The organism is Variovorax sp. AB1(2024), assembly GCF_037482385.2.
GTDB lineage: Bacteria > Pseudomonadota > Gammaproteobacteria > Burkholderiales > Burkholderiaceae_C > Variovorax.
In genome coordinates this window covers 1,523,237-1,580,499 of record NZ_JBBHKP020000001.1, presented here as the reverse complement: position 1 = coordinate 1,580,499, position 57,263 = coordinate 1,523,237, and the positions used below count along the sequence as shown (strand labels likewise).

50 protein-coding genes (1 of these 50 cut by a window edge) are annotated in these 57,263 nt (G+C 68.9%); 17 read left to right on the top strand and 33 right to left on the bottom strand.

Annotated features, from left to right (window positions below; all coding sequences use genetic code 11):
• The first annotated feature begins 318 nt into the window (after positions 1-318).
• On the top strand, positions 319-921 hold the full coding sequence (locus tag WIX39_RS07470) for a chalcone isomerase family protein (protein ID WP_081268452.1): 603 nt from the start codon (positions 319-321) through the stop codon (positions 919-921).
• A gap of 14 nt (positions 922-935) precedes the next feature.
• Here the strand turns inward: WIX39_RS07470 and WIX39_RS07465 are convergent, their stop codons facing one another.
• Both WIX39_RS07465 and WIX39_RS07460 read right to left on the bottom strand, forming a co-directional pair.
• Positions 936-1,637, bottom strand: a complete 702-nt coding sequence (locus WIX39_RS07465) for a phosphoglycolate phosphatase (protein WP_285413093.1) — start codon at positions 1,635-1,637, stop codon at positions 936-938.
• Between the two features lie 79 nt (positions 1,638-1,716).
• The gene (locus WIX39_RS07460; protein WP_106935881.1) at positions 1,717-2,142 is read right to left on the bottom strand and encodes a hypothetical protein; all 426 of its coding nucleotides are present in this window, start codon (positions 2,140-2,142) and stop codon (positions 1,717-1,719) included.
• Between the two features lie 95 nt (positions 2,143-2,237).
• On the opposite strand from WIX39_RS07460, the gene WIX39_RS07455 reads away from it, so the two are divergent.
• Entirely contained in the window at positions 2,238-3,155 is a 918-nt protein-coding gene (locus WIX39_RS07455) for a bestrophin family protein (protein ID WP_409194774.1), read from the top strand.
• A gap of 133 nt (positions 3,156-3,288) precedes the next feature.
• Complete coding sequence (locus WIX39_RS07450) at positions 3,289-3,846, top strand: Rrf2 family transcriptional regulator (protein WP_081268456.1); 558 nt, start codon at positions 3,289-3,291, stop codon at positions 3,844-3,846.
• A 31-nt stretch (positions 3,847-3,877) separates the two neighbouring features.
• On the opposite strand, the gene WIX39_RS07445 is transcribed toward WIX39_RS07450, so the two are convergent.
• Positions 3,878-5,269 (bottom strand): PLP-dependent aminotransferase family protein, encoded by a 1,392-nt coding sequence (locus WIX39_RS07445; RefSeq protein ID WP_106935883.1) that lies wholly within the window; start codon positions 5,267-5,269, stop codon positions 3,878-3,880.
• Between the two features lie 354 nt (positions 5,270-5,623).
• Here WIX39_RS07445 and WIX39_RS07440 point away from each other — a divergent pair, with 354 nt between their 5' ends.
• The 7 genes from WIX39_RS07440 to WIX39_RS07410 are packed head-to-tail and all read left to right on the top strand — an operon-like array spanning position 5,624 to position 11,401.
• Positions 5,624-6,106, top strand: a complete 483-nt coding sequence (locus WIX39_RS07440) for an MSMEG_0572/Sll0783 family nitrogen starvation response protein (protein ID WP_081268458.1) — start codon at positions 5,624-5,626, stop codon at positions 6,104-6,106.
• A 14-nt stretch (positions 6,107-6,120) separates the two neighbouring features.
• Positions 6,121-7,176 carry a Nit6803 family nitrilase gene (locus WIX39_RS07435; protein ID WP_106937581.1) on the top strand — a complete coding sequence of 352 codons (1,056 nt, stop codon included), beginning with the start codon at positions 6,121-6,123 and terminating at the stop codon, positions 7,174-7,176.
• The gene (locus WIX39_RS07430; protein ID WP_409196328.1) at positions 7,139-8,221 is read left to right on the top strand and encodes an MSMEG_0568 family radical SAM protein; all 1,083 of its coding nucleotides are present in this window, start codon (positions 7,139-7,141) and stop codon (positions 8,219-8,221) included. The genes WIX39_RS07435 and WIX39_RS07430 overlap by 38 nt, the downstream gene beginning before the upstream one ends.
• 2 nt (positions 8,222-8,223) lie before the next feature.
• Positions 8,224-8,784 (top strand): MSMEG_0567/Sll0786 family nitrogen starvation N-acetyltransferase, encoded by a 561-nt coding sequence (locus tag WIX39_RS07425; protein WP_106935885.1) that lies wholly within the window; start codon positions 8,224-8,226, stop codon positions 8,782-8,784.
• The gene (locus WIX39_RS07420) at positions 8,781-9,791 is read left to right on the top strand and encodes a sll0787 family AIR synthase-like protein (RefSeq protein ID WP_106935886.1); all 1,011 of its coding nucleotides are present in this window, start codon (positions 8,781-8,783) and stop codon (positions 9,789-9,791) included. Before WIX39_RS07425 ends, WIX39_RS07420 begins: the two co-directional genes overlap by 4 nt.
• Entirely contained in the window at positions 9,782-10,066 is a 285-nt protein-coding gene (locus WIX39_RS07415; protein WP_106935887.1) for an MSMEG_0570 family nitrogen starvation response protein, read from the top strand. Before WIX39_RS07420 ends, WIX39_RS07415 begins: the two co-directional genes overlap by 10 nt.
• Before the next feature lie 33 nt (positions 10,067-10,099).
• Complete coding sequence (locus WIX39_RS07410; RefSeq protein ID WP_106935888.1) at positions 10,100-11,401, top strand: MSMEG_0569 family flavin-dependent oxidoreductase; 1,302 nt, start codon at positions 10,100-10,102, stop codon at positions 11,399-11,401.
• Here the strand turns inward: WIX39_RS07410 and WIX39_RS07405 are convergent.
• Entirely contained in the window at positions 11,398-12,081 is a 684-nt protein-coding gene (locus WIX39_RS07405) for a response regulator transcription factor (RefSeq protein WP_081268464.1), read from the bottom strand. The genes WIX39_RS07410 and WIX39_RS07405 overlap by 4 nt on opposite strands.
• A 241-nt stretch (positions 12,082-12,322) precedes the next feature.
• On the opposite strand from WIX39_RS07405, the gene WIX39_RS07400 reads away from it, so the two are divergent.
• Positions 12,323-13,666 (top strand): DotU family type IV/VI secretion system protein, encoded by a 1,344-nt coding sequence (locus tag WIX39_RS07400; protein ID WP_409194773.1) that lies wholly within the window; start codon positions 12,323-12,325, stop codon positions 13,664-13,666.
• A 5-nt stretch (positions 13,667-13,671) separates the two neighbouring features.
• A complete protein-coding gene (locus WIX39_RS07395; RefSeq protein WP_106937582.1) occupies positions 13,672-14,793 on the top strand; it encodes a type VI secretion system protein in 1,122 nt (373 codons plus the stop codon).
• Positions 14,794-14,809: 16 nt separating this feature from the next.
• Here the strand turns inward: WIX39_RS07395 and tssJ are convergent, their stop codons facing one another.
• Complete coding sequence (gene tssJ / locus WIX39_RS07390; protein WP_106935890.1) at positions 14,810-15,322, bottom strand: type VI secretion system lipoprotein TssJ; 513 nt, start codon at positions 15,320-15,322, stop codon at positions 14,810-14,812.
• Positions 15,323-15,393: 71 nt separating this feature from the next.
• Here tssJ and tssA point away from each other — a divergent pair, with 71 nt between their 5' ends.
• The 5 genes from tssA to WIX39_RS07365 all read left to right on the top strand — a co-directional run bounded on the left by tssA (position 15,394) and on the right by WIX39_RS07365 (position 19,791).
• Positions 15,394-16,434: a type VI secretion system protein TssA gene (gene tssA / locus WIX39_RS07385; RefSeq protein WP_081268467.1), complete on the top strand. Its 1,041-nt coding sequence runs from the start codon at positions 15,394-15,396 to the stop codon at positions 16,432-16,434.
• A 51-nt stretch (positions 16,435-16,485) separates the two neighbouring features.
• The gene (tssB, locus tag WIX39_RS07380; protein ID WP_081268468.1) at positions 16,486-17,001 is read left to right on the top strand and encodes a type VI secretion system contractile sheath small subunit; all 516 of its coding nucleotides are present in this window, start codon (positions 16,486-16,488) and stop codon (positions 16,999-17,001) included.
• A 40-nt stretch (positions 17,002-17,041) separates the two neighbouring features.
• Complete coding sequence (gene tssC / locus WIX39_RS07375) at positions 17,042-18,535, top strand: type VI secretion system contractile sheath large subunit (protein WP_106935891.1); 1,494 nt, start codon at positions 17,042-17,044, stop codon at positions 18,533-18,535.
• Between the two features lie 155 nt (positions 18,536-18,690).
• Entirely contained in the window at positions 18,691-19,170 is a 480-nt protein-coding gene (locus WIX39_RS07370; protein WP_081268470.1) for an Hcp family type VI secretion system effector, read from the top strand.
• Positions 19,171-19,251: 81 nt separating this feature from the next.
• Positions 19,252-19,791, top strand: coding sequence for a peptidoglycan-binding domain-containing protein (locus tag WIX39_RS07365; protein ID WP_106935892.1), 540 nt, complete (start codon positions 19,252-19,254; stop codon positions 19,789-19,791).
• A gap of 94 nt (positions 19,792-19,885) precedes the next feature.
• Here the strand turns inward: WIX39_RS07365 and WIX39_RS07360 are convergent, their stop codons facing one another.
• From WIX39_RS07360 to tssM, 28 genes are all read right to left on the bottom strand, one after another.
• Positions 19,886-20,680: a PP2C family protein-serine/threonine phosphatase gene (locus WIX39_RS07360; protein ID WP_106935893.1), complete on the bottom strand. Its 795-nt coding sequence runs from the start codon at positions 20,678-20,680 to the stop codon at positions 19,886-19,888.
• Positions 20,681-20,736: 56 nt separating this feature from the next.
• A complete protein-coding gene (gene tagH, locus WIX39_RS07355; protein ID WP_409194772.1) occupies positions 20,737-22,377 on the bottom strand; it encodes a type VI secretion system-associated FHA domain protein TagH in 1,641 nt (546 codons plus the stop codon).
• An 88-nt stretch (positions 22,378-22,465) separates the two neighbouring features.
• Positions 22,466-23,725, bottom strand: coding sequence for a TIGR02270 family protein (locus tag WIX39_RS07350; protein ID WP_234382121.1), 1,260 nt, complete (start codon positions 23,723-23,725; stop codon positions 22,466-22,468).
• 10 nt (positions 23,726-23,735) lie between these two features.
• On the bottom strand, positions 23,736-24,446 hold the full coding sequence (locus WIX39_RS07345; protein ID WP_106935896.1) for a hypothetical protein: 711 nt from the start codon (positions 24,444-24,446) through the stop codon (positions 23,736-23,738).
• Positions 24,418-25,332, bottom strand: a complete 915-nt coding sequence (locus WIX39_RS07340) for a type VI immunity family protein (protein ID WP_409194771.1) — start codon at positions 25,330-25,332, stop codon at positions 24,418-24,420. Before WIX39_RS07340 ends, WIX39_RS07345 begins: the two co-directional genes overlap by 29 nt.
• Before the next feature lie 11 nt (positions 25,333-25,343).
• Positions 25,344-26,255 (bottom strand): DUF4150 domain-containing protein, encoded by a 912-nt coding sequence (locus WIX39_RS07335; RefSeq protein WP_106935898.1) that lies wholly within the window; start codon positions 26,253-26,255, stop codon positions 25,344-25,346.
• A 3-nt stretch (positions 26,256-26,258) separates the two neighbouring features.
• A complete protein-coding gene (locus tag WIX39_RS07330; RefSeq protein WP_409194770.1) occupies positions 26,259-27,326 on the bottom strand; it encodes a hypothetical protein in 1,068 nt (355 codons plus the stop codon).
• Between the two features lie 2 nt (positions 27,327-27,328).
• Positions 27,329-28,381, bottom strand: a complete 1,053-nt coding sequence (locus WIX39_RS07325; RefSeq protein WP_409194769.1) for a DUF2169 family type VI secretion system accessory protein — start codon at positions 28,379-28,381, stop codon at positions 27,329-27,331.
• 17 nt (positions 28,382-28,398) lie between these two features.
• Positions 28,399-28,875, bottom strand: a complete 477-nt coding sequence (locus WIX39_RS07320) for a DUF6484 domain-containing protein (protein WP_409194768.1) — start codon at positions 28,873-28,875, stop codon at positions 28,399-28,401.
• A gap of 3 nt (positions 28,876-28,878) precedes the next feature.
• The gene (locus tag WIX39_RS07315) at positions 28,879-31,224 is read right to left on the bottom strand and encodes a type VI secretion system Vgr family protein (protein WP_409194767.1); all 2,346 of its coding nucleotides are present in this window, start codon (positions 31,222-31,224) and stop codon (positions 28,879-28,881) included.
• A 70-nt stretch (positions 31,225-31,294) separates the two neighbouring features.
• Positions 31,295-31,690 (bottom strand): DUF4150 domain-containing protein, encoded by a 396-nt coding sequence (locus tag WIX39_RS07310; RefSeq protein WP_081268481.1) that lies wholly within the window; start codon positions 31,688-31,690, stop codon positions 31,295-31,297.
• Positions 31,691-31,713: 23 nt separating this feature from the next.
• A complete protein-coding gene (locus tag WIX39_RS07305) occupies positions 31,714-32,328 on the bottom strand; it encodes a DUF3540 domain-containing protein (RefSeq protein ID WP_409194766.1) in 615 nt (204 codons plus the stop codon).
• A gap of 35 nt (positions 32,329-32,363) precedes the next feature.
• Positions 32,364-33,416, bottom strand: a complete 1,053-nt coding sequence (locus WIX39_RS07300) for a pentapeptide repeat-containing protein (protein WP_409194765.1) — start codon at positions 33,414-33,416, stop codon at positions 32,364-32,366.
• Positions 33,413-36,010, bottom strand: coding sequence for a DUF2169 family type VI secretion system accessory protein (locus WIX39_RS07295; protein WP_409194764.1), 2,598 nt, complete (start codon positions 36,008-36,010; stop codon positions 33,413-33,415). The genes WIX39_RS07300 and WIX39_RS07295 overlap by 4 nt, the downstream gene beginning before the upstream one ends.
• Before the next feature lie 12 nt (positions 36,011-36,022).
• Positions 36,023-38,830 carry a type VI secretion system Vgr family protein gene (locus tag WIX39_RS07290; protein ID WP_409194763.1) on the bottom strand — a complete coding sequence of 936 codons (2,808 nt, stop codon included), beginning with the start codon at positions 38,828-38,830 and terminating at the stop codon, positions 36,023-36,025.
• Between the two features lie 328 nt (positions 38,831-39,158).
• Positions 39,159-41,834 (bottom strand): type VI secretion system ATPase TssH, encoded by a 2,676-nt coding sequence (gene tssH / locus WIX39_RS07285; RefSeq protein WP_081271171.1) that lies wholly within the window; start codon positions 41,832-41,834, stop codon positions 39,159-39,161.
• 39 nt (positions 41,835-41,873) lie between these two features.
• Positions 41,874-42,902 (bottom strand): type VI secretion system baseplate subunit TssG, encoded by a 1,029-nt coding sequence (gene tssG, locus WIX39_RS07280; protein ID WP_409194762.1) that lies wholly within the window; start codon positions 42,900-42,902, stop codon positions 41,874-41,876.
• On the bottom strand, positions 42,899-44,791 hold the full coding sequence (gene tssF / locus WIX39_RS07275) for a type VI secretion system baseplate subunit TssF (protein ID WP_409194761.1): 1,893 nt from the start codon (positions 44,789-44,791) through the stop codon (positions 42,899-42,901). Before tssF ends, tssG begins: the two co-directional genes overlap by 4 nt.
• 8 nt (positions 44,792-44,799) lie before the next feature.
• Positions 44,800-45,315: a type VI secretion system baseplate subunit TssE gene (gene tssE / locus WIX39_RS07270; protein ID WP_409194760.1), complete on the bottom strand. Its 516-nt coding sequence runs from the start codon at positions 45,313-45,315 to the stop codon at positions 44,800-44,802.
• Entirely contained in the window at positions 45,308-46,129 is an 822-nt protein-coding gene (locus WIX39_RS07265; RefSeq protein ID WP_081271175.1) for a type VI secretion system accessory protein TagJ, read from the bottom strand. Before WIX39_RS07265 ends, tssE begins: the two co-directional genes overlap by 8 nt.
• 28 nt (positions 46,130-46,157) lie before the next feature.
• Positions 46,158-46,715 (bottom strand): type VI secretion system tube protein Hcp, encoded by a 558-nt coding sequence (locus WIX39_RS07260; RefSeq protein ID WP_081271176.1) that lies wholly within the window; start codon positions 46,713-46,715, stop codon positions 46,158-46,160.
• A gap of 39 nt (positions 46,716-46,754) precedes the next feature.
• The gene (locus WIX39_RS07255; RefSeq protein ID WP_409194759.1) at positions 46,755-48,758 is read right to left on the bottom strand and encodes a caspase family protein; all 2,004 of its coding nucleotides are present in this window, start codon (positions 48,756-48,758) and stop codon (positions 46,755-46,757) included.
• 281 nt (positions 48,759-49,039) lie between these two features.
• Positions 49,040-50,194 carry a hypothetical protein gene (locus WIX39_RS07250; protein WP_106935911.1) on the bottom strand — a complete coding sequence of 385 codons (1,155 nt, stop codon included), beginning with the start codon at positions 50,192-50,194 and terminating at the stop codon, positions 49,040-49,042.
• A gap of 27 nt (positions 50,195-50,221) precedes the next feature.
• On the bottom strand, positions 50,222-50,971 hold the full coding sequence (locus WIX39_RS07245; RefSeq protein ID WP_081271178.1) for a hypothetical protein: 750 nt from the start codon (positions 50,969-50,971) through the stop codon (positions 50,222-50,224).
• A 36-nt stretch (positions 50,972-51,007) separates the two neighbouring features.
• The gene (mltA, locus tag WIX39_RS07240; protein WP_409194758.1) at positions 51,008-52,600 is read right to left on the bottom strand and encodes a murein transglycosylase A; all 1,593 of its coding nucleotides are present in this window, start codon (positions 52,598-52,600) and stop codon (positions 51,008-51,010) included.
• Between the two features lie 60 nt (positions 52,601-52,660).
• The gene (locus tag WIX39_RS07235; protein ID WP_409194757.1) at positions 52,661-54,580 is read right to left on the bottom strand and encodes a protein kinase domain-containing protein; all 1,920 of its coding nucleotides are present in this window, start codon (positions 54,578-54,580) and stop codon (positions 52,661-52,663) included.
• Between the two features lie 597 nt (positions 54,581-55,177).
• Positions 55,178-55,819 (bottom strand): type VI secretion system-associated protein TagF, encoded by a 642-nt coding sequence (tagF, locus tag WIX39_RS07230; RefSeq protein ID WP_409194756.1) that lies wholly within the window; start codon positions 55,817-55,819, stop codon positions 55,178-55,180.
• Positions 55,816-57,263 carry the end of a type VI secretion system membrane subunit TssM gene (gene tssM, locus WIX39_RS07225; protein WP_409194755.1) on the bottom strand. It continues 2,155 nt past the right edge of the window, so only the last 1,448 of its 3,603 coding nucleotides appear in the window; its start codon lies off the right edge, out of view; its stop codon occupies positions 55,816-55,818. The genes tagF and tssM overlap by 4 nt, the downstream gene beginning before the upstream one ends.

Below are 57,263 nucleotides of genomic sequence, written 5' to 3'. Positions count from 1 at the left end.
TTTGGCCGGGGGCAAGGTCATTCACGGGTGGTCCGGCGTCGTCGAGTATGTGTCGATCCGGAACCGCGGGCGCACGGCGTGCGCCGTGCAATCAAACAGTCAGCGAAGTATGGCTACGCCAGGGCCAGGCTCCCCGGCTGCCTTCACCTGTTTGATTGATGTGATGAACGAACATGGAAGGCCGAGTTTAGCCCACGAAAACGCCGGTTCGCACAACAACGGCCGCTTCGGCGCGGCTTCAGGGTTCATCCCGAGGTTGCCCATAAAACGAAAAGATACATTCGCACGACCGTTCGCAAAATACCGAGGAGACCTCCCGTGCCAGCTTTTTCGCTCCCGACCGTGTTCTCCCGGCTCGCCCTGGCGGCCTGTCTTGCCGCTGCCGCGTCCGGTGCCGCGGCGGCGCAGGTCGATGTGGCCGGCGTCAAGCTCGAAGACCGCATGGACCTGCATGGCAGTGCGCTGCAGCTCAACGGCGCGGGCATTCGCTACAAGGCCATCTTCAAGGTCTACACGGCGGGGCTGTACGTGGGCAAGAAGGTGTCGACGCCGGAAGAGGCGCTGGCCGCGCCGGGTCCCAAGCGCGTGGCCATCACGATGCTGCGCGACATCGACGCGAACGAACTCGGCAAGCTCTTCACCAAGGGCGTGGAAGAGAACTCGCCCAAGAGCGAAATGGTCAACCTCATTCCAGGGCTGCTGCGCATGGGCCAGATGTTCGCGGACCAGAAACAGCTGAAGACCGGCGACACCTTCAACATCGACTGGGTGCCAGGCACGGGCACCGTGATCACCGTGCGCGGCGTGCCTCAGCCCGACCCGGTGAAGGAGCCGGCCTTCTTCAACGCCCTGCTGCGCATCTGGCTGGGGCCGAACCCGGCGGACTGGAAGCTGAAGGACGCGCTGCTCGGCAAGCAGTAGCCGAACAGCTCAGGTCAGGCGGCCGCGAGTTCGGCCAGCGAATCCACGAAGCCGTCGGCATCCACCGCCCGCACCGGCTCGCCGTGGTTGTAGCCGTAGGTCACGAGCACCACGGGGCAGCCGGCGGCGCGCGCGGCACGCGCGTCGTTGCTCGAATCGCCCACCATCAGCGTGCGCGCGGGCGCCGTGCCCAGCGCCTCGCAGGTCTTCAGCAGCGGCAGCGGATCGGGCTTCTTGCGCTCGAAGGCGTCCCCGCCGAACACCAGCTCGAAGAACCCGTCGAGCCCCTTCTCGGCCAGCAGCGGCTTCGCGAACGACGTCGGCTTGTTCGTGAGGCACGCCAGCCGCAGGCCCTGCGCGCGCAGGGCCTTCAGGCCGTCGATCACGCCCGCGTACACGGCCGAGTGCTGGCCGTTCACCGCCAGGTAGTGGTGCTGATAGCGCTCCCAGGCACGCTCGAACAATGCGCGCGCCCTGGCGTCGGCAGCGTCGCCTTCGGTCGGCGCCATCACGTGCACGAGCGCGGAATGGATCAGGTGCTCCGACCCCTTGCCCACCATGCGCTCGATCGCAGCCGGCTCGACCGCCGGCAGGGAAAGATCGGCAAGCATGCGGTTCAGCGACGCGGCGAAGTCGCCGAGCGTGTCGACCATGGTGCCGTCGAGGTCGACGATGGCGGCGTCGAAGCGGTTGGGGTGGAAGCTGATGGAGTTCAAGACAGATCGATCGAGTTGCGACAAGGGAGGAACGGCGGGCAAAACATAGCAGACCCGGGCGCGAGTCGCGCCGTCTAGCTCAGTCGCCGCCATCCCGCGCGGCGAGCCTTGCCACCTCGCGATCGAAAACCTCGTACTGCCCGTCGCAGAAAAGCTCGCAGAGGCGATCGACCTCCGCGCGGCTGCACTCGTCCACGACCGCCGCGTCCTGCTCCGGCTTCGCCTTGCCGAAGAAGCCCTTGCGCATCTGGATCGACACCGACTGCAGCTGGTAGCTGCGGTTGCGTTCGTCGCCCAGCGCCGAGATCCAGAGCTCCCGCTGGTCGGGCTCGTTCTGCAGCACCAGCGTCGGCAGCGGGCCGTCCTGCTGCTCGTCCCACAGCGCGAGTTGCTCGGTCCACGGGAAGGCGTCGATGGCGGCCATGAAGGCGATCAGGTTCGTCTCTCCCTGCGGGTCCGTCTGCTTGTAGTCGTAGCCGACTCTCTGGATTGCGTAGGTCAACATGGTGCGTGGATCGGCAAATGCCGAGGGTGTTGGTGAGAGCGCCATTCTGTGACCCCGGGGGCACGAGGCCGGCACGCGGGGATAATGGCCGCCCGATGATCGTCCGACCCCGCCCTCATTGGCTGCGCATGCTCTTCGTGTGGCGCGGCTCGGTCCTGCCGGACATCGTGCCGCAGCTGTTGTGGACCACCGCCTTCGCGGTGCTGGTGACGGTACTGCACGGGCGGCTTTTTCAATGGAAGGTGCCGCTCAACTTCGTGCCCTTCTCGCTCATCGGCCTCACGCTGGCGATCTTCCTGGGCTTCAGGAACAGCACGAGCTATTCACGCTACTGGGAAGCCCGCACGCTGTGGGGCACCCTGCTCAATGAAACGCGCTCGCTGGTGCGCCAGGCGCTGACCCTGGGCGACTCCCCCGCGCACGCCGGCGTGGCGGCCGCGCGCCTCATCGCCTTCGTGCATGCGCTGCGCCATCAGCTGCGAGGCACCGATCCCTGTGCCGACCTCGCTCGCCTGCTGCCGCCGGAAGACTGCGAGCGCCTGCGCGCCGCGCGCTTCAAGCCGGCCATGCTGCTGCTCATGGTCGGCGAATGGCTGCGCGACCAGCGCAGGAGCGGCCGGCTCGACCCGATGCTCGCGCAGGCCATGGAAGTACCGCTGGGGCGGCTGACGGAGGCACTGGGCGGCTGCGAACGCATTGCGAGCACGCCGATCCCCTTCACCTATTCCGTCATCATCCACCGCACCATCTATCTTTATTGCGTGCTGCTGCCCTTCGGCCTCGTGGATGCCATCGGCGCAATGACGCCGGTGGTGGTCGCGTTCGTCGCATACACCTTCTTCGCACTCGAGGCACTGGGCGCCGAGATCGAGGAACCCTTCGGCACCCAGCCCAACGACCTGGCCCTGGACGCCATGTCCCGCATGATCGAAGCCACCCTGCGCGAGATGATGGGCGAGCCCCGAGCGCCGGAAACCACCGATGCGCAAACCGTTGGTTACATCCAGACCTGAAGAAGCTTAAGAAGCATTCCGGAAACTTTTCGGGGCTTTCGGACACCTACGTTCCGGCGCTGTCTTTCGCGAACGCGCAAGACAGCCATTCATTCAATGTCTGTATTCCAGACACATCCATGAGGAACACTCCATGCGTCTGACGACGAAGGGCGGCTTCGCCGTGACGGCCATGATCGATGTCGCGCTGCGCGAGCAGGCCGGCCCCGTGGCCCTGGCGTCGATCGCCAAGCGCCAACATATTGCCCGCTCGTCGCTGGAGGCACTCTTCAGCAAGCTGCGCCAGCATGCGCTGGTGAAGGCGACGCGAGGCCCGGGCGGCGGCTACACGCTGGCGCGCAAGGCATCTGAGATCACCGTTGCGGACATCCTGTTCTCGGTCGACGGCCAGGCCGCACCAGAGGCCGAAGCCGCACCGCCGCGCGACAAGGCCGGCAACGGCGCCGCAGACGGCGAATCCGGCTGCTACTCGACCGATGCGCTCTGGGCCTCCGCCAACCACCACGTGATGGAGTTCCTCGACTCCGTCACGCTGCAGAGCCTGGTCGACGACCAGTTGGCCAAGGGCGTGCGCGTCGAAGAGGAAGCCCCCCGCAAGAAAGAACCGCAGCCGCGCCCCGTGCCCAGCCTGCGCCACGTGAACGCACCCAACTCCGTGTTCGCTTGGAGCGGCGTGTTCGCCAAGCGCTGACCGGCACCGCTCCCGCCCCGCCGGCGGGCGGTCAGCGCAGCGTGGCATGCGGATGCAACGGATGCGCCAGCGTGTCCGCGATGAGCCGCAGCGCCTGGTCGCACTGCTCGCGCGACATCGGCCCGCCCAGGCAGATGCGCACCGCGTCGGGCGGATCGCCGTCGGTGGAAAAGGCCGCGCTCGCCACCACGCCCACGTTCTGCGTGCGCAGGTAGGACGCAAACTCCACCGGACTCCAGCCCGGCGTGAGCGGCAGCCATGCATGGAACCCCTCCGGATGCGCCTGCAGCCCGTTCGCGCCTAGGTAGCGCGTGGCCAGCACCTGCCGCGCCATCGACTCCGCGCGCACCGCCTGCAGCATCTCTTCCGCGGTGCCGTCTTCCACCCACAGCGTGGTCAGCGCATTGGTGATGGGTGAGGCCATCACCGTGGTCGCGCGCATTGCGCCGGCCAGCCGCTGCGACTGCACCACCGTCGGCGAGCACACATACGCGCTGCGCAACCCCGCGCCGAAGCATTTCGAGAATCCGCTCACGTAGTAGGTGAGCCCGGGCGCCAGCGTGGCCAGCGACGCGGGCACCTGGCGCGGCAGCATGCCGTAGGCGTCGTCCTCGATGATCGGCACCGCGTAGCGCAGCGCCACGTCCGCGAGCGCCTCGCGACGGGCGCGCGAGACCGTGGCGGCGGTCGGATTCAGCAGCGTCGGGTTGCAGTACAGCGCCTTGGGCTTGAGCGTCCTGCAGGCGTGCTCGAAGGCATCGGCAATCGGGCCGTCGTCGTCCATCTGCAGCGCATGCAGCTGCACGCCCAACTGCGCCGCGATGGCCTTCACGCCGGGGTACGTGAGCGACTCCACGCACACCAGCTCGCCCGGCCGCGCAAGCTGCGAGAACAGCGCCGTCAGCACGCCGTGGATGCCCGGGCACACCAGGATGCGGTCGACGCTCGCATCGGGCACGAAGGGCCGCAGCCAGTGCATGGCGGCGGCGCGGTCGTGCGCGGTGCCGCCGAAGTCCTGGTAGCGCAGCAGGTCGTGGAAGTCGGCCTGCGCGAAAGCCCGGCTCGCGCTGTCGTGCAGCCGCGCCATCAGGTGCTCGTCGTCGGGCTCGGGCGGCATGTTCATCGTCATCTCCGCGCCGCTGCCGCCGCGCAGCCGCAGGCTCGGGCTGCCCGAGCGGATGAAGGTGCCCGTGCCCGCGCGCGAATCGATCAGCCCGCGCTTGCGCGCCTCGGCATAGCCGCGCGCCACGGTCGTGTAGTTCAGCTCCAGGTCGGCCGCCAGTTCGCGCAGCGTGGGCAGCCGGTCGCGCACGCCGAGTCGCCCGGTCTTGATGTCGTCGGCGATCAGCTCGGCCAGTTGCAGGTAGGCCGGGCGGGCGCTGTTGCGCAGTTGCCTGCGCCAGTGGGCGGTGATGGTGGTCATCGGGGGGCTCCGGCGAAGTTGATCGCATTCATTGATTGCATCCGGCCACCGATCAACACGCAGGATTCGCGCCCGCCCCAGAGGACCCGGATGCTTCGATCAGGTGCGATCAACCCCATTGATCGGGTGCATTGATCGCACGGCGCATGCGTCTTGCCGGTGCGCGGCGAGCCGCCCGGCCCGGCCGCCGGCCCGCCTTTGCACAGGCCGGAAAAATTTTTTGCGGCTCGCGGCCCGCGCCGCTGCGCGTTGATCGCGACTTGATTGCACGCAGCCGCGCGAACGCTGGCACATCGCCTGCGAAGAGGAAGGCACGCAAGACCTGCGTGTCCAACCACCCAACCGGAGTCCCCCATGCCCAAAGTCACCCGCCCCCGCAACGAAAAAGGCGAGTACCTCGTCGACTACGAAGAGAAGGTGTTCGAAGACGTCAAGGCCGAGCCCGGCGAGAAGGCGCTCGTCACCTTCCACACCGTGGCCTTCGAAGGCTCCATCGGCTTCGTCAACCTGCTGCAGGCCACGCGGCTGCGGCGCAAGGGCTACGAGACCTCGGTCCTGCTGTACGGCCCCGGCGTGACGCTGGGCGTGCAGCGCGGCTTTCCCACGCTGGGCGACGAGGCCTTCCCGGGCCACCAGAACTTCAACAAGCAAATCGTCAAGTTCATGGAGGAAGGCGGCAAGGTCTACGCCTGCCGCTTCGCGCTGCAGGCGCTGTACGGCCACGGCGAAGGCGCGCTGATCGAAGGCATCACGCCGATCAACCCGCTCGACGTGCTCGACCTCGTGCTGCTGCACAAGAAGGCCGGCGCGGTCATCCTCGACACCTGGACACTGTGAGCGAAGGCGCGGCGATGGCATCCACACCCACCACCGTTCGGGCGGCGGCGATCCAGATCGCACCCGACTTCGAGCGGCCCGACGGCACGCTGGAGCGCGTGTGCAGCGCCATCGACGCGGCCGCTGCCAGGGGCGCGCAGCTCGCGGTCTTTCCCGAGACCTTCGTGCCCTACTACCCCTACTTCAGCTTCGTGCTGCCGCCGGTGCTGCAAGGCGCGCCGCACCTGCGGCTGGCGGAGCGCGCGGTGGTCGTGCCCGGCCCGGTCACGCAGGCCGTGGCGGAGCGAGCCCGCGCACGGAACATGGTGGTCGTGCTCGGCGTGAACGAGCGCGACCACGGCAGCCTCTACAACACGCAGCTGGTGTTCGACGCCGACGGCACGCTGGTGCTCAAGCGCCGCAAGATCACGCCGACCTATCACGAGCGCATGGTCTGGGGCATGGGCGACGGCGCGGGCCTGAAGGTGGTCGACACCGCCGTGGGCCGCGTCGGCGCGCTGGCCTGCTGGGAGCACTACAACCCGCTCGCGCGCTACGCGCTGATGGCGCAGCACGAGCAGATCCACTGCGCGCAGTTCCCCGGCTCGCTGGTCGGCCCGATCTTCGCGGAGCAGATGGAAGTGACCATCCGCCACCACGCGCTGGAGTCGGGCTGCTTCGTGGTCAACGCCACCGGCTGGCTCACCGACGAGCAGATCCGCTCGGTCACGCCCGACGCGCAACTGCAGAAGGCGCTGCGCGGCGGCTGCCACACGGCCATCGTCTCGCCCGAAGGAAAGCACCTCGCGCCGCCGCTCACCGAGGGCGAAGGCATGGTGGTGGCCGACCTCGACATGGCGCTGATCGCCAAGCGCAAGCGAATGATGGATTCGGTCGGCCACTACGCGCGGCCCGAGCTGCTGTCGCTCGCCCTCAACGACCGGCCGGCGCAGACCACCGTGCCCATGCACCTCACGCAACCTTTCGCCCAACGGAGCCCCGACCATGACCACGACACCCATCACGACGCAGCAGCAGGACAGCCGGCAACTGATGACCGAGCTCCAGTCCTTCGGGTTGCGGCTGGTTGATCCTTCGGCCGGCGTCTCGAGCCGCCGCGGCGGCGCGGGCCCTTCGGACCACAAGGCCGTGACCGTCGACGGCCACACGATCATGGTGCCGGTGCACACGTCCACCGCGTGGCACTCGCCCTTCACCGCCGAGGCGCCGGACGCCACCGGCATGAGCCGCGTGATGCGCGGCAGCATTCCCATCGCAAGCATCAGCTTTCCGAGGCAGCCGCGCTTCTACGCCATGCAGACCTTCGACGGCGTGCCCTACTCGCACATCGCCACGCTGCACGGCAGCGACGTGCTCGCCACCACCGTGCTGCAGACCTGCATCCGCTACGAAAGCCGCAGGAAGAGCTGCAAGTTCTGCGCGATCGGCCAGTCGCTCGCGGCCGGCCGCACCGTCGCGCGCAAGACGCCCGAGCAGCTCGCCGAAGTGGCGCGCGCCGCCGTGCTGCTCGACGGCGTGAAGCACATGGTGATGACCACCGGCACGCCCAACGCCACCGACCGCGGCGCGGCCGTGCTGTGCGAGAGCGCCTTCGCCATCAAGGCCGCGGTCGACATCCCCATCCAGGGCCAGTGCGAGCCGCCCGACGACGACCAGTGGTTCCACCGCATGAAGGCCGCCGGCATCGACACGCTGGGCATGCACCTCGAAGTGGTCACGCCCGAGGTGCGCGAACGCATCATGCCGGGCAAGGCCGGCGTGCCCGTCTCGCGCTACATGAGCGCCTTCGAGGCGGCCGTGGGCGTGTTCGGGCGCGGGCAGGTCAGCACCTACATCCTGGCCGGGCTGGGCGACACGCGGGAAGCCATCCTCGACACCTGCGACCAGCTGCTGGCGCGCGGCGTGTATCCCTTCGTCGTGCCCTTCGTGCCGATCAGCGGCACGCCGCTGGAAGACCATCCGGCCCCCACGCCCGAGTTCATGAAGTCGCTGCTCGCGCCGCTGGGCGAACGCGTGGTGGCCGCCGGCCTGCGCTCGGCCGACATCAAGGCCGGCTGCGGCAAGTGCGGCGCCTGCTCGTCGCTGTCGATCTACGAAAAAGAAAGCGAAGGCTGACCATGCTGTGCATCGACGACCTCTGCGAGATGGCGGACCACTACGCGCCCGCCGAATACCTCGTGCGCGAAGCCGCCCAGCGATGGGAGCGCGACGAAGCCATGGCGCTGCGCCGCGCGGTGTTCTGCATCGAGCAGGGCATCTTCGCGCGCGACGACCGCGACGCCATCGACGACCACGCGCGCCTGCTGGTCGCCATGTCGTGCAACGGCGGCATGCCAGAGCAGGTGGTGGGCACGGTGCGCATCCATCGCGGTGAGGCCGAAGGCGAATGGTGGGGCTCGCGGCTGGCCGTGCACCCCGCCTTCCGCAGCCAGGGGCACCTGGGCGCCACGCTGATCCGGCTGGCCGTATCGCGCGCCCATGCGCTGGGCTGCGAGACCTTTTTCGCGCAGGTGCAGCTGCAGAACGTGCCGCTGTTCAACAAGCTCGGCTGGACGACACTGGAGGAGACCAGCGTGCACGGCCGCCCGCATGCGCGCATGCAGGCCGACCTCGCGTGGTACCCGCCTTGCCACGATCCCGTCAGCGGCTTCGTCACGCGCGCCAGGGTGGCGGCATGACGCAGCATGTCCACGACATCGCCGAAGCCCTGCGCGCCACGCGCGGCTTCGCCCACAAGCGCGACATCAGCGATGTGGTGTCGGCGCTGGGCCGTTCGCTGCCAGGCGGCCATGCGGCGCTCGCGCAGGCCGTGCCCATCGGCGACGACTGCGCGGCCATCCCCGACGGCCACGGCGGCTACCTGCTGTTCGCCATCGAAGGCCTGGTCGAAGACTTCATCGTGCGCATGCCGTGGTTTGCCGGCTACTGCGGCGTGATGGTCAACGTGAGCGACATCTACGCCATGGGCGGGCGCCCCACCGCCGTGGTAGATGCCCTGTGGAGCACCGGCATGAGCCCCGCGGACGACGTGCTGCGCGGCATGGCCGAGGCCGCCGTGCGCTACGGCGTGCCCATCGTCGGCGGCCACAGCAACAACCGCAGCGAGCGGCCGCAACTGGCGGTGGCCATCCTCGGGCATGCGCGCCGGCTGCTCACCAGCTTCGACGCCAGGCCGGGGCATCTGCTGGTGATGGCCGCCGACCTGCGCGGCGCCTACGAAGAGCCTTTTCCGTACTGGAACGCCTCGACCCGCGCGCCCGCCGCGCGGCTGCGCGCCGACCTCGAGCTGCTGCCGGCGATTGCCGAAGACGGCCTGTGCGGTGCCGGCAAGGACATCAGCATGGCCGGTGCCGTGGGCACGGCCATGATGCTGCTCGAATGCTCCGGCGTGGGCGCGCGCATCGACCTCGACGCGCTGCCCCGGCCCGACGGCGTGCCGCTGCTGCGCTGGCTCTCGTCGTTCCCGAGCTACGGCTTCGTGCTCAGCGTGGCGCCCGCGCAGGTGGCCTCGGTGCTGGCGCGCTTTGCCGCGCGCGACATCGCCTGCGGCGTGATCGGCGAGGTCGATGCCGCGCGGCAGGTGCGCCTGCGCGCCGGTGGCGAAGAGGCGCTGCTGTGGGACTTCGGCAGCGACGCCTTCATCCAGCCGCCCAGCCTGCAAGCGGAGGCCGCCGCATGCCCGTGACCCACTTCAGCGTGCGCTGGCCCGACGCCAGCGAAACGCGCTGCTACTCGCCCTCCAGCGTGGTGCGGGAGCACCTGGCACCCGGCGAGCGCTATGCCCTCGCCGACTTCATGCAACGCACACGCGAGGCATTGGGCCAGGCCTCCGAGCGGGTTCGCGCGAAGTACGGCTTCGCGTGTTCGCAGGCGATGGACCAGCTTGCAGACATCGAGCAGACCGCCGCGCGCTTCGCCACCACCGCGGACGCACACGTCACCGTTGTCGCCATCGACTGACGCGTTCCCCACATCCAGAGAAAGAAGCACCCCATGTCACATCCCTACGGCGGACGCAGCCACTACAGCGTCGTCATCGTCGGCGGCGGCCAAGCCGGCCTGTCGCTGAGCCACTGCCTGCAGCAGCGCGGCATCGACCACCTCGTGATCGAGAAACGCAGCCTGGTGCACACCTGGCGCACGCAGCGCTGGGACTCGTTCTGCCTCGTCACGCCCAACTGGCAATGCCAGCTGCCGGGCTGGGGCTACACCGGCGTCGATCCGCACGGCTTCATGGTCAAGGACCAGATCAACGAATGGCTCGCGGGCTTCGTCGAGCACGTGAAGGCGCCGGCCGTCGAGGGCGTGACCGTCGAACGCGTATCGCGCGACGGCGAGCGCGACCGCTTCAGCGTGCAGACCGACGCCGGCCTCTACACCGCCGACCAGGTGGTGGTGGCCTCGGGCGGCTACCACCGCCCCATCGTGCCGCGCCTGGCCGAGAAGCTGCCGGCCAGCGTGGCGCAGTTCCACTCGGCGCAGTACCGCAACCCGGCGCAACTGCCCGAGGGCGCGGTGCTGGTGGTGGGCTGCGGCCAGTCGGGCGCGCAGATCGCCGAAGACCTGCACCTGGCCGGCCGCAAGGTGCACCTGGCCACCGGCAACGCGCCGCGCTGCGCGCGCTTCTATCGCGGCCGGGAAGTGGTCGACTGGCTTGCCGACATGAAGTACTACGACATGCCCGTCACCGAGCATCCGCTGCGCGAAGGCGTGCGCGACAACACCAACCACTACGTGACCGGCCGAGACGGCGGGCGCGACATCGACCTGCGGCGCTTCGCGCTCGAAGGCATGGAGCTGTACGGCCTGCTGAGCGGCTTCGACGACGGCAGCTTCGAATTGCAGCCCAACCTGCGCGACAACCTCGACCAGGCGGACAGCACCTACAACCGCATCAACGCATCGATCGACAAGCACATCGCGGCGCAGGGCATCGAGGCGCCGCCGCCTTCGGTCTACACGCCGGTATGGGAGCCACGGGAAGAACGCACGCGGCTCGACCTTGCCGCGGCGGGCATCACCAGCGTGGTGTGGTGCATCGGCTTCTCGCCGGATTTCGCGTGGGTGGATGCGCCGGTGTTCAACGGGCGCGGCGCGCCGGTGCACCTGCGCGGGGTCACGAACGAGCCGGGGCTGTACTTCCTGGGCCTGCCGTGGCTGCACACCTGGGGTTCGGGACGCTTCTCGGGCGTGGCGCGGGATGCGGAATTCCTGGCGCAGGCGATCGAGGAACGCAAGGCGACGTCGCGCGGCGGTGCCGACGCCGCACCGCCCCCCGAGTTGCGCGCAGCCTAGGCCTGCTGCGCCTCGGTCAGTGCCTGCGCCGCCACCACCGCCTCGGTGCGGTTGCGCACGTTCAGCGCACGGAAGATGGCGGCCAGGTGGATCTTCACCGTGCCTTCGCTGATGCCCAGGCTGCGCCCGATCAGCTTGTTGGGCTTGCCCTGCGACAGCAGTTGCAGCACCTCGACCTGCCGCTCGGTCAGCACGTTGCGCAGGTGTTCCAGCGTCTGGCTGCCGGCGCCGCCGCGCGGCAGCGTCTCAGACGCCTGGGGTGCCACGCCCGCCACGATGCCCGGCGGCAGCGCGGTGAGCATCATCGGCGGCACGTACACGCCGCCGGCCAGCACCAGCCGCACCGCGGAGAGCATCACCTCGGGTGAATAGGCCTTGGGAATGAAACCGAGCACGCCGCGCTCCAGCGCGCTGCGCATGATGGCCGGGTCTTCGTAGCCGGACAGCACCATCACGGGCAGGGCCGGATGGCGCTTGCGGATTTCGTCGATGTGCGCCTGCCCATCGGCGCCGGGCATGTTGAGGTCGATCAGGGCCAGGTCGAGGTCGTCGGAAGCACCCGCAAGCAGCTCGTCGACGCTCATCGCCAGAACGAACTCGATGCCGGGCTCCAGTTCCGACAACTTGGCTTTGACCGCCTCGATGACGAGCCGGTGGTCGTCGGCGATCAGGATTTTCATGTCTTTTTTCCCGTGCCCCAGCACGCGTTGAACTACCGGGTGCAGAAGATACCGGTGATTTCCCCGCGCAGCAAGGCCGCCGCCCCACCAACGGCATAGGCCCCAAGCGGTATGGCGCCCCCGCCGGCCCGTTTGAAACAATGAAAGCCTACTCGAAGGAACCGGGGACATAGGCATGTGCCATCGCTGCAGACGCCGGTGCAAGGCATCCTTCGCAATGCACGCCTGAGCAGGCACCTCCATGGCTCGCCTGCTCGACTGCTTCTCCGGCTTCATCGCATACGGCCTCGCCCTCGATGCATCGGCGGCCGCCGGGCGCCCGATGCCCGCGCTCGCGACGGTGCAGCGCAAGGCCATGCAGCTGCTCGACACCGCGCGCGCCGAAGCGGCCGCCGCGGGCACGCCCGCGCCGCAGGTCGAGTCGGCCGTGTTCGCGATGGTGGCGTGGATCGACGAGATCCTCGCGCGCCACCCGGAAGCGACGGCGGGCTCGGATGCGGGCAGCGGCCCCTCGCCGCTGCAGGCGCAGCTCTTCAACTCGAACAATGCGCACAGCGAGTTCTTCCACCACCTGTCGGCCCTGGGCGCGCAGGACAACGACGTGCGCGAGGTCTACTGGCACGCGCTGGTGCTGGGCTTCAAGGGCCAGTACTACTTCGAGGACGGCGACCAGGGCGAGCTCGGAAAACTCAAGGACCTGCACGGCCGCCAGCTGCAGCTGCGCCCGCTCGCGGCCGACAGCCTGGCGCACGACCGCATCACGCCGCAGCCGTACAGCGTGCCCGACCCGCGCGGCCCCAACGACACGCACCGGCGCGACCGCGCGCTGCTGCGCGCCGGCGCTGCGCTCGCGCTGCTGCTGCCGCTGCTCTACCTGCTGTGGCTGTGGTCCACCGGGCCGCCCGCGGCCGGCTCCGGACTGAGCCAGCGCATCGAGCAGCACCTGCAGACTTTTGCCTGCGCCGACCTCACGGCCACCGTGGACACGGAGGGCCGCACGCGCGTGTCCGGCTTCGTCTCGCTGCCCGGCGACCTGTCGCGGGTGGAGCGCGAAGTGGCCATGGTGCCCGGCGTGAAATCGCCGAGCTTCGACGTCGGCCTGCGCGTGTGGCCGCACTGCGAGGTGTTCGCCATCATCAAGCCCTACCAGGCGCGCAACCGCGAGCGGGCCTACGGGCTCGACATCGACTCGCCCTCCGCGCTCGAAGGCAAGCTGCGCGAAGGCGACCCGGTGCGCGTGCAGGTGGTGGCGCCGCGCCACGACAGCTACATCTGGGTCGACTACTACACGGCCGACGGCGCGGTCATGCACCTCAACGCCGGGCAGGCGCCCACGAAGCTGCATGCGGGCGAAACACTGGCGCTGGGCCGCGAGATCCCGTCGAGCTGGCTCGTGAGCCCGCCCTTCGGCAGCGTGCTGATCACCGCGCTCTCGGCGCCGACGCCGTTCACCGAAACCGCCGACCGGCCGCCTTTCGAGCCCGCGTCAGACTACCTGCTGCGGCTGCGAGAGACCGTCGCGGCCGGCAAGAACAGCGACCGGCTGATCGCCGACTTCGTTTTCCTGGAGACGGTTTCGCGGTGACCGCCATGCTTTCGCACGACCATCGCTTCTGGCTGCTGCTGGCGCTGTGCCTCGCGGGCTTCGCGCTGCTGTACGGCGTGGTGCGCGATGCCGGACGCGGAGCGCGGCGCCGCGCGCTGCAGCGGCGCATCGAGGCACTCGGCGTCCCCGCGTCAGAAGCAGCGGGCGACACGGACCTGGCCGCCGCCGCGCTCAGGGAAGGCATGGCGCAGGCACAGCAGGCCCTGAAGCGCAGCCGCCCGCGCGCGCCTGTTCCATGGTTCCTGTTCTTCGGCAATGCCGCCGCCAACGTGTGCGGCCTGCTTTCTGCGGCGCATGGCGAGCGCCTGCCCGCGCACGACGCAGGCGAAGCCAAGGCAGATGCCCGGTGGCACTGGTGGCTGACCGGCGCCACCGTGTCCATCGAGATTCCGCCCGGCGCGGTCGGCAAGGCTGCCGACACGCCGGCGCAGCGCGGCCTGTGGCTGCAGTCGCTGCTGGCACTGGCCGAGCGGCGACATCGCCTGCCGCTCAACGGCATGGTCGCGTGCGTGTCAGCGCAAGAGCTGCTGCATGCCGACGAGAGCGAACTCGCGGCCCTGGCCGCGCGAATGCGCCGCCTGCTCGACGAGACCGCAGACACCCTGCGACTGCAGCTTCCCACGTACCTCGTCGTCACCAGGCTCGAACAGCTCCCGGGCTATGCGGTGCTGCGCGGCGCGTTGCCGCCCGAGGTGCTCTCTCAGGCCGTGGGCCATCGGCTGACCGACGCCTCGGCCGCCATTGCCACGCCGCCGCGCGAACGGCTCGATGCGGTGTTCGACCCGCTCGCCCGGCACCTGCATGCGCTGCGAATGAGCCTGCTGCATCGGCAGGCCAGCGCCGCGGACCGGCTCGCGGTGCATGAATTCGTGGAAGCGGTGCGCGCGCTGCAGCCCGGGCTGCGCACCTTCGCGCAGGTGCTGCTCGCGAACCACGGCAAGGGCACGCGCGCGACGCGCTGGCGCGGCCTCTACCTGACGGCTGCGGCATCGCCCGTGCACGGCGCGGGCGCGGCCTTCGTTGATGACCTGTTCGGCCGCTTCCTGCCGGCCGACCAGCCACTGGTGCGGCCGGGCCGCCCATCGCCCGCCGGCGCCACGGCCTGACAGCAGGGCCGCGGCGCTACTTCGCGTCGATGCGCATCTGCCGCGCGCCGAGCAGCACGTCGAGCGACTGCGCCTTGCCGGTGGTGACCGGGCGCACCTCGCGCCAGCGCGCGCGGTCGAGATCGCGGAACGCCGCCATCACGCCGATCGCCTTGGCGTCGGGCGGCAGGTTGAAGTCGAGCTTTCTGCTTTCGCCGGGCCGCAGCAGCACTTCTTCGCGCTGCACGAGTTCGGCGCCCAGCGTGGCCTGGTCTTTCTCGAACAGCGAGAAGAAGTCGGCGCCTTCGAACGGGCCAGGCGACTTCAGCGCATACACGCGCACCGTGAGCGGCGAGGCGCGTCCGCGCGCATCGGGGTTGGCGTCGGGGCCCGCCGTGAGCGAGACCGCGACGGTCGTCACCACCGGCTTGCTCGCGCATCCGATGAGCGAAAGACCCGCTGCAGCAAGGCCAAGAACGGCGATGCGACGCCGCGGCAGCGCGGCGCAGGAGCTCTCATAGGACGAATGGTGTGTACCCAGCGTGCGCATGCTATTCCCTTCGTTGCATTGACCGGTCAAGACGCATCTTTGATTATCACCAGCCAACTTCAACAGGCAATATGCTGAACAACCAACTTGCCGCCGCACTGCTCACGCCCATCGGCGAAGCATCGCCGTGCGGCGACGACCTGGAGTACGACGCGGACTTCACCGCGCTCGTCTCGGCCGCGCAAGGCAAGCCGGAGCAGCAGTTCGGCGACACGGTCATTCCCGCGGTCGAGCCCGAGTGGCGCGAAGTCGCCGAGCAGTCCGACGCCATCCTTCGCCGCAGCAAGGACTTGCGCGCCGCGGTGCTGCTGCTGCGCGCCGCCACGCGCCTGCAGGGCGTTGCCGGTTTCGCCGCGGGGCTGCGCCTGCTGACCGACCTGCTCGACAGTTTCTGGGACGGCATACATCCAAAGCTCGATGCGGACGACGACAACGATCCGACGATGCGCCTGAACGCGCTCGCGCCGTTGACCGACGAAGGCATGGGCCTGCGCGACCTGTACGACGCGCAGGTCGGCATCGCGCGCGGCGTCGGGCCGATCCGCGTGCGCGACATCGCCATTGCGCACAACGCGCTCACCGCCGTCGGCGGCGAGGCGGCGTATTCCATGGCGCAGGTGCAGGGCGGGCTCGAAGCCATACAGGCCGAGCGGCCCGAGGCCATACAGGCTGCCGTCGAGGTGCCCGCGCTGATCGATCGCCTGCACAGGCTCATCGTCGATCGCACCGGTCGTGCCGACGCGGTCGACTTCGACGCGCTGCGCGGCATCGGCCGCGTGCTGAACAAGGCCTGCGCCGCGGCCAGCGGCGCGCCGGCGGATGCCGCGGGCGCGGCAACCGGCGAGGGCGATGCGGGCACGCAGGACGCAAGCGCCGCGGCCGCACATCCCGCAGCCCCGCGCGGCGAGATCCAGAACCGCCAGGACGCGGTGCAGATGCTCGACCGGGTGATCCGCTACCTCGAGCAGGCCGAGCCCGGCAACCCCGCGCCGCTGCTGATCGAGCGCGCGAAGAAGCTCATCGGCGTGAGCTTCCTCGAGATCATGGCCAACCTCGCGCCCAACGCGATGGACACCATCGAGACGGTCACGGGCCGACGCCCTTCCGAATAAGCCAGCACCACAACACAACCGCCCCATTCACACCCGCAAGGAGCATCTTCCATGGCCAAGAGCAGTCAGAAATTCATCGCCCGCAACCGGGCGCCCCGGGTCCAGATCGAGTACGACGTGGAGCTCTACGGGGCCGAGAAGAAGGTGCAGCTGCCCTTCGTGATGGGCGTGCTGGCCGACCTGTCGGGCAAGCCCGCCGACCCGCTCGCGCCGGTGGCCGACCGCAAGTTCCTGGAGATCGACGTCGACAACTTCGACTCGCGCATGAAGGCCATGAAGCCGCGCGCAGCCTTCGCGGTGGAGAACTCTCTCACCGGCGAAGGCGACCTGAAGGTGGAGCTCACCTTCGAGAACATGGAAGATTTTTCGCCCGCCGCCGTGGCCCGCAAGGTGGGCGCGCTGAACAAGCTGCTCGAGGCGCGCACCCAGCTGTCGAACCTCGTCACCTACATGGACGGCAAGGGCGGCGCCGAAGACCTGCTGGCCAAGGTGCTGGAAGACCCGGCCCTGCTGCAGACGCTGGCCGCGAGCAAGAAGCCCGAAGACGGCAGCACGCCCGCCGCCTGACCCCCGACACACACACACCGGTTAACGAGGAGTACCCACCATGGCCGAAGCACTCGAACAGAGCGCGCTGAAAGATGTCGCGTACGCGGGCAGCGATTTCTCGTCGCTGCTGCAGAAGGAATTCAAGCCGCGCAGCGACGAAGCCAAGAGCGCCGTCGAGGCCGCCGTGCTCACGCTGGCGCAGCAGGCGCTGAGCAACAGCACCGTCATCGGCAAGGACGTGACCAAGTCGATCCAGGCCATGATCGCCGCGATCGACGCCAAGCTCACCGACCAGGTCAACAGGATCATCCACCACCCCGACTACCAGAAGCTCGAGAGTGCGTGGCGCGGCCTGCACTACATGGTGAACAACACCGAGACCGACGAGAACCTGAAGATCCGGGTGATGGACATCTCCAAGGCGGACCTTGCCAAGAGCCTGAAGAAGTTCAAGGGCGCGGCCTGGGACCAGAGCCCGATGTTCAAGAAGATCTACGAGCAGGAGTACGGCCAGTTCGGCGGCGAACCCTTCGGCGCGCTGGTGGGCGACTATCACTTCGACCAGAGCCCGCCTGATGTGGAACTGCTCGGCGAGATGGCCAAGATCGCCGCTTCGGCGCACGCGCCGTTCATCACCGGCGCAAGCCCGAACCTGATGCAGATGGAGTCCTGGCAGGAGCTCGCCAACCCGCGCGACCTGACCAAGATCTTCCTCACGCCGGAGTACGCCGGCTGGCGCAGCCTGCGCGAGTCGGACGACTCCAAGTACATCGGCATGTGCATGCCGCGCTTCCTGGCGCGCACGCCCTACGGCGCGAACACCAATCCGGTGGAAGAGTTCGACTTCGAGGAGGACACCGCCGGCGCCGACCACAACAAGTACGCCTGGGCCAATGCGGCCTACGCGATGGCGACCAACATCAACCGCTCATACAAGCTCTACGGCTGGGGTTCGCGCATCCGTGGCATCGAATCGGGCGGCGCGGTGGAGAACCTGCCGCTGCACACCTTCCCGAGCGACGACGGCGGCGTGGACCAGAAGTGCCCCACCGAGATCGCCATCAGCGACCGGCGCGAGGCCGAACTCTCGAAGGCCGGCCTGCTGTCGATGATCCACCGCAAGAACTCCGACTTCGCGGCCTTCATCGGCGCCCAGTCGCTCAACAAGCCGGCCGAGTACGACGACCCCGACGCCACGGCCAACGCCAACCTGGCGGCGCGCCTGCCCTACCTGTTTGCCTGCAACCGCTTTGCGCACTACCTCAAGTGCATCGTGCGCGACAAGATCGGCAGCTTCAAGGAGCGCGAGGACATGCAGCGCTGGCTCAACAAATGGATCATGAACTACGTGGACGGCGACCCGGCCAACTCCTCGGAGATCACCAAGTCGCAAAAGCCGCTGGCCGCCGCCGAGGTGGTCGTCGAGGAAGTGGAAGGCAACCCGGGCTACTACACGTCCAAGTTCTTCCTGCGTCCGCACTACCAGCTCGAAGGCCTCACGGTTTCGCTGCGCCTGGTGTCGAAGCTGCCTTCCGCCAAGGGCGGCGCATGAAAAACAGGCCGGAATTTTCTTGAAATTCCGGCTTCCGTTTCGTTCTATCAACAGCTGCCGCGCACCGGCTTTCACCGCAGGCCGCCGGCAGCCCAGGAAACCGTCTGGATCATCAACAACCGCCCGAACGCAATCGGGTTCCAAGGAGTAGGAACATGTCTTCTGACTTTCACATCAAGCTCGACGGCGTCAAGGGCGAGTCTTCCCACAAGGATCACAAGGACGAGATCGAGATCTCGTCGTGGTCCTGGAACGTGAGCAACTCGTCGGGCGCGGGCTCCGGCGGCGGTTCCGGCAAGGGCAAGGCCACGCCCGGCGAATTCCACTTCACGCACACCTACGACAAGGCCTCTCCGGTGCTGGCCAAGAACTGCGTGAGCGGCAAGCACTTCAAGGACATGGTCCTGACCTGCCGCAAGGCCGGCGAAGGCCAGCAGGAGTACCTGAAGGTCACCATGAAGGAAGTCTTCATCTCCGGCGTGAGCCCCGGCGGCGCGCAGGGCGGCGACGTGCACGAGCAGGTTCTTTGCTCGTTCAAGGACATCGAGTTCGCCTACAAGGCGCAGGACGACAAGGGTGCGGCCGGCGGCGAAGTGAAGTTCGGCTGGAACGTGCCGACCACCGAAACCCGCTGACGGGCGACGGACGCCAAGGTGCGGCATCGGGCGTGCAAGCGCCCGGGCCGGCCCCGACGTGTCCTCAACCGGAGCAATGCCATGGCATTCAGCACCCCATTCATCGGCTCGAGCGGCAATCCGCGCACGGCCTACAACATCGACTGGTCCGTCGGCCTGATCGGCTCCAACACGCGCGAAGACGTGATGCTGGTGCAGGCGCTGTTCAGGATCTTCTACTACGAACTGCTCGGCTTCAACGGCGGTTTCGATCCACCTCCCGGGGAGAACGCAGTGATCGTCGTGGACGGCCAGAAGGGGCCGATCACGCAGAGGCACATCGTGCACTTCCAGGAACAGGCGATCGCGCGCGGCCAGAACCTGAAGCCGGACGGCATCTTCGATCCGTACCGGGCGGTGGGCGCGAGCAGCACGATCAGCAAGACGCGCTACGCACTCGACCTGCTCAACAACGGCTGCGCCAACCTCTGCGACGCGCAGGGCATCGACAACTACAGCAACCTGCCGAACCGGCAGGACATGCCGCTGTTGCTGCGCAGCGCGCTGAAGCGGGTCAAGAAGACGGCCAGCAAGTACACCTACGTCGCGCCGCAGACGGTGCCGACCACGGGCGGCGCCTGAACGGAGGACCGAAGGAACAGCCGACCCGGCTGATGCGCAAAGGGCCCGGAGCGATCGCTGCGGGCCCTTTTCCTTTCTGCGCAGGCAAGAGGATTCAGGAATCCGTCGGCATCGCGTTCTCCGGCATCAGCCGGGTCACGTCGTCCCCGTCGTCCTCTATCACCCACAGCGTGAGCGCCGTGTAGTTGTCGTGGCCCGGCTTGGCGTTGGCCTTGACCTGCGCATCGATCAGCTCGGTCCATTGGGTGGGCGTGCGCGAGGCGTGCAGCGTGTCGATCAGGCACTCGTCGCCCAGCGGCTCCCACACGCCGTCGCTGCACAGCAGCAGCACGTCGCCGGGCAGCAGGCGCATCCGGTCCGACACCGCGATGTCGGGCGCCTCCTCGACCGAGCCCAGCGCCGACAGCAGCATGTTGCGTTGCGGATGCAGCCGCGCCCCCTCTTCGTCGAGCATGCCGCCGGCCACCATCTGCTGCACCAGGCTGTGGTCGGTGGTGCGCGCCACGATGGCGCCGCCGCGGAACAGGTAGGCCCGGCTGTCGCCGCTGTGCACCCAGGCGAGCGCATGGTCTTCCAGGTCGATGGCCGCGAACACGATGGTCGAGCGCATGCCCGCGAGCTTGCCGCCCTCGGCCTGGCGCGCCACCACGTCGAGGTTGGCCTGCTCCACCAGACGGCGCAGCGTGGCTTCGTCCAGCCCCGGCGCGGCCGAGAAACCGCCGAGCATGCTGGCGCGCGCGGTGGCCGCCGCCACGTCGCCGCCGCCATGGCCGCCCGCGCCGTCGGCGACCAGGCAGGCGACATGACGCGCGTCGTGCCAGTGGCCGTGCACGTCCTCGTTGTAGGTGCGGCCGCCCTGCCGGGAGAGCGTGACGATTTCGATTTCCAAGCGGGGTGCCTCGCGAATGCTGCGGTTGTCGTTGTTGCTGCCGTGCTTTTTCTGCGTCAGGCGTCCGATTTCAGGCGCGCCATCTGCTCTTCGTAGGCCTGCAGGAAGGCCTTGCCGAAGAGGCTGTGGAAGTCGTCCTCCGCCTCGCTCGCGATGCCGCCGTAGAGCGACACGAACTGGTCCCACAGCCTGGCCTTGCGGTTGGCGCTGAAGAGCGCGTCGAGCGCGGTCCTGGCGCTGATCTTCTTCTCCAGCTCGGCCGGCTCGAAGCGCGCGATGACATGGGCCAGCGCCGCGCGCATGCCCACCATCACGCCGAACTGATGCGCGCGCAGGTCGTCGAAGGCGTCGCGCATCGCGGCCTCTGGCGGCATGAAGCCGCGCACGCCGGGGCCCAGCAGGTGCGCGAGCGCCACCTCCACCGTGGGCGAGAACTTCAGCGGGTTGTTGGCCTGCGCCGCGATCATCGTGACCTCGGCGCGCACCTCGCGCTTGAACTCCTGGCGCGTGAGCAGCAGCTGCAGCGTGCCTTCTGTGGCGCTGCGCAGCATCGAGCCGATGCGCTCCATGAGGCCGGGCGTGAGCATCTCGGGCGGCTGGTGGGTGCTGGCCAGGCCGCGCAGGAAGGCGGCGAGCAGTTCGTCGTCGCTCGCCGCGCGCCTGGGCGCCACTGGTGGCGCGACCGGGGCGGGCGCCACAGGCGCCACAGGCACCACAGGCGGCGCGGGCGGCTCGAAGGGCTTGCCGGAACTCTCCGGCCCGCTGATGCGTATGGGCTGGCCGGTCATGTCGTCGAAGTTCGCGACCGGCTGCGCGGGCGCCGGACTGTCGATCGCCTTCGGCGGCGTGAAGCCGAACTGGTCGATCGGCAGGTGGTCCGCGCGCGCTGCCGGCGTGGCGGGCGCGGCGCGCTGCAGCGCGGCCAGCGGATCGGCGTCGGATGCGGTGTTGGGCTGCAGCAGCGGATCGGCCAGCGGCGACAGCGCCAGCGGATCGCCGCCGATGCCGCCGCCACCGCCGTGCATGCCGCCGAAAAGTTCGTCGATGCCCGTGGCCTTGCCGTGCGCGGGCGGAGCGCCGAGGTCGGAGAAGTCGTCGAGCGCGCCCAGGCCGGCCACCGGTGCAGACGAAGGCGTGGGTCCGAGCAGGTTGGCGAAAGGATCGATCTGCGCGGCCTGCGCGTTGCGCGAGCCGCTTTCCATCGGATCGGGGAACAGCAGCGATTCAGGCAGTGCCGCTGCAGGGGCCGGTGCGGCCGGTGCGGCCGGTGGCGCGAGGCCCGCGAGCAAGTCGGCGAAGGGGTCGTCGCTCGTCGGCGCGGCAGGCACCGCCGCAGAGCCCCCCAGCACGGTGTTCGGAATGGCGAGTGACGGCGGCGCGGCGGCGGCCGCGACACGCACCGTGAGCTCGAAGCTGCCCACCACCAGCCGCGCGCCGTCGGTCAGCGCGGCTTCCTTGCCCGAGCCCAGCGACACGCCGTTGCACTGCATCGGGTTGCTGCCCCGGTCGATGACGAAGTACTGCCCGTTGCGGCACAGCACCTGCGCATGCACGCGCGACACGGTGCGGTCCGGGTCGTCGAGCACCAGCGTGTTGGTGTCGGCCCGGCCGATGGTGCCGCCGTTGGGGCCGAAGTCCGCGGCAATGGCCTGCCCGGCCGGAGCGCCTTGCCGGGTGATGACAGCGATATGGATCATGAATCGGCCCCCGAAGGCTCTGTGCCTGAATGCGCCCGAACAAACTCGCAAGGAGTATTCATTCCGTGGGGCATGTTGGCAATCTCGCCTAAAGAGGTATGCCGTCGCCGAGCCAGCGCTGCTGCCGCCACGCCGGCGCGCTGGTTGCGAACAGCGGCGCGTGCGCGTCGAGCAGCGCCAGGTGCAGCGCCGCCGCCACGCGCTGGCGCTGGAAGCCCTCACGCAGCACACCCGTGCAGCCGTCGGGCGAGACCGGCTGGCCCATGAAGAGCCGCACGCCGGGGACGAAGCGCGCGCCGTTCTGCTGCCACCACGCGCGGACCTTGTCGATGTCGGGCCAGGGCAAGGCGATGTCCTCGGGCAGCTCCACGTTGTCGTCGTCGGGGTCGTCGGTCGGTCCGTCCTCGAAGCCGTCGGGCGGCGGAACCTCCATCTGCGCGAGGTTGAAGTCCACGCCCGTGATGGTCACGAAGGCCTCCGCCGCAATGCGCGCCGTGGCCGGCTGCGCCATCTGCTCGATGAGCCAGGGCACGTAGCGCGCGTCCCCGATGAAGCCCGAGCCGATGATGCGCAGGCGCTGCGCCTCGGGCAGCGCTGCGCTGTCGAGCAGCAGCGCATGGCCCGGTGCCGGCTCCATCGCCTGCAGCGCGAGCTGGAACGCGCGCGGCTGGCGCGGCCCGCTCTTCAGCGCAAAGGCCGAGAGCACATCGAGCGCCTGCGCCCGGTCGCCGAGCAGCACCGCCGCCCACGCGGCCCAGAAGCGCAGCTCGGGCTTGGCCTCTCCGAGCAGCGACCGGGCCTGCGACAGCAGATCGGCACGGCCCAGCTCGCCGGCTGCACGCAGCGCGCGGATGCGCACGCTGTCTGGCGCATCTGCGAGCAGCTGCCCAATCAAGGCGCCCGGATCACGCCGATGCAGCGCGCAGGCCGCCACGCCGAGCTTCTGCCGCAATGGCGATGCGTCTTCGAGCAAGGCCTTGACGCGGCCGCCCAGATACTTCGGCTCGACCCAGCCCAGCGCGGAGATCAGGCCGGGCACGACCTCGGGCAGGTCCTTGGCGCGCTCCACCAGATCGTCGAAGCGGCCATCGACCGCCTCGATGGCGAGCACGGCGGCGACGAAGAAGTCTTCGGGGCCTTCGTTGTCGGTGAGCGCCAGGGCATGCTGCCAGCCTTCATCGCCGGCAACGCGCAAGCCGTCGACGTGGGCGGCGAGGCGTTCGTCGAGGTCGGCGAACTGCTGGGGCGAGTAGTTGGGAGCGTGGACCGCGCTGGTGCGTTGGAGCCAGAGGAAGGAGGCTTCGTCGGCGTGTTCGACGACAACGGAAGACAGCGTGTCGGAGTCCACGGGCAAGCTCCTATTCGAAGTGCACCCGCACGATGGGCAGTGTCTCGTGCCAGGCGCAGCACAGATTGACGATCAGATCCCATGCTTCTGCGTCCGCGTTGTCCCAGATCCATTCGTAGTAGTGGATGGTGCGCGGATCGTTGAAGATGGCTTGCGCACCGCTGACTTCCACCGCATCCTCAGGGTCGGATCGATACGCAAGCGTCAACGCGTCCCACAACGCAAGGGTTTCGAGCAGGCCCTGCCCGACCTCGGGCTGCACCGGCTGTGCGAATTCGATCTCGACCAGCAAGGCATGGTTACCACCCAGGTTCTCCGGGAACTCAGCGGCGAACGGCGGTTCCTCCGGAGCGGCCGGACGCACGCCTCTCTCGCTCAGCAAGTCAAGCTCGCGCTGTCCCAGCATGGCATGCGCCGCGTGGAAAAGGACTTCGTGCTGACGGCAATCCGCCAGCATGCCACCCAGCACATCCAAGGCCGCAACAGGGAGATCCACGACTTGCAGCCGCGCCTGCAACGACCTACCGGCGACGCGAAGCTCGGCCGGCACAGCAGGAAGCCGCCTCCCCGGGAAGAAGAACCCCGCATCGACCGCATCGAGAAAGACGCGAACGCGCCGCTCCACGAGCCCGACCGATCCTTCCGGGCTTTGCTCCAGCATGGCCTGGAGCAGAACCAGGCCGCTGTAGCGCTCAGACGAAGAAGCGTCGAAGCCAGTCATGCGCCGCCTCCTCGGACATGCCTTTGATGAATATCTGGTCCAGCGCCTCGTCGGGCGCCACCACATGCGCGACAAGCTTGCCCACGGCGCCATAGATCGGCACGGTGTCTTGCCGATTCACGTCACCGATCTGCGGCGCATCGCCGGCGCGCAAGATCACGCCGGCCTTGCCGAGCGCAAGCGCGGACACCCCCAAGGGGGCACTTCGCTCAAGGGCTGCCAGACCGCCAAGCGCCGCCGCCGCATCGGCCCCGAGGAAGGTCAACCAATTGACGGCCGCGACACCATGCAGCGCTCCATTCGACATGCGCAAGGCGTCGCCGTAGCCGAGGCCTGGATACCGCAGCATCAGCGGTATCGACCATTGGAGGACTTTCCGATCCACCAATGAATCCGCGTCCTCCCAGAGCAAAGAGTAGCCGGCATATCCACTGTGAAGCGGGAGTTCGGCAAGCGCCTCCTGGGCCAGCGCGATCACCTGCTCGGGATGGTCGCCCCACTCGACGGGCAGCGACATGCGCAGCACAAAGCGCGACGGATCCAAGGGTCCGGCCAACGACATCCTTATCGCGGGCGACTGAATCTGGCCGGCTTTCTTGCCCGAATGCGCTCTGTGGCTCAGTATTTTGGTTGCGAGCATGTCCGGGTCCAAAAACCAGTGATTCGGTCCCTCAGTCGCCTTGGCATCCTGAACGCGGAAGCGCTTCATGTCGCCAGTGCGATAGAAACGCTGCTGATTGCCAAAGGCGTCCATGTACGCGCGCAGAAATCGCGCAAGGCCCGCTCCAATGTTCTCAGGCAAGCCGAAGGCAAATGCGACGATTTCGACGCAGGGCGTCGCCAAGCTCTCGCCATCGTCCATCAGGGTGAACAGGGACTCATCCATAAATTTTCCTTTCAGGTACACAGGCAGTCGGCGTCTTTGGCGTCCTTTGCCCCTTTTTTCCTGACCTTCATCTCCGTCAGCTTCTTGTCCGTCTCCGGGTGTGTTTTTCGCAGAATGTCTTGATTGTCCGTAGGCGAGTCATTGGGAAACTTCACCTCGACGATATGTTTCACATCGGCGAGTGTCAGCGCCTTTTTCCCAACGGCTACCCCTGCCTCGAGCAGGATGATGTCCCACCTGGCTTTTCCAAGACTACTGCTGACATCCTTGCCATATTTGCCGATGAGTTTCCCAACATTCGACTGCGAGACCTCCGTGAGCAGGCCTGGTCTGCCACCGCGCACACCGGCGACCTTGGGATCGATGATGTCGCGCATGCGGCGCTGGTATTGGTCAGTGGAAGCCTTCCCTGGCGGTAGTTTGGCGTCAGCCGCTTCCTTGTCTTTCAAGGCCTGGCACGCGGCTTCGCAAAGCTCTTGCGCCAGGGCAGCATCCCCCAAAGCAGCGATCAGCGGCTGCTGCGCAACCCCGCCCAGATTCGCCGCGTTCTCGGAGTTGTGGAACATCTTGTCCGTGAGCCGGGCCGTGTTCTTGCCGTCCATCTTCACGTCGAAGGAATAGAGGATCCAGGTTGCCTCCTTCATGAAGGTGCTGGACTTCACGCCGCCCGCCACGCCTGCGTTGTCACCGTTGGAAATGGCGAACTTCGAACCCTTGTTCGCAGCCATCGCCTTGTCGCCTTTGACGGTGCTGGTGCCGCTCGACAGCGTGATCGAATTGGCGATGTTCGGATAGGGAACCGGCACAGGACCACCGGGGCTCGGCGTCTTGCACACGTCGGGAATCGTCGCGGTGCTGATGCCGATGCTGAACTTGTGGACCAGCGTGAGGCTGGTGCCGTTGACCCTGATGGTGAGCGGCATGACTCAGCCTCCCATCGGTCCCGCGCAGCGCACCAGCACCGCACCGCGCTCGCCCGACTCGGAACTGCCCCAGACCATCGACACCGGCCCCTTGGCGTAGCGCTTGCGATTGGCGATGACAGCCAGCGCCATGTGCAGCGGCGGCCCCGCCGCACCCACGTCGCCCCAGCAGTCGGCTGGCGCGATGAAATCCGATGCCGCGCGGAAGTGTTCTCCGTGGCGCAGCGTGGCAAAGCCGAACTCGTCGGCCCGGTAGGGCTCTCCGTTGAGATCGCAGACCACGTTGTCCACTTGCTCGCCGGGCGCAAGGGCCCGCAGCGCGGCGCGGAAGGCCTGGGTCAAGCCCTCGCCGATGCACACCGTGTCCGTCTTGATGAGCCTGGACTCCATGCCGATGCCAACCGACACCAGTTCACCCAGTGGTGCGATGCCGCACAGCTGCGCCAAGCGAGGCGTTCCGAACAACACCGCGCCAGCTGCCTCGCCGGGAATGAAGCCCCAGGCATTGTTGAGCGGGCCGCCGCCGTGGAGTTGATCGCAGGCTTCGACCCATTCGAGCGTCTCGGGTGCGAGGTACGAGTCGGTGCCCGCCACCACGCACGCATCGAAGGCATCACGCGCACAACCAGCCTCGGCGGCAGCCACCGCCATGTGGCCTGCTGCATGGCCGACCTCGAAGCGGGCGATACGGGCGAATCGATCCCCCATGCGCTCCCGTATGGCCTGCAACACGTCATCGGCCAGGCCATCGGGCCGGCCAGGCCGAGGCGGCGGCAGCGCCAGTGCAAGGCCGATGCGCGGCGAGAGGTTTCCGCCAAGGTCGGTCAACGGCGCCAACGCCTCCTCGATGGCCGGCAGCAGCAGTGCGCCCAGCCGCGCGGCACCGCCGAGGCCCACGTCGAGCCAGGGCGCTCGCGCGATACGCATCGCCTCGCCGGCCGTGTCGACCATGTACGGGTGCTCGGAGAAGCCACACACGCCAGCGCGCGCCGCGGCGGCACTGGCCCACACATTGCGCCCTATCGGCGTGCTGGCGCCGAGCCCGAGGATCTGCAATGCGTTGACCGCCATGCTCAGGCCTCCATCGCCTGCTCCGGCGCGCTCTCGCCCAGGCGCAACAGCCTTTTCTCGACGATGCGCGTCTTCAGCAGCTTGTGAACCTTGGGATGGCAAGGCAAAGCGCTGTGCCAGACCAGCGAAACACGCATCACCGCCGGCTCGAGGATCACCGTGTGCAACTGCGGTCGCTCATGCAGTACCTGCGTGCCGTCGGAGAAGAAGGTTTCGAAGCCCAGCAGCACGCGCGGCAGTGTGAAGCGGATATCGGACTGCTGCGCCAGATGCACCATCAACACCGGCTCTCCACCCACCAGAAACTGCGGCGCCTGCTGATCCCCCGGCGCGCACTGATAGTGCCGATCATCGAAATCCACAGGCAACAGTGGCATCCGGTCCCGCTGCCAAGCCTCGTCATACGTCCCCGCAAACCCCGCGCGCGGCTGCCAGTGATTGCACAGCGGCCCGAACCCTGCAGGCTCCGGCCTGTCGCTCCACGCCCGCACGCATTGATCCGGATACTCGATGTTCGGCAGCCGCACGCCTTCCGCATGCGCCGCTTCCATCACAAAGCCCGTGCCCACCGGGTTGCGCACGTCGAACTGCGGCAACGGCGCGTCGCGCGTCCACGGGTCGATGCCGCCGTATGCGCGCTCCCACACCAGCGGCATGGTGCTGAAAGGCTTGGGCTCCGATGGCGCGCCGCCCAGCCACACGCGGTCGCCGGTCACGCGCAGGCGCTTGGCGATGGGGCCGACGCGCAGGCCCACGTCGAGTTGCGTCACGGGCACGCCGCCGGGCGCATGCGCATTGCCGATCAGCAGCACGTCGGTCGTCTGCTTGGTGCGCACCAGGTCCATCTCGTAGAGCAGGCTGGGCCGGGGCGCGGCCTCGTCGACGAAGACGGGCGCCTGCGCGACGGGCGGTTGTCCGGCGGCGACGCGCGTCTGGCCATCGGGCGAGACATCGAAGCTGCACTTCACCGCCACGAGCCAGATCTCCGCGCCGTCGCGGTCGCGCACCCAGGTGCGTTCGGCGGCATAGGGTGTACGGTTGTCGAGCTGCCACATGGCGGGTGCCTCGTTCGTCAGTTGATGCCCACGTAGGCACCCTTGACGCGGTTGGCGCCGCGCGAGCGCGTGAGCACGTAGTTGCCGTTGATCAGCACCTTGCCCGCGCGCGTGAGCACGATGCTGGCGTCGCCGCAGCGCAGCTCGATGCGCTCGCGCCCCTGCAGCACGACGCGCTCGCCGTCCACGCGCGCGTCGAGCACGGGCGGTGCCTCTTTGCGCGGCGGCTGCACACGCCCGACGATGACCGGGTGCCGCACCTCGCCCTGCTCGAAGGCCACGACGATGGCCGCACCGGCATCGCCGGGCGCCAGGCCTACCGTGGAAAGCGCCTGCACCGGCGCCATGCCTTCGCCCAGCGTGACGAGGAAGCGCCCCTCGGCATCGAAGCCGGCGAAGGCGGCCACCGCCACGCCCTGGCCCGGCAGCTTGGACCAGGCCGCCACGCTGTGCAGCACGCTGCGCGCGCTCCGGAGATCGGTGTGGTCTTCCACGGCTCAGTCCTCCCCCAGGTTGGAGCCCTTGATCTTGATCGAGCCGCCGGCCTTGAACGACGCGGTGCCGTCGGCCTTGATGGTGATCTTGGCGCCCTTGATGGTGATGCCGCTGGCGTTCATGACGATCTTGCTGCCGCCCGCCTTGAGCATGATGGTGGGCGCCTCGACCATGCAGATCGCGCCCGCCTTGATCTTGATCGGCCCCTTCGACGTCTCGGCGATCACCGCCGCCGAGAGCTTGTGCGGGCCGCCGACCGTGATCGACTGCAGCGCGCCCACGTTGACCTTCTGCACGCCGCCCACGCTCACCATCTGCGCGCCGCCCACCGACACGGTCTGCACGCCGCCCACGTTGATGGCCTCGCCCGCGCCCACGCTGTGCATGCGGCCCGCCCCCACGGTGTGCGCCTCCGCCACCGAGATGGTGGTGGTCTGCATGCCGTTGACGGTGTGGCTGCGCCCGCCGGTCACGGTGACGGTCTCGCCGCCGTTCACGGTCTCGGTGCGATGCCCGGTGATGGTGATGGTCTCGGTGCCGCCCACGGTCTCGCCGCGGTTGGAGCCTATGGAGATGGTCTGGTTGACGCCCACGTGCTGCGTCTGGTTGTTGCCCACGCTCTCCGAGTCGTCCACGTCGATGGTGTCGGTACGGCTGTTGTGCACGGTGGTCGTCTGGTTGTGCTCCACCGTGGTGTTCATGTCGTACTGGCCGTGGATGGTCACCTTCTCCTTGCCGGCGGTGTCGTCCATCGACAGTTCGTTGTAGCCCTTGCCCTTGTGCGTGTTCGACTTGATGCCGCTCACCACGGCGCCGGCCGGCAGGCCGAAGGGCGCCATCGATTCGCCGTTGTAGAAGCGCCCGACGATGATGGGCTGGTCGGGGTCGCCGTCCAGGAAATCGACGATCACTTCCTGGCCGATGCGCGGAATGCTGACCGCGCCCCAGCTCTTGCCGGCCCAGGGATGCGACACGCGCACCCAGCATGAGCTGTTCTCGTCGTTCTTGCCGTAGCGGTCCCAGTGGAACTGCACCTTCACGCGGCCGTGCTCCTCGGTCCATATCTGCTCGCCGCTGCGGCCCGTGACGATGGCGCTCTGCGGGCCGGGCATGGTCACGCGCGGCGTCAGGCGCGGCGGGCGCCAGGGCGTGTTCAGCGGAATCACCGTGAGCAGGAAGCTGCTGCTCGCGCGCTGGCCGGTGCTCAGCGCGGGCGTCTGCGCGATCAGGTCGCCCACCAGTTCGCCCAGCCCGGTGTTGACGGGGTCGTCGGCCAGCGCGTCGTGCAGCACCGCGTCGATCGAGCGCCGGCTCTCGGGGAAGTTGGCGCCTTCGTAGCCGGGGTGGCTCGCGACGAAGGTGCACGCCGCGATCAGGTAGTCGCCGTCGCGCTTGCCGTCGGGGTCGCCCTTGAAGGCGAAGCTGCGCCCGGCGGTCACGTCGGGCCAGCCGGTCAGCGCCCAGTGGCGCTGGCGCCGGCCGATGAGTTCGTCGAGCCGCAGTTGCGCGAGGTTGTCGGTGTCGTCGCCCGACTGGTAGCCGCCCGGGAACTCGAACACTTCGAGGTCCGACAGCTCGTGCGTGTCGGGGTCGCCCTTGTCGGCGCGCAGCTGCTTGCTGATGACCTTGAAGTCCCGGTCGCGCGACGCGAACTTGCCCGATTCGAACTGGCGCGAACTGATCCAGCGCGTGATCTCGTTGAAGCGCCCTTCCGATGCGCCGCGCTGCACGTGGTTCAGCGTGTCGGCGGCGGGCAGCTTCTCGTGCGCCAGCGTGCTGGTGTCAGAAAGGTAGAGCGTGCCCGGCGCGTCGTGCGCGTCGAACCAGTAGTAGATGCCCTCTTCTTCCAGAAGGCGCGAAAGAAACTGGTAGTCGCTCTCGCGGTATTGCACGCAGTACACGTGGGGCTCATGCGGGCCGACCACGCCGCCCGCCTTGAGCTTCTTGAGGCTGCCGACCGGACTGTCGTCGAGCACCGCATCGATCACACCCAGCACCGGCTTGTTCTGCAGGATGCGCGCGTTGACGCGCTTGCTCAGCAGCCAGAACCAAGAGCGCAGGCTGATGCGGTACTCGAGGAAACGCCCGCTCTGCGCCACGCGCGTGAAGCGCACCGCATGCCCCTGGCAGTGCCGCTTGTGGGTGCCGCCGTCGGCATCGGCGAACTCGATCACGACGTCGAAGGAGCGGCCAAGTATGTCCACTGCATCGATGCTTTCGTTGTCGGTCAGCACGGTGAGCTCGTAGGCCGAAGGGCGCGCCAGCACCTCGTGGCCCACGATGCGCCAGAACATGAGCTTGTCGACTACGGGCGAATCGCCCTGGATGCTGAACTTGTGATCGGCCATGCCTTGCGCCCCTTTTCTTTCGTTCCCCTCCCGAATCGCACCGCCGGCCCGCCCATGCGGCGGCGCAGCCTTACGGCGCCAGCAGCAGCACCAGCGGCTGGCTCGGCACCGTTCGCACGCCCGGGCAGTTGGTGCTGTTCTGCAGCGACGTGCTGGTGAGCCGCGACGCGGGCATGCCCATCCACAGCACCGTGAAGGCGCCGGTGAGATGGCGGCTCGGCCCCATCACCGTGCCCGAGGCCACGCCCAGCATCACGCCCGCGTTGTCGCCGTTGGTCATGGGAATGGTGGTGCCGAGGTTGTGCGCCGGCCCGCCCATGATGAGGATCGTGGGGCAGTTCGGAATCGCCATCGGCCCCATCGCGATGTTCGGATACGGCACCGGAATGGGCGACGGCGCGGCGGGCGTGATGCAGACATCGGGAAAGCCCATGTCGGTGCCCATCAGCTGGCAGTTGGCGAACATTTGTTTTCTCTCCCCTTGCCGCTTCAACCAAAGTGGATCTGCGCGCCGCGCGCCTTGACGAGCTCGCGGCCGTTGACCAGCGTGTGCTCGCCTTCGAGCCGCAGCAGTTGCTTCGCCTCGCACTCCAGGTGCGTGGCCGCCACGCGGTCGATGCCGTCGGTGGTGCGCAGATAGTGTTTGCTGAAGTGCTGCACGCGGTCCATCACCGACGACAGCACCGAGCCGACCAGCTTGATGCCGGTGCCCACCACGGTGAGCTGGCGGCCGACGACGTCCGCGGTGTCGGTGGCCAGGCGGGTGCGCCGGGTGGCCACGTCGAGCTCTTCGGCCGCGAGTTCGAGCCGGCCGCCTTCCACGGCGATGCGCATGTTGCCGCCCTCGCAGCTGACGACGTTGGCGGTGCCCTCCTCGCGCTGCAGCACGGCCATGACCCAGACTTCGTCGGGGGCGATACGCAGGCAGGCGACGCTGTCGCCGGCGGCGGGTTCGAGCAGGCAGCTCGCCGCGCGCCGCGTGCGAAGCCGCAGGCCGCCGCTGTCGACGACGAGCGCGCCGACCTCGTCGCGGCCGAGCACGCCGACGCACCACTGGCCGGTGATGGCCTGGGCGGACGCCGGTTTCAGGCTGCTTGTCTTCATGGTGTGTTCCTCCGTTGCTTGGCTTCGATGTGGGGTCATGCGACCAGCGGCTGCCAGCGCTCGGACTTCTCCAGCTCCGGATCGCTTTCCATGGCGCGTGCGCGGTCGGTCATCTGCGCGTCCTGCGTATTGGCGCCATGCAGCACGGTGCGCATCAGCGTGGCGCGGCGCAGGTCGGCGGAGCCGAGGTCGGCATGGCGGAAATCGGCATAGGTGAGTTCGGCGCCTGTGAAGTTGGCGCCGCGCAGCTTCGCGCCCGCGAAGTGCGTCTGGTACAGGTCGCAGCCCGAGAAGTCGGCCTGCGGCAGCGTGGCCCCGGTGAACAGCGCCTGCCTCAGCTGCGCGCCGGAGAAGTCGCAACCGGTGCCACCCGCCTCGCAGAAGATCGCCGAAGGCGCCACCGCCTTCGCGAACTTGGCGCCATCGAGCCGCGCGGCCTGGAAGTTGCACTGCCGCAGCACGATGCCGCTGAAGTCCGCGCCGCCCAGGTCGGTGGACGAGAACTGGCAGCCCTCCAGCGCCAGCCCCGCGAACGACATGCCCTTCAGCGAGGTCTTGAAGAACACGTTGCGCAGCATGCGCGCGCCGGTCCATGTGAGGTGGGACAGGTCGCACTCGTTCACCGTGGTGTAGTGCCAGCTGGTGTCGTCCGCGCACACGTCCAGCAGCACCGACTGACTGAGCACGGCCGAGTCGAGCTGCGCGCCGCGCAGTACCGCATGGTCAAGCCGGCACTTCGCGACGGTGGCCATGGTGAGCACGCTGCCGGCCAGCTGCGCGTGCGTCAGGTCGCATTCGGTGAACACAGCGCCGTGCAGGTTGGCCTCGCGCAGGTCGACGTGGTCGAGCAGGCAGCGGTTGAACACGGCCTTGCGAAGGTTCGCGCCGGAGACGAGCGCGCCGCGCAGGTCGCACTGGTCGAACACGGTCTCGCGCAGGTCTGCCGCGCGCAGGTCGGCTTCGGCAAGGTTGACCCTGGAGAACACGCCGCCGCCCAGCGGCAGTTTCGCGAACTGGCCCTTGCGCAGGTCGAGGCCTTCCAGCGTCTCTCCGACGCCGACGGCAATGGCGAGCAATAGGGGTGTCATGCCGCGGCCTGCTGTTCAGGGGTGAGACGGGGCCAGGTGCGCGCGCGCTGGAGCAGCGCGCCGTCGAAGCTGGTCGAGCCGTCGAGCCGCACGCGGCTCAGGTCGGCGCCGAAGAGGTTGCTGCGCCGCAGGTCGGCGCCGCGCAGGTCGGCCGACTGGAACACCGCGTCGCTGAAGTTCACGCCCGACAGCAGCGCTCCGGTGCACACGGTCTTGCGCATCAGCACGCCCTTGGCGCTGGCCAGCCGCAGGTCGGCCCCCTCGAGCCGCGCGTCGCAGAGGTTGGCGCCGTCGAGCACGGCACGCACCAGCTTCGCGCCGCGCAGGTCGGAGGCGCCGAAGTTGAAGTTGCGCAAGTCGGCCAGGCCCATCTCGGCATCGGCGAGGCTGGTGCCCTTCACGGCCACGGCACCGGCGCACTTCGCGCCCATGAGCCGGGCGGCATCGAGCTTGCAGGTGACGAAGGTTGCGGCTGCGAGCGTGGCTTCGTGCATGTCCACGCCGGTGAGGTCGCATTCGATGAAGTTGCAGGCCGACAGGTCGGCCTCGGGCCAGCGCATGCCCTTGAGGTCGAGCTTGTGGAAGACCTGGCCCGCGAGCAGCGCGCCGGTCCAGTCCGCCTCGCCCCAGGTGGTGTCGAGCAGCCGGGCTTTCGTGAAGTTGGCGCGCCGCATCTGCGTGCCGCCGAAGGCGCAATGCATGAGCGTGGCGTGCGAGAAATCGCAGCCGTCGAACACGCCGCGCGCGAGCCGCGCCTTGCCGAGGTTGGCCTCGCGAAAGCCGGCGCCGATGGCAATGGCGCCTTCGAGGTTCGCATGCGCGAGCACCGCCCCCGAAAAAATGGCGCCCGAGAGGTTGGCGTTGCTGAAGTCGGCGCTCTCCAGCCATGCGCCTTCGAAGTTGACCTCGCGCAGGTCGAGGCCCGAGAAGTCGGCACCCGTGAAATCGGCGCGCGGGAACAGCCTGATGCCGGCCGCGATGGCGCGCGTCATTTCCGCGCGCAATGCCGCTGCCGCATCGGCCGGCATCGCAAAGGCCGGCGGCTGCACATGCGCGGACTGCAGGTAGCCCTTGCGCTGCACTTCCTCGAGTTCGCAGAGCCTGCCGAACATCGGCATCAGGTCGACCTTGCGGGTGCTGCCTGCCGCCTGCGCCTGCATCTCGGCCAGGTGCTTCTCGGCGCTGTAGAGCGGCGGGCCGCGGTGCTGCACCTTGGCAAGGTCGATGCGGTGCTGCTGCGCCGCTTCCAGCGCGTTCTCGAGCACGGTCACGGCGTCTTCGACGGCGGCCCAGCCCTGCGCGTCGGCCTCCTTCATCTTCTTCTCGAGGTACGGGGGCAGCGCGTCGCCCACCGGCACCTTCTCGCGCGGCGGCATCCTGATGCCGAGCGCGTCGGGGTCCTTGCCCATTTCCATGGCCTTGTCGCGCGCGAACTCGACGTCCATCTCGGCCCGGCGGTACTGCGCCTCGCCCTGCAGGCCGTCCATGCCGAACGGCGCCTTGGCGGCTTCCACGTCGGGGTCGAGCGTGCCGATGCCTTCGGGCAGCAGGTCGCTGTCGATGATGGCGTGGACGGGGCCCATCTTCGGGTCGGCGCGTCTGGCGGCGGCTTCGAGGTAGTGCGCGTCGCTGCGCGGCTCGCCGGTGCGCTCCACCGCGCCCATCAGGCTGGCCACGTCGGAGCCGTCGTCGGTGCCGACCTCGGCCAGCCCCTGGAAGATCGCGATGCAGCGCTCCGCGTGCGGGAAGAACCACACGGTGGTCAGCCGCAGCGGCACTTCGCGCACCTTGGGCTCGCTGCTGCCGGCGATCCTGTAGCCGACGAACACGCGCGCGCGCAGGCCCGGCAGGCGGCCTTCGATGCGCGGCTTCTGCGGGTGCATGTTGTCGAAGGCGAAGGCCTCGTCGCCGGCGAGCGGCGCGGCCATCCACTGGTCGGGAGGCGCGAGGTTGAAGTAGCGCCAGTCGGTGTCGGGCGCAAAGCCCGGCGCATGCAGCTTCAGGTAGTCGGCGTCGTAGGTGCCGCGGTATTGCGCGCGCTGCGGATGCATCAGGTCGAGCGCGCCGAAGCCGGCCGGCGCAATGGCCTGGTCGGGCCGCAGCAGGCGGTCTTGCGGCAGTTCGGTGTTCGGCAGCCACAGGACGCCGTCGCGCGCCTGCCGGCCCCGGCCTTGCGGGTTCTGCGCGAAATCGGCGCCGCCGTAGGCGGCGGCCCAGTCGAGCGGCAGCGACTCGAAGGGCCGCGGCGCGCTGGCGCGCGTGCCCTCCCAGTGCCGCTCGCCGAAGACGAGCAGCGTCTTCTCGCACGCGCCGAAGCGCGCGCGCACCGCGCAGGCTTCGGGCCGGCCGGGCGGCGCGAAGGCCTTGCCGTGCACCAGGAACTCGGGCGTGAGCTTGGCAACGCCTTCGTCGATCAGCGGCTGCGCCATTTCCTTCGCCAGAAAGGACCACATCGACTGCTCGGCCCACAGCGTGCCGCGCTCGCCCTGCGCGAAAGGCAGGTGCAGGTACGCGCTGACGCTGAGTCCGAACCGCTTGCGGAACTCGATGGGCCGCGTCGAGAGGCCGAGCGCCTGGGGCTTGAGGACTTGCATTCGGCGCCCCGGCTAGTCGCCTTCGGGCTCGCGCTCTTCGGGCGGCCGGGCCGAGCCGTCGGGCTCGACGGCGTTGTTGACCTTGCCCAGGTCGGCGGTGCCGCTGGGGTCGCTGGAAAAGACCTCCGCGAGCGGCATCCCCAGGCCCATGACCGGCACCAGCCCGAGGATGGCGTCGGTGCGCCGGTTGCGGGCCTTGCCCGCCAGCGCCCGCAGCCGGTCTTCCAGGCTGTGCAGGCCTTCGGCATGCGCGTCGTCGGCGGCCTTGCCCAGGGCATCGGCCGCATCGGCGTACTGCTTGAGCGTGGCGCCGATGTCCACGTAGGCCGACGCGGCGCCCGCCACCGCGGCCAGTCCGCCGGCCACCGCGGCTGCCCCGGCGCCCGCGCCGCCGGCCCCCGGCGTGAAGGTGTGCAGCGCCGATTGCTTGACATCCATCGCCACTGCCGCGATGTCGGGCGCCGCGCAGTTGGTGAGCTTCACGCCCGCGGTGTTCTCGATGTTCACGCCCAGCACGTTGGCCATGGCCAGCGCCAGCGCGTTCTCGATGCTCATGCCGATGAAGGTCGAGCGCGTCACGCCCATGTTGGCTTCGCTGTTGGTGCCGATGTAGCCGCTCGAATTGGAGCCCAGCACCGTGGTGTTCGAGCCGATGGAGGTGGCGTTGATGTCGCCCACCGCCATCATCTCGATCTTGGTGTTGCTCACCAGCTTGATCTTGTCGGCCATCAGCCCCAGCGGGCCGCTGGGCACGGTGATGTACTTGGAGCTCGCGCCCGTCACCAGCCAGTCGATGTGGCCGGCCTCGAAGCTCATCTTCGCCGCCTTGTAGGTGAGGTTGCCGCTGACGGTGATGGTCTGGTTGCCGGTCACGTTGCGGGTTTCGCCGGCGCGCGAAGTGTCGGTGCGCGCGCCGGTCACGTCGCTCAGGCTGGTGCCCGTGACCATGGTCTTGTCGTCGGCGTCGACGAAGGTGGTGCGGTTGCCCACCACCTGGTTGTTCTGGTTGCCCTTGACGGTGTTCTTCTGGTCGACCACCACCATGTTGGTGTCGTTGCGCGTGACGGTGCTCTTGCGGTCGCGGTCGACCAGGCTGGTCTGGTCGCGCTTGACGGTGACGGTCTGGTCGCGGTCGATGGTGGTCGAGTCGTCGCGCTCCACGCTGCGGCTCATGTCGAGCTCGGCGTGGATGTTGATGTTCTCCTCGCCCTTCTTGTCCTCGAACATGATCTCGTTGTAGTTCGCGGGACCGCCGCCGGGCGTGGAGCGGGTCTTGAAGCCGCTCTGCGTGGGCGACTTGTACGGAATGGGCTGCTCGTCGTTGTAGACGCGCCCGACGATGACCGGCCGGTCGGGGTCGCCGTTGAGGAAATCGACGATCACCTCCTGCCCGATGCGCGGAATGAAATAGCCGCCCCAGCCCTTGCCGCCCCAGGGCTGCGACACGCGCACCCAGCAGGTCGACTTCTCGTTGCTCTCGTCGTAGCGGTCCCAGTGGAAGTGCACCTTCACGCGGCCGTGGTCGTCCACGTGCAGCTCGTCGCCCTTTGGTCCGACCACGATGGCGGTCTGCGGGCCCGGCATGACCGGGCGCGGCGTGAGGCGCGGCGCGCGGAACGGCCGCTCGGCGGGCATCACTGTGAGCAGGAAGGCGCTGGCGCCGGTCTGTCCGGCCACCATCGCGGGCGTGGCGGCGATCAGGTCCTCGAGCACTTGCAGCGTGTCGGCGTTGACGGCGTCGTCGCGCAGCACCTCGGCCAGCGCCGCCTGCACCGGCCGCGCGGCCGACCCGGCGCTCACGCCCTCGTAGCCGCGATGGCTGGCGACGAAGGTGCAGGCCGCGATGATGTAGTCGCCGTTGCGCGTGCCGTCGGGGTCGCCCTCGAACTTGAAGCTGCGGCCGGCGGCGGCGTCGGGCCACGGCGTCAGCGCCCAGTGGCGATCGCGGCGCGCATTGAGTTCGTCGCCGCGCAGCTTGGCGCGGCTTTCCCCGTCGTCGCCGGTGAAGTAGCCGCCGGGAAACTCGAACATTTCGAGCGTGGCCAGCTCGTGTTCGTCCGACGCATCGATGTCGGCGCCGAGTTTTTTCTTGATGGCCTTGAAGTCGCTGTCGCGCGACGCATGCTTGCCGGTGTCGAACTGCCGCCCGCTCACCCAGCGCGACACTTCGTTGAAGCGCGCCTCGGCCGCGTCGGTGGCCATGTGGTGCAGCGTGTCGTTGGCGGGCAGCTTCTCGTGGGCGATGTCGCTGGCGTCCGACAGGTGCATGGTGCCGGGGGCGTCGTGCGCGTCGAACCAGTAGTACACGCCCTCGTCCTCCAGCAGGCGCGAGAGGAAGCCGTAGTCGCTTTCCTGGTGCTGCACGCAGTAGCGGCGGGGGTTGTGGGTGCCGATGACGTTGTCGGCCCTGGTTTTCTTGAAGCGCTTGATGGGGCTGTCCTCGAACACGGCGTCGAGCACTTCGAGCACTTTCTTTTCCTGCAGGATGCGCGAGTTCCTGCGCTTGGTGAGCAGCCAGAACCAGGAGCGCAGCGCGATGCGGTATTCGTAGTGCCGTCCCACGTGGCCCGTGCGCACGAAGCGCACGGCATGGCCCTGGCAGTGGCGCTCATGGGTGCCGCCGTCCGCGTCCTTGAATTCGATGACGACGTCGAATGCACGCCCGAGGATGTCCTTGGCGTCGATGGCCTTGTTCTTCGACAGCACCGTGAGTTCGTAGGCCGACGGGCGCGCGAGTGCTTCGTGGCCGACGATGCGCCAGAACATCAGGTCGTCCTTGGCGGGGGAGTCGGTCTCTATGCGGAACTCGTTGTCGGCCATCTTTTTCTCTTTTGGTCTTTTTTAAAGCGCTTGTTTCGGGGTGCGTGCACAGGGCACCGGGTGCTCCCCTCCGCGAATGTCCCCCGGGCTTCGCCCTCCTCCTTTATTTCGCTGCGGGGAGCACCCGGTGCCCTGTGCACAACGAGCGCTGCCGTTGTGTCGTTCGATCAACCAGTGCTCTGAACAACGCTCACGCCGGCGGGGTGCCTTGCGCAGCGAAACAAAGGGGGAGGCCGCAGGCCGGAAGACATTCGCGGAGCAAGGTACCCCGTCGGCGTGAGCGCGCCCCGAACAACCAACACCCGAAGCCGAAAAGCAGACAGTCATTTCAGTCAAAGGCATAAGTGAAGTCAGCGTCCTTCACATCCAGCGCCACCCGCCGGATCTCGCCACCCGAAGCCAGCCGCTGCAGGTACTCGACAGAGATCGTCGGCAGAACGGTGTTGGTGAGGATCGCGTCGATCACCCGCCCGCCCGACTCCGGGTCCTGGCAACGCGCCACCACCTGGTCGACCACCGCGTCGCTGTAGTCGAAGGGCACGCCGTGGTTGGCTTCCACGCGCTTCTTGATGCGGCCCAGCTGCAGCCGCACGATCTTCTTCATCATGTCCGGCGACAGCGGGTAATAGGGAATGGTGACGATGCGGCCCAGCAGCGCGGGCGGAAACACCTTCATCAGCGGCGCCTTCAGCGCATCTGCCAGCGCGTTGGAGTCCGGCAGCAACTCAGGGTCGCGGCACATGCTCATCACCAGTTCGCTGCCGGCGTTGGTGGTCAGCAGGATGATGGTGTTCTTGAAATCGATCATGCGGCCCTCGCCGTCTTCCATCCAGCCCTTGTCGAACACCTGGAAGAAGATCTCGTGAACGTCGGGGTGAGCCTTCTCCACCTCGTCGAGCAGCACCACGCTGTAGGGCCGGCGGCGCACCGCCTCGGTCAGGATGCCGCCCTCGCCGTAGCCCACGTAGCCCGGCGGCGCGCCCTTGAGCGTGGAGACTGTGTGCGCCTCCTGGAACTCGCTCATGTTGATGGTGATGATGTTCTGTTCGCCGCCGTACAGCGCCTCGGCCAGCGCCAGCGCGGTCTCGGTCTTGCCCACGCCCGAGGTGCCGCAGAGCATGAACACGCCAATCGGCTTCTGCGGGTTGTCCAGCCGCGCGCGCGAGGTCTGGATGCGGCGCGCGATCATCTCCAGCCCGTGCTTCTGGCCGATGACGCGCTGGTTGAGCGTGTCGGCCAGCTTGAGCACCGCCTCGACTTCGTTCTTGACCATGCGGCCGACTGGAATGCCGGTCCAGTCGGCCACCACGGAGGCCACGGCCTGTTCGTCGACCGAAGGCAGGATGAGCGGCGACTCGCCCTGCACCGCCTGAATCCTGGCTTGCAGTTCGTGCAGCTCCGCCAGCAGCGCCGCCCGGTCCTCGCCCCCGGCGCCCGGCGCATCCACCGGCTTGTTGCCCGCCCGCAGCTTCGCACGCAACTCCAGCAGCCGATCGACCAGCCCCTTCTCCTCCTGCCAGCGCGCGTTCAGCGCATCGAGCTGCACCTTCGACTCGGCCAGCAGCGCGGCAACCTGCGCCGCCCGCTTCGTCACATCGATGCCGATGGCCTCCTCGCGGCCGATGATCTCCTGCTCGACCGTGAGCCCCTCGATGCGGCGCATGCAGTCTTCCACCTCGGGCGGCGTCGCGTGCTGCGACACCGCCACGCGCGCGCAGGCGGTGTCGAGCAGGCTCACGGCCTTGTCGGGCAACTGGCGCGCGGGAATGTAGCGGTGGCTCAGCTTCACCGCCGCCTCGATGGCTTCGTCGAGCAGCTGCACGCGGTGATGCTTCTCCAGCACGCTGGCCACGCCGCGCAACATGAGGATGGCCTTGGTCTCGTCGGGCTCGGGCACCTGCACCACCTGGAAGCGCCGCGTGAGTGCCGGATCTTTCTCGATGTACTTCTTGTACTCGGCCCAGGTGGTGGCGCCGATGGTGCGCAGGTTGCCGCGCGCCAGTGCGGGCTTCAGCAGGTTGGCCGCATCGCCGGTGCCGGCCGCGCCGCCGGCACCCACCAGCGTGTGAATCTCGTCGATGAACAGGATGATGGGCGTGGGCGAGCTCTGCACCTCGTCGATCACCTGGCGCAGCCGCTGCTCGAACTCGCCCTTCATGCTCGCGCCGGCCTGCAGCAGGCCGATGTCGAGCGTGAGCAGCTTCACGTCCTTCAGCTGCGGCGGCACGTCGCCGCGCGCCAGGCGCTGCGCGAAGCCTTCGACCACCGCCGTCTTGCCCACGCCGGCCTCGCCGGTGAGCAGCGGGTTGTTCTGGCGGCGGCGCATGAGGATGTCGACGATCTGGCGGATCTCTTCGTCGCGGCCCGTCACCGGGTCCATCTCGCCCTTCTTGGCCTTCTCGGTCAGGTCGACCGCGAACTTCTTCAGCGCGTCGCCCTTGCCCATGGCGGCCGGCGCCATCGCGCCGGAATCTTCGCCCGGCGCGCCGCTGCCCATGCCGGTGCCGTCCTGCGCGCGCATCTGCGCCTCGGGCGATGCGTCGCAGATCTTCGCGAAGTTGTCGGCCAGGTCCTCGACCTTCACTTTCTCGAACTGCTTCGACAGGCCGAACAGCGGGTTGCGCAGGCTCTGCGTCTTGAGCATGCCCACCAGCAGGTAGCCGGTGCGCACCTGCGCCTCGCCGAACTGCAGGGTGGCATAGGTCCACGCGCGCTCGATGGCGTTCTCGATGTGCGGGGAGAAATCGCTGATGGCGGTGGCGCCGCGCGGCAGGCGGTCGAGCGCGGCCGTCATGTCCTTGGCGATGACCGACACGTCCAGGCCGTAGTGCTGGATCACGCGGTGCAGGTCGGAGTCCTGCGCCTGCAGCAGCTGCGCGAACCAGTGCTCCAGCTCCACGTACGGGTTGCCGCGCATCTTGCAGAACACGGTGGCGCCTTCGATGGCCTTGTACGCCAGCGAATTGAGCTTGCCGAAAAGCGCGGTGCGGCTGATTTCACTCATGGGGAACTCCGTATCTCTTCTGAACGAATGAAGATGGGTTTATTGAAAGACGCGCTGGCTGCTGCCGATGCGCACGTCCGCCGCATTCCTTGAACGGGCCGACTGCCCGAGCCACGACACCCAGCCCAGGCGCGGGCTGTTGCCCTTGGCGCCGCCCAGCCGCGTAGGTGGCACCTGCTGCTTCTCGAGCACCAGTTCGGCGTCCCACTCGAGCTCGTCGCCGAGCAGTTGCTGCATCCAGCGCTGCAGCACCGGCCGTGCATCGCCGGTCGGCAGGAACATGCGGTACTGCGCCAGCGTGAGCGGGCCCAGGTGCAGGCGCACGCGATGCTGCCGGTCCCACGCGCGGGTGCCCAGCATCGCGCCCATGCCCATCGAGCGCGAGCTCTCGCCCTGCCCCAGCCGCGTGAGCTCTCCGGCCGGCAGGCTCATCCAGTGGCCGACCCAGCGCTCCAGCTTCACCGGCACGCCGAAGTAGCTGCACAGCACCGACTCCACGCTCTCCACGTTGTGCACGCGCCGCGAAAGCCAGCCCGAAAAGTGCAGCCGCGCGTCGTCGTGAATCTCGTCGCGCCCCACGCGCCCCGGCGTGCCGATGCCGACCAGCGCGCCCACCTGCAGCCGGAAGCGGTCTTCACCCGGGCGGTCCAGCGCCACGGCGGGCCGCGACTGCGCCCATGCGCGATAGAAGTGCAGCGAGAAGCGGTGCGAAAAGCTGTCGAGGAACGCCAGCCATGTCGGGTCGCCGTGGTTCAGGCTGCGCTCGCGGATGAAGTCGCTCAGGTGCACCGGCAGCGGCCCGTTGGGCCCGATATAGCCGAAGAACTGCTGGCGCAGGCGCGGCGGCGAATGCGCGGTCGCGGGCTCGAAGCGGCTGAAGCTCGCCGGCGCGAACGACAGCGAGGGCTCCTGCCCCACGCGCACCGGCTCCGCGCCGGGCAGCAGTGCGCGGCCCCAGCGCGGCGTGGTCCTGGCGACCGATTCCAGCCGACGCATCACGGCGAAGTAGTCGAAGGCCCACGGCTCGGCCGACCACTCGCGCAGCGCGGCATCGACGCGCGTGCTCACAGGATCTGTCGCGTCCCGCACAGCGGCCTCCAACGCATGGTCTCGCCCTTGCCCGCGATGCGCAGCACGGTCTCGACGAAGTGATTGACCTCCACATGGCGCGCCAGAAAGCGTGCGAGCACGGCACCGAACAGGAACACGCTGTGGCCGTGGAAGGCGTCCTTGTCGACCTCGAGCGTCACCTCCAGCCCGCGGCCGAAGGCGATCGGCCCCTTCAACGGCAGGCGCCGTGCCACCGGCTTGCTCTTCACCGACAGCAGCCCGCGCACCTGGCCCTGGCGCATCTCGTCGGCATGCACCGCATAGAGCATCAGCGTTTCGCGCAGCGCGGCGGCGCCCTGCTCGGGCGTGCTGTCGGACAGCGACAGGTAGTTGATCGCAAGGTGGTCGACCACGCGCCAGCCCAGCCCCTGGCTCACCACCGGCGACACCGGCCGCGAGGGTCCGCGCACCATGCGCACGCGCTGCACGGGGAATGAATCGACGCAGTCGAAATCGTTGTCGCGGCCCAGCGGCATCAGCAGGGGCAGGTCGCGGTTGGTGCACAGCGCCGTCACCGCGAGCTGGCGCAGCGCGGCCGAGTACGGCGCCTGCTGCGGATCGACGATCTGCATGTAGACCTCGGAACCGATGTGGCTGCTGCGGTTGCCTTCGGTGCGCTGCCGCACCGACAGCATGCGCGGCTCGCGCGTGGTCGTGAAGTAGGCGGGGTGGCTGAGCCGGCTGCCGTGGAAGGCCGAGTAGAACGGCCTGAAAGGCTGCTCGGCCGCCACGGCTTCGGCGCCGGGCGCGCCGTGGCCGATGACTTCGGTCACGGTGTGCACCTCGAAGTCCTGCGGCCGCGTGCGGTCGGGCACCAGGTGGAACTGGCTCACGCCCTCGTTCAGGGCCACGCGGTCGAGCCGCTTGGTGAACAGGTTGATGGCGGGCACGCAGTGCAGCTGCACGTTGTCGGCGCTCACCAGCTTCTCCAGCGCCGCATCGCCGCGCGAGAACAGCAGCACGATTTCCACGTCGGCCACCGGCATCGCGGCCAGCACGTCCTTCAGGCCGCCGATGCGCGCGAACTGGAAGCGCTGCGGAAACGCAAAGTACTCCTGCAGCAGTCGAAAGCCCGAAAAGCCGGTGGCCGTGACGGGCAGCAGTGCCTCGTCTTCCTCGAAGCCGACCGCGCCGATGGCGCTGGCCGGCAGGCTGTGCGCCGTGCCCTGCAACGCACCGGACGGCGACAGCGGTCGCACCAGCACGCCGACCGGCTGGCCCAGCGCGCATTCGTGCAGTTGCCAGGCCACGTCTTCCGCGCCGCTGAAATGCAGCACCAGTTCGTCGAGCGCGATCTGGTCGAAGCGGAGCCCCGCCGTCGCATGCAGCGCGATGCGCAGGCCGCCGCGAATGGCGCGCGACTGCGGATGCGTGTTCAGCGGCAGGTCGGGCGCATAGGTGAAGTACTGCGCACGCTGCACCTCCACCGGCCACACGCGCAGCGCGCTCGCGGTGCGGAACTCGCAGTGCGTGTTCTGCCCCACGGCCTGCCGCGCACGCAGCCCGCTGCCGCGCGGCAATGTGGGGCCGTTCGCAAGGTTCGCGTCGTCGGGGTCGGGCACGAAAGACACGACCACCATCGCCGGCGTGGGCGCAAGAAAGTGCGGATAGACGATGTCGAGCAGGTGGCCGGTGAAGCGCGGGTACTCGGCATCGAGCTTCAGCCCCACGCGCGCCGACAGGAATGCGGTGGCCTCGATGAGCCGCTCCACGTACGGGTCGGCCACCTCCTGCCCCTCGATGCCCAGGCGGTGCGCGATCTTCGGGAATGCGCGCGCGAACTCCGAGGCGCTCTCGCGGAAGTAGCGCAGCTCCTGTTCATACAGGCTCAGCAGCCGAGGGTCCATGTGCGGACTTACCTTGGGTTTTGCGCCATGTCCACGATCTCGATGCGTCCTTCTTCCAGGTCGACGCGGCTTCGCATCAGGAACTCCAGCGGTACGGGCTGTGCCCACAGCATGCCGCGTATCTGCAGGCCGATGCTGTTGTGGGAGTCCAGTGCGGGGCCTTCCATGACGAGTTCAACTTCGAGAGTGCGGGACAAAATGCGCGGCTCGAACTGCAGGATTGCGTTCTTCAAAGCCTGTTCCATGCTGACACGCTGCACCGACGAGGTGAACTGGCCAGACAGCATAGGCAATCCGTAATTGATGACCGAGCGTGCCGCGTTCGGGTACTGCCTGTCGTCCATCGAGAGGCCGTAGCCGGTGGCGTTGAAGAGCCAGCCCAGGTCGCGCAGCACGGCCTGCCGCAGCGCCTGCTTGGTGAGGGTGCGCTTCTCGTCGCTCTCCTTCTTCTCGTCGGGCGCATGGTCGACGAGGCGGTCGAGCAGCGAGGGCTGCAGCCGCTCCTGCGCGGTGAGCTCAGCCATCGGCGTCGCCTTGTCCGGCAGCCGGCGTGAAGAGGATTTCGCGCACGTCCATCAGCGCACGCTCGCTGCCGTCGCTGCTGCCCAGCACGCGCTGGCCGTGGCCGGCCCACACCTCGGGCCGCAGCTCGCGCCACTCGGTCTTGCGCGCAAGCAGCAGCTCGCCGTCCTCGGTCTTCTCGGTGCCTTCGTAGCGCGTGGGAATCAGCGCGAGCGTTTCGCCGCCGTTCTCGAACTGCAGGTGCGCGGGCATCCATACGCAGTCGCGCAGGTCTTCCGGAGGCTCGATCCTGATGTGCGCAAGGCGCGCATACGGAACCCAGTAGTACTTGCCGTTGACGAAGGCTTCGAGCACCGGGCCCAGTCGCATGTCGGCGTCGGCCAGCCATTCGAAGGGCGTGCCGTCGATGGTGCCGCCGATGGCGGGCGCGCCGTCGAAGGCGCGCTGGCGCAGGTCCTCGGCCAGATCGCTTTCGCCGCGGCCCTGCCGCAGCAGCGACTCGATGAGCAGCGCCAGCCATTCGTCGGGCTGGCCGAAGATCATCGGCGTGCGCTTGCCCGCGAACACGTCGGCGCGCAGGCCTTCGCATCGCACGGCGTCGCCGTAGACCTGCTTCATGGGCACGGCCAGCGCGTCGAGTTCGGCGGCCACGGTGAGCTGATTCAGCGCGCGCTCCCACTGGCCCAGCACGCACAGCAGCTGCGCCATGAACACGCGGTGCTTGCTGTCGGCGGGCCTGGCGCGCACGTCGTCGCTCAGGGCCTTGAGGGCGGCCGCGGGGTCTGCGGCCTTGATGAGTTCGGCGGCGGTCGTCATGTATGCGGCTCCTGTGGCGTGTGCGCGCTCATGCGCGCGTGAACTGGCATTCGCGCACCGCGCCGCGCGCACCGGTGGTCTTCTGCGGCGCCGACTTGACCTTGGCCGTGCGGTAGCTGATGGAGATCAGCTCCGAGGGCACGCCCCACTGCGCGCCGGAGTTCAGCACCAGCCGGCAGATGCGCGCGTTCTCCAGCGCCAGTTCGAAGGTGGCCTGCGCCTCGGTCGAGCGCTGGTCGCCACCGGACTTGAAGACGCTGATGACGACCTTCAGGTCTTTCTCCTGCGCGCGCAGCAGGCTCGCGATGGTGGCGGTGGCCGCGTCGCTGCGGCGCGCGACGATCAGGTTGTTGGGCACCACCTGGTTCTGCGCCGAGGACTCGGGCACCTGCACCGACCAGTAGTAGCCGCCGATGTTCAGCCGCGCCTTGCCGTCGTCGAAGGCGCGCTCGAGTTCGCCCTCGACCGCCGCGCCCTTGTTCTCGATCATCATGACCAGGTCGGTGTCGGCCGAGCCGGTGCCGATCAGTTCGTAGAACCGCCGGGCGTCTTCAGGGCTCCAGGAGCCGTCTTCTGCAAATGCCATGTCACCTCCGGGTGCTTTGGAAAAAAATTCGAACCGGCGTCACGGCCGGGCTCCGTCGGCGGGCGCGCCGCCGTTCCTGCGCAGCAGGGCCGCGAACACCTGCCGCTCGCGTTCGCCGCTGCCGGCCGGCGGCTGGCCGCCGCGCACGCGCACTTCCGACAGTTCCGCCTGCGCCGACGCCACGCCGAACAGGCGCGGCGCGCTGTAGGGCGCGGCGGGCACGGCCATGACGAGCAGGCGCGCATCGCCCGGCGCATCGAGCCAGGGCAGGTCGAAGCGGCGGGCCGAGGGCTGCTCCGGCGTGCCGCGCTTGAAGCGGTTGGTCTCGCCCGAGGCGTCGGGGTACACCGGCTGCAGGTTGCCGCGGCCGTCGATGCCGGCGACGACCAGGTCGATCGAACGGCCGCTGGTGTTGCGTACGTTCAGCCGCAGGCGCTCGCCGGGTCGCAGCGCGGGCAGCGCACCCGAGGCCTCGTCAACGGAAGCGCTGCGCAGCAGCCGGTCGCCGCTCCAGACTTCGAGCGTGGCGTCGAAGCCGTCGAGCCGGCCGTCCTTGCCGTAGTCCTGCAGCCGGGCAAGCCACTTGAGCTGCGCCAGCGACTGCAGGCGGCGGCGCAGCGCGGCGGTGTCGGGCAGCACGACGGTGGAGAGCGTGGCGCCGAACAGCGGTGCCAGCAGTTCGATGCGCTGGCCCGAGGGGCCGAGGTCGGTCCAGCGCACGTCGGCGGGCGATGCGTCGTCGGCCGGGCGGATCGCGGCGGGGTAGTCCAGGCTCAGGCCGGCGGGCAAGGGCTTGTCGGCGCGCACGCGCAGGGCAGTCGCGGCCGGTTCGCCGACCGGCGTGATGCTCCAGAAGGCCGCGCCCGACACATCCTTCAGCGCAGCGGGCACGGCAAGCCCCGCGCCGCCGGGTGCGACCTGCGCAAGTGTTGCGGGCGCGCCGCGCACGGTGCCGTCCTCCAGCGTCGCGAGCACACGCACCTCCTGCTGCGGCACGAGGCCGTCGAGCAGGCCGGCCTTCACGGCCAGGCTGTCGCCGGTGCGCTGTGCGCGCCACACGGGCCGCGTGGATGCGGGCGCGCCGCTGTTGGCGAACAGCGGCGCATCGAGGTTGCCTTCGGCTACCGGTGACGGCAGCTCGCGCGTGGGAAAGCGCTGCGCGAGTTCATCGATGACCGGTGGATAGAGCGCGAGCACGCCGTCGAACAGTTCGCGCCATGTGGCGGGCTTGCGCGACAGCGCCTCCACCAGGGCCCAGGTCAGCAGGCCCTGCGGCCGGGCGTCGCGCGAATCGCGAGCGTTGCGTGCCTTGCGAGGCAGGCGCAGTTCGGGCGTGATCTGGTGGCTCTCGGACGCGAAGAAGGCGACATAGCGGGCACGCGGCACGGCGTCGGCCGGAGCGGGTGCGGCCATGCCGGAGCGCACGGGCGCATTGCCCCCCGCAAGCTGCGTCGCGCGCAGGCCGCGCCAGCGCACCTCGTCGTCGGCCGGGCCTTCGGCCGTGGCCGGCGCATCGGCGGTGCCGCGCGTCATCGAGTTGGCGGCGCAGGTGTCGAACACCGAGGCGATGAAGACGTTCTTCGCGAGGAAGGCCTGGATCCAGCCGTCGAAGTCGGCATCGCGCAGGTCGCCGGTCAACGTGCTGTCGCTGCCGAGCGTGCCGCGCACGTCGCGCGCGAGGAAGTTCTCGGACAGGCCGTCGGGCTCCTGGTAGCGCTTGGCCACGTCGCGCAGGCGGGTGCCGTGGCCGGAGAAATACAGCAACACAAAGTCGCCGCTCCTCGACTGCGCGAGCAGCCGCGCGAGCGCATCGTGAATGGCCTGCGAGTCGGGCAAGGCAGCACCGCTCACGCCGTCTGCCAGCACGGTGATGTCGGCCGCGCCGAAGCCCTGCCTGAGCAGCGCGTCGCGCATGAGCATCACGTCGTTGCGCGGCGCCTGCAGCCACAGGGCCTGCGGCTGGTTGACGAGTTCGGAGACTCCGACGAGCAAGGCGCGCTGGGTGGCGAAGGCGAGGCTGCCGCAGAGGAGCAGCCAAAGCACCAGCAGTGCCTGCAGCCAGCGCAGTTGCCTTGCTCCTTCCCCTTCCGGGGGAAGGCCGGGTTGGGGGCGGGCAGAGCGCCCCCTGGATACGCCGCGTGCCCCCACCCCTGCCCTCCCCCGGAAGGGGAGGGAGAAACCCGATTCGAGTTGCCTTGCTCCTTCCCCCTCTGGGGGAAGGCTGGGATGGGGGCGGGCAGAGCGCCCGTTGGATACGCCGCCTGCCCCCTCCCCTGCCCTCCCCCGGAAGGGGAGGGAGAAAGACCAATGCGTGCGGCGCGGTGTCATTGCCGCTCCTGCGCCGGCCCGGCCGATTCGACCAGCGGCGACGCCGCCAGCACCGCCAGCGCATCCACCGGTTCCGGCACGCGCAGCCGCCACGCGCCGTTGCCGCCCGGCCCGCCCACCACGTCGGCGGAGATCGACTGCAGCAGCCGGTCGGCTTCGTCCATGCGCACGCCCTCTTTCCAGCGCACCAGGAGGTCGGCGCGCACCGGCGCGGGCGCCGTGGGCACCGCGCGAAAGCGCACGTCGTCTTCCTCCGCCGCGTCGCGCCCGCCGAGCAGGCCGACGTTCTGGATCACCACGCACAGCGCCAGCACGGCGAAGGCCGGGCGCACCCAGCCTTCGGCGCCGAACCAGCGGCGGATGCTGCCCCACCAGCCGCCTTCGGGCCGCTCGGGCCGCGCCTGTGGCCGCGCGCGCGGTGCCTCCGCTTCTTCCGGCTGCACCAGCGCGCGGGCCAGCTGCAGCCCCGCATTGCGGTACAGCGACTGGTAGTCGGCGCGCGGATCCTGCGGCCCGAGCGGCGTGCCCGACAGCACCGGGAACGCGCCGCCCCCCACGCTGCGCAGCGCGATGCGCCCCGGCTCCGGCGCGATGGGCGACGCCGCTTGCGCGGCCCACTCGTCGTGCACCGCGCGGATCGCCGCGAGCCGCGTGGCCGACACCTCGCCGAGCACGCGCGCGCACAGCCGCGGGCTGGGCTCGAGCGTGAGCACGTTCCAGGCCTGGATCACGCCGAACATCGGCTCGAAAGGCTCGTCCCCCGGCTCCAGCAGCACGTCGAACGCGCTGGCCCAGTCGGCCTCGCCCGCGGCCATCCAGCCCTGCCAGAGGTCCCCGTGGATGCAGCGGTCCAGCAGCACGCCGAGCAGCCGCCCCTCATGCAGCACGCTCACGAGCCGGCCCGGCGCCCAGCGCGCCGGAAACGCGCGCTGCGCCACCGCCTCGCGGCGCCGTGCCAGTTCGGCCAGCGGCAGCAGCAGGCTGGACATGGCGGGCACGCGCGCGGGTTCGCGCCTCGCTCCGGGCGTCGCACCCGGCATGGCCACGACCGCGAGGCCGGGCTCCTCATCCGCGCCGTCCTCGGGCACGGCCGAGCCGGTTTCGAGCGCGTTGCGGATCACGCTGAGCGGGGGCCAGAGTTCGGTGGGCATGGCGTCTGTTCCTGAATGGCTATGTCTTCAGGCGTAAGACGCTTCAGCACCGAGGATTTTGAAAACCTGCAGGATCGCGTCCATGTTGCCGGGCTCGATGGCGATGCCCAGCGTCTGCTGCAGCCAGCCTCCGAGCCGGGTCTTCGCGTAGTCGGCGGTCATGCCCTCGCGCTTGTGCACCAGGCCCAGCCGGCCCGCGCGGTAGTGGTAAGACGCGATGGCATGGCGCGAGGCAATGCCCGACAGCCCACCGTCGGCCTCCTTGCCGAAGCCCTCGCACAGCAGGATGCGTTCGGGCTCGGGCAGCTCGGCGATGAAGGCGCGCGCGGCCAGCTGCACCGCGTGCGCGCTCAGGCCGTGCTCCGCGAGGCAGCCTTCGAGGTCTTCGCCCGCGCCCACTTCGTCTTCCAGCTGCGCCTCGGTGATCTGCTCGCCGATGGACAGCTTGCGGCGGAATGCGCTGGCGCGAGTGCAGTCGATCAGGTAGCGGCGGAAGTACGCGCACAGCGCGAATGCGGTCGACGGCGCGCTGTGGCTCGCGCGCTCTTCCGAGTCGCCGGGGTCGGCATCGAGCCGCAGCACCTTGACGTAGATGAACTGCGCCACCAGCTCCTGCCGCCCCTCGCCCAGCACCTGCAGCTCGGGCGGGTTGCATGCCGAGAGCGCCTCGCCCACGATGCGGTACATGGCGCCCATGTCGTTCGCGGACAGCGTCTGCCTGCGCCGCCAGAGGCGGACGAGTTCAGAGCTTTCCGAAGACGACAGGGTTTCCTGCATGAGCTCAGCGAGTGAAAAACCGGGGGGCAGACATGACTAGTCGTCCACGCAGCTGCCTTCCGACGGCACCAGGCACTGCGGCAGGTTCGCGCCCACCGGCCCGCCGCGCGTGCGGATGGCCGACGAGGTGGCGGCCTGCGCCACCGCCAGGCCGCGCGGCAACAGGATCCACAGCTGCCCGCGCTCCTTCATGCGGCGCGCGTTGGTCGCGGCCTGCTGGCCGTTGCCGAAGAAGTAGTCGGCGCGCACCGCGCCGCGAATGGCGCCGCCGGTGTCCTGCGCGATGGTCAGGCGCTGCATCGGCGCGCCGCTGCCCGGCGTGCGCGTGGAGACGAACACCGGGTAGCCCAGCGGCGTGCTGCGCGGATCGACCGCGATGGAACGCCCCGCCGACAGCGGCACGCCGAACGCGCCCACCGGCCCGCCGACCGGCGAGGTGGCTTCCTTGAAGAACACATAGCTCGGGTCCTTGATGCCCGAGCCCGCGACCGCGCCGGCCGCGCGCCGCCCCGGCACCACCACCGCGCCGCTGGCCACCGGCCGCGCGAGCGTGAAACCGCGCGTGCGGATGGTGCTGTTGTCGACCGCGCCCACATCGTCGTCGTCGCCGTCGTCCAGCTGCAGCTCGATGGAAGAGCCGCGCACCTTCACCGGGCTGCGCGGCTTGCCGTTGGCGGCCTGCGCCAGCGTCGGGCGGAAGGGCTGGCCGTTCTGCTCGGCGTAGGCCACGCGGATCAGCTCGCCGCTGGGCAGCTTGATGCGGCCCGAGCCCTGGATCTGCATCTCGTACAGCGCGCTGGCGCTGCTCACGAAGGCCAGCACCTTGGCGTTGGGCGCGCCCTTGGTCTCGATCTCCTCGCGCGTGTAGTAAGGCAGCAGCTGCTTGCCCTCGATGCGCAGCCGCACCTTGCGGTCGATGGTGTCGCGCGAGACGGCCGACAGGTCGAGCGCATAGAGGCCCGGCGCGCCCATGTCGCGCGTGCTCAGGCCGGTCTGCACCACCACGTTGCGCCCGTCCACGCGCGCGGCCACCGTGCCGTTGCCCGGGGGCAGCTTGCGGGCATCTGCGAACAGCATGTCCTCGGGCTGGCCGTAGACCGGGTAGATGAAGGGCGCGCCGTACTGCCGGCTGCCCGCGATCTCGGGCTCGAAGTAGCCGGTGACCACGCCGTCGGGGCGGCGGTCGTCGTCGCGGATCTGGTAGGCCGAGAACTCGCCTTCGAAGAAGCCGCGGATGGCGTTGTTGTTCCTGCCGTCGACCTTGAGCGCGCGCGCGCACACCTCCTTCCATTCGGCGCCGCGCCCCGTCAGCACCTTGCAGCTGCCGAGGAAGGCGGGCCAGCTTTCGGAGAAGTCGTCGCGCGACCAGCCCGGCACCGCGTCGAAGCCGACCGATGTGTAGGTGGCGAGTTGGGTCGAGAAGGTGCGTGCGTGGCCGGCCACGCTGGCGCCGGTCGGCGGCGGCGGGCGCGTGGCAGCGGCGGTGTCGGGCGTGGCAACCGCGGTATCGGTCTGTGCCGGTGGCGGCGCGGCACAGCCGGCCAGCGAAGCGACGGCGGCAGCGGCGGCCCAGCGCAGGAGCGTGGCGGTGAAGCCGGGGGTCGGGCGTGACGGCAGTGAGGGGTGCATGGAGGTCTCCTGGTCCGGAAAAGGGAGCCCTCGCGCAGAGGGCCGGCGCTCTGCAGACGATTACTTCTCGACGATTTTGAAATTCGCGACGCCATAGACGTCGTTGCACGGCGCGCTGCCGGGCGCGCACACCGGCTTGCCCAGCAACGGCGAAGGACCGGTGCCGCGCGTGGCTTCGAGCGCGGCCAACACCGGCAACGGGAACACCGGGAACACGCCGTCGTTCTGCACGCCGGCGGCACTGAAATCGCGCTCGTGCTCGCTCACCAGCACCGCGAACTGGTCGGTACCGGGCGGGCCGCCCGCGTCCATCGGCCACGAGGCGCGCGGCAGCGCGAGCGAACCGCCGGCGCTGATCTTGTTGTACTTGTCGAGCAGGTTCGGGAACAGCAGGAACATCTCGCCGCCGCTGGACAGCAGGAACACGTAGACGAAGCCCTCGCGCTTGCTGCGGACCTCGAACGCGAGCCGGTCCTTGCCGACGGTGACCTCGGGCTTCTTCGGCGCGGCGGTCACGTCGAAGCCCGGTGCCGCGCCGGCGGCGAGCGACTGCAGCGATTCGAGCGGCGTGCGCGGCGCCGGCGCCGGCGCGGGCGCGGGAGGCGGCGGCGGCGCAGGGGGCGGCGGTGCCTCGGCGACCTTGGTGTCGGGCGGCGGCGCGGGTGCCGGCGCGACGGCGGCCTGCTTGCCGTTCGTGCCGGCCTCCGTGCCGCCACCCGTGCGGCCCTGCAGGAACCACCAGCCGCCCCCGGCCAAGGCCGCGAGGGCGACGGCCGAGGCGATCGCAGTGATGGTCTTCCGGCCGGCGGGCGCAGAGGGCGCAGGAGACGGCGTCTTCGCGTTGACCGGCTTGCCTGTGGCTTTCCCGCTGCCCACGATGACGGTCGCCGCGTCCGCGCCGGCAGCATTGCCGCCGGCTCCTTGAACACGCGGCGGCTGCGTGCGCGGCACGGGCGCGACGGTGTTGCCCGCATCGAGATCGAGCGCCGCGCGCAGCTCCGCCATCGACTGCGGCCGCTGCTCGGGCCGCACGCCCAGGCCCGCGTCGATGGCCTCCAGCAGCCGCAGGCTGTAGCGCTGGCGCAGGATGTCGTTGCCCGCGAGCGGCACGTAGCTGTCCGACAGCAGGCGCGCCACCGAAGGCGGCGGCGCGCGCCCGCACACCGCCACGTGCATCACCGCCGCGAGCGCATAGACGTCGGTCCACGCGCCCTGCGACATGTCGGGCATCTCCGCGTACTGCTCGATGGGCGCATAGCCGGGCTTGAGGATGACGGTGATCGCCTGCGTCTTGTCGGTGATCACGCGGCGCGCGGCGCCGAAGTCCAGCACCACCGGCCGGCCGGAGCCTTCGAGCAGGATGATGTTGTCGGGCGCGATATCGCGGTGATAGCAGTTGGCGCCGTGCATCACCGCCAGCGCCTGCGTGACGCCGTCCATGATGCGGATCAGCCATGCCTCGTCCACGCCCGCGGGGATGGCTACCAAAGCCTCTCTCAGCGTATCGCCCCTGTAGAAGGGCATGACCATGTAGGTGGTGCCTTTTTCTTGCCAGAAGCGGTAGACCTTGAGCAGCGACGGGTGGTCGAACTGGGCGAGCAGGCGGGCTTCGTTGATGAAGCTGCGCATGCCGAGGTCGAAGGTTTCCCTGTGTCTTTCGGACAGGGGGACCACGGTGCCGTCCTGCTGTCTCGTGGACAACGAGGTGGGGAGGTACTCCTTGATGGCCACTACGCGTTCGAGGGTGTGGTCCCAGGCTTCGTAGACCACGCCGAAGCCGCCCTGGCCTATGACTCGGGTGACTTCGAATTCGGCCAGGCGGCTGCCTACTGGCAGGAGGCCGGCGTCGGTGCTGCCCGTGGCGGGGCTGGTGACCGGCTGGGCTGCTGCTGCTGTGATGACTGTGGCTGCCGAGTCTGCGGTCGTTGTTGACCTTGGGACTACTCGGGTGCGGTCGTCTTGGTTTGGGGAGTCGGTCATTGACTGGCTCCTTTGATGAATTGCTTTCCGGGGCCGGGTCTCGCCCCGGCGGGCGACTCACTTTCTTTTGCTTCGCCAAAAGAAAGTAAGCAAAGAAAAGGCGACCCCACTGTCTGCGACCCCTTCGCTGCGCTACGGGGCAACCTGCGGTGCTCGCGTTTCGCGGGGTCCGCAGAACTCGCTTCGCTCAAACAGCTGCGGCCCTGATCCGCGAAACGCTCCGCTCCTCGGCGCAGCCAGAGGGGAGGTGGAGACAACACAGGCCTTTGCTTCGCTCGGCCCCATGTGGCACAGCCGCTGCGCGGCTGCGCCACCGCGCCGAGCGCAGCGATGGCGCGTTTGGTATACAAATCCCTTCTGGCTGCGCCGAGGAGCGCAGACATAGGCGGGATCAGGGCCGCAGCTGTTTGAGCGAAGCGAGTTCTGCGGACCCCCGCCGTAGTCGAGCACCGCAGGTTGCCCGTAGCGAAGCGAAGGGACGCAGACAGCAGGGTCGCCTTTCTTTTGCCTACGTTTCTTTGGCGAAGCAAAGAAAAGTAGGTCGCCCGCCGGGGCGAGACCCGGCCCCGGAACACAAGACGAAGAGCGGCCTTCATCTCACTCCTCCTGCGCAAAGCCAAGAAAAAGCCCATCGAACTTTTCATCAACAGGCAGCCCCTCGCAAACCATCCGAACCCCAGCTTCACCAGCAGGATCACCAAGCCAAAGAGAAGCCCTCTCCATCGGAAGCTCAAGCACCTCCACACGCACCTCGCGCCCAGCCTCGCCGGCAGCAAGAAAGAGCCGCTGCAGCACAGCATCGAACCGCAGCGCATCCAGATCCCCCTCAAGCCCTTCGAGCGCAGCCTGCGTAGCCCGAATCCACCACTGCAGCGCGGCAATCAACGCCTCGCCGCGAAGCTCGGTCCCGCAAGACGCATCCAGTTCCACCGCCAGCGTGAAAGGAAAGTACCGCCCCACCCCGTCCACCGAAGGCATCAGCACCCCCATCCACGCCCGCTCGCCGGCGACCCCGGGGCCCAGCGCAAAGCACCATATGGGCGCCTCCAGATACCGCTCTACCCAATCGGCATGCCGGTCTTTCAACCGCGCCAGCCCGCGCTGCAGCCACTGGTCCCACACGGAACGGAACGCTTCGGGCAGCCGGCGATGCGCGAAGTCCCCCATCCCCGGCAACTTGCCGAACCACCCCGGCAACTCCGCCGAGGCAAAAATGGAAGAAGAAGACGCTGCGTTCACAGCCCCTCCGGACAGGAAAACTCCCGCAGCTCGCGCAACCGGATCGGATGCTGCACGCTGTTGGTCGTCACCTCGAACCGCGTCTTGCGCGCGCCGATCTGGAAGGTGATGAAGAACTTCTCCGGCGCATCGCCCGCCTCGAGCTGCCCGTCGTCGAGCGCACGGAACAGCGCCCAGGGCCCATCCACGGCAGCGCCAGAGCTGCCCGTGGTCGAAGGCGGGCTCACCTGGATGCGCACCTGGTTGCTGCCCTTCGGCCCCGGCCACTGCACCGCCATCGGCACCACGGGGCCGTGCGCGTACTTCACGAGCTGGCCGTCCACGTCGAGGATGAACTGGGTGATGCCCGCGTCCATCTCCACCGGCTTGAAGTCCAGCCGCATCGACGGGCCGCGGCCGCCGCCGCGGAAGAAGATGTCCTTGATGCGCGCCGCGCGTTCGAACTGCGCGAGCGCCTGCGTGGTGATGGCGCCGCGCTCGGCCACGGGCTTGTAGCGCCAGGGGCGGGTGCTGGTGTCGACCAGCGCGGCCAGGCGCTTCTGGAAGAAGTCGTCCATCAGGCCGCCGGGGCCGAACATCTGGCCGAAGTCTTCGGGCAGCACGTCGCGCTTGCTGTTGCCCACGAACGGGTAGCGGCCCGCGATGGCGCGCGCGCAGAACTCGGCCACGGGGCGCAGGTCCTGGCTCAGGTTGCCGCGCTCGGCCACCTGGGCCTGCGCGGCGCCGGACTGGCTCAGGTTCTCGACCATCGAGCGCACGGGCTCGGGCAGCCGGCCCGCGTCCGACTTGAGCTTGCCCGCCACGTCGCCGGGCGGCGGCGAGGTGCGGCCCTTTACGGCAGTGTCGACCGCGTTGAGGTACACGTACACCTCGTTGAAGAGCTTGAGCGCATCGTCGATGGGCGCCGGCTGGTTGGGGCCGCCGGCGGTGACGAGACGGCGCAGCGGCTCGAAGCGGTCGTCCACGATGCTCTCGATGCGCTTGCCCGGCGCCACCTGTCGGCCGGGGTCGCTGCCGAACAGGTCTTCCAGGCCCTTGCGCGTGTTGCGCACGGTCTCGGTCGCCTTGCTGACCACGTCCTTGTTGGCGTCGGCCGTCGGGATCAGCGTGGTCTGCCTGACCACCGCGCGCAGGAAGTTCGCGAGCGGCGAATCGACGCCCGAGAGAATGCGCGCGGTCTCGATGTTCTTCTCCAGGCCGGTGGCGCGGATCAGCCGCACGTCGGCCAGCAGTGCCTCCCACTGCTTCACGTATTCCTCCAGGTACAGGCGGCGCACGCGGTCGGTCAGCGCGCCGAGCGCGGTCACGTCGCGCAGGCGGTCGGCGGCGTTGCGGTCCTGCCCCAGCACCCACGGGTCTTCGTTGGCGAGCAGGCCGGTGAGCACGGTCACCTCGTTCTGGAAGCGCTTGTGATAGCCGTCGTAGGTGAACATGCCCGGCACGC

Bases quoted from the DNA above. Each gene is read 5' to 3' on its own strand.
- tagH (WP_409194772.1), bottom strand. From the start codon at position 22,377: ATGATCCATATCGCTGTCATCACCCGGCAAGGCGCTCCGGCCGGGCAG.
- tssJ (WP_106935890.1), bottom strand. From the start codon at position 15,322: ATGCGCACGCTGGGTACACACCATTCGTCCTATGAGAGCTCCTGCGCC.
- WIX39_RS07450 (WP_081268456.1), top strand. From the start codon at position 3,289: ATGCGTCTGACGACGAAGGGCGGCTTCGCCGTGACGGCCATGATCGAT.
- WIX39_RS07300 (WP_409194765.1), bottom strand. From the start codon at position 33,416: ATGACACCCCTATTGCTCGCCATTGCCGTCGGCGTCGGAGAGACGCTG.
- WIX39_RS07395 (WP_106937582.1), top strand. From the start codon at position 13,672: ATGCTTTCGCACGACCATCGCTTCTGGCTGCTGCTGGCGCTGTGCCTC.
- WIX39_RS07410 (WP_106935888.1), top strand. From the start codon at position 10,100: ATGTCACATCCCTACGGCGGACGCAGCCACTACAGCGTCGTCATCGTC.
- WIX39_RS07455 (WP_409194774.1), top strand. From the start codon at position 2,238: ATGATCGTCCGACCCCGCCCTCATTGGCTGCGCATGCTCTTCGTGTGG.
- WIX39_RS07330 (WP_409194770.1), bottom strand. From the start codon at position 27,326: ATGGCGGTCAACGCATTGCAGATCCTCGGGCTCGGCGCCAGCACGCCG.
- tssH (WP_081271171.1), bottom strand. From the start codon at position 41,834: ATGAGTGAAATCAGCCGCACCGCGCTTTTCGGCAAGCTCAATTCGCTG.
- WIX39_RS07250 (WP_106935911.1), bottom strand. From the start codon at position 50,194: ATGCCCACCGAACTCTGGCCCCCGCTCAGCGTGATCCGCAACGCGCTC.
- WIX39_RS07325 (WP_409194769.1), bottom strand. From the start codon at position 28,381: ATGTGGCAGCTCGACAACCGTACACCCTATGCCGCCGAACGCACCTGG.
- mltA (WP_409194758.1), bottom strand. From the start codon at position 52,600: ATGCACCCCTCACTGCCGTCACGCCCGACCCCCGGCTTCACCGCCACG.
- WIX39_RS07235 (WP_409194757.1), bottom strand. From the start codon at position 54,580: ATGACCGACTCCCCAAACCAAGACGACCGCACCCGAGTAGTCCCAAGG.
- WIX39_RS07265 (WP_081271175.1), bottom strand. From the start codon at position 46,129: ATGACGACCGCCGCCGAACTCATCAAGGCCGCAGACCCCGCGGCCGCC.
- WIX39_RS07425 (WP_106935885.1), top strand. From the start codon at position 8,224: ATGCTGTGCATCGACGACCTCTGCGAGATGGCGGACCACTACGCGCCC.
- WIX39_RS07260 (WP_081271176.1), bottom strand. From the start codon at position 46,715: ATGGCATTTGCAGAAGACGGCTCCTGGAGCCCTGAAGACGCCCGGCGG.
- WIX39_RS07335 (WP_106935898.1), bottom strand. From the start codon at position 26,255: ATGCCGCTCACCATCAGGGTCAACGGCACCAGCCTCACGCTGGTCCAC.
- WIX39_RS07305 (WP_409194766.1), bottom strand. From the start codon at position 32,328: ATGAAGACAAGCAGCCTGAAACCGGCGTCCGCCCAGGCCATCACCGGC.
- WIX39_RS07310 (WP_081268481.1), bottom strand. From the start codon at position 31,690: ATGTTCGCCAACTGCCAGCTGATGGGCACCGACATGGGCTTTCCCGAT.
- WIX39_RS07460 (WP_106935881.1), bottom strand. From the start codon at position 2,142: ATGTTGACCTACGCAATCCAGAGAGTCGGCTACGACTACAAGCAGACG.
- WIX39_RS07290 (WP_409194763.1), bottom strand. From the start codon at position 38,830: ATGGCCGACAACGAGTTCCGCATAGAGACCGACTCCCCCGCCAAGGAC.
- tssA (WP_081268467.1), top strand. From the start codon at position 15,394: ATGCTGAACAACCAACTTGCCGCCGCACTGCTCACGCCCATCGGCGAA.
- WIX39_RS07370 (WP_081268470.1), top strand. From the start codon at position 18,691: ATGTCTTCTGACTTTCACATCAAGCTCGACGGCGTCAAGGGCGAGTCT.
- WIX39_RS07445 (WP_106935883.1), bottom strand. From the start codon at position 5,269: ATGACCACCATCACCGCCCACTGGCGCAGGCAACTGCGCAACAGCGCC.
- tssC (WP_106935891.1), top strand. From the start codon at position 17,042: ATGGCCGAAGCACTCGAACAGAGCGCGCTGAAAGATGTCGCGTACGCG.
- WIX39_RS07415 (WP_106935887.1), top strand. From the start codon at position 9,782: ATGCCCGTGACCCACTTCAGCGTGCGCTGGCCCGACGCCAGCGAAACG.
- tssB (WP_081268468.1), top strand. From the start codon at position 16,486: ATGGCCAAGAGCAGTCAGAAATTCATCGCCCGCAACCGGGCGCCCCGG.
- WIX39_RS07315 (WP_409194767.1), bottom strand. From the start codon at position 31,224: ATGGCCGATCACAAGTTCAGCATCCAGGGCGATTCGCCCGTAGTCGAC.
- WIX39_RS07340 (WP_409194771.1), bottom strand. From the start codon at position 25,332: ATGGATGAGTCCCTGTTCACCCTGATGGACGATGGCGAGAGCTTGGCG.
- tssE (WP_409194760.1), bottom strand. From the start codon at position 45,315: ATGGCTGAGCTCACCGCGCAGGAGCGGCTGCAGCCCTCGCTGCTCGAC.
- WIX39_RS07405 (WP_081268464.1), bottom strand. From the start codon at position 12,081: ATGAAAATCCTGATCGCCGACGACCACCGGCTCGTCATCGAGGCGGTC.
- WIX39_RS07365 (WP_106935892.1), top strand. From the start codon at position 19,252: ATGGCATTCAGCACCCCATTCATCGGCTCGAGCGGCAATCCGCGCACG.
- WIX39_RS07420 (WP_106935886.1), top strand. From the start codon at position 8,781: ATGACGCAGCATGTCCACGACATCGCCGAAGCCCTGCGCGCCACGCGC.
- WIX39_RS07435 (WP_106937581.1), top strand. From the start codon at position 6,121: ATGGCATCCACACCCACCACCGTTCGGGCGGCGGCGATCCAGATCGCA.
- WIX39_RS07440 (WP_081268458.1), top strand. From the start codon at position 5,624: ATGCCCAAAGTCACCCGCCCCCGCAACGAAAAAGGCGAGTACCTCGTC.
- WIX39_RS07295 (WP_409194764.1), bottom strand. From the start codon at position 36,010: ATGCAAGTCCTCAAGCCCCAGGCGCTCGGCCTCTCGACGCGGCCCATC.
- WIX39_RS07345 (WP_106935896.1), bottom strand. From the start codon at position 24,446: ATGACTGGCTTCGACGCTTCTTCGTCTGAGCGCTACAGCGGCCTGGTT.
- WIX39_RS07245 (WP_081271178.1), bottom strand. From the start codon at position 50,971: ATGCAGGAAACCCTGTCGTCTTCGGAAAGCTCTGAACTCGTCCGCCTC.
- WIX39_RS07430 (WP_409196328.1), top strand. From the start codon at position 7,139: ATGACCGAGCTCCAGTCCTTCGGGTTGCGGCTGGTTGATCCTTCGGCC.
- tssF (WP_409194761.1), bottom strand. From the start codon at position 44,791: ATGGACCCTCGGCTGCTGAGCCTGTATGAACAGGAGCTGCGCTACTTC.
- WIX39_RS07400 (WP_409194773.1), top strand. From the start codon at position 12,323: ATGGCTCGCCTGCTCGACTGCTTCTCCGGCTTCATCGCATACGGCCTC.